This window comes from Pseudomonas sp. EA_65y_Pfl2_P74, from assembly GCF_963970575.1.
GTDB lineage: Bacteria > Pseudomonadota > Gammaproteobacteria > Pseudomonadales > Pseudomonadaceae > Aquipseudomonas > Aquipseudomonas baetica_A.
On the sequence record NZ_CAXAOQ010000006.1, the window covers coordinates 57,672 to 115,342 of the forward strand.

A 57,671-nucleotide genomic window follows, 5' to 3' on the forward strand; every position below is an offset into this window, starting at 1 on the left:
CTTGAGGCGTTTGCCCTCACACAGAGGACAAGGACTGCCGAGCATAAACTGCGAAACACGCTTCTTCATCAGCGCACTTTGCGAGTGGGTAAAGGTGTGCAGAATGTAGCGCCGGGCGCCGGTGAACGTGCCTTGGTAACTCGGCTCTTTCTTGTGCTTGAGGGCGAACCGGGTTTCTTCCGGGGTCAGGCCGGCGTACACCGGAACGGTTGGGGTCTGTTCGGTAAACAGAATCCAGTCGCGCTGCTTTTTCGGCAGTTTGCGCCACGGGATATCGACGTCGATGCCCAGGGTCACGAGGATGTCGCGCAGGTTCTGGCCTTGCCACGCCAAGGGCCAGGAAGCCACCGCGCGCTGGCGAATGGTCAGGCCAGGATCAGGCACCATCAAGGCTTCGGTGACTTCATACACCCGGCCGAGCCCATGACACTCGGGGCACGCGCCCTGTGGCGTATTGGGCGAAAAATCCTCGGCATACAGCATCGCCTGCCCCGGCGGATAACTGCCGGCACGCGAATACAGCATACGGATCAGGCTCGACAACGTGGTGACGCTGCCCACCGATGAACGCGTGCTCGGTGTACCGCGTTGTTGTTGCAGCGCCACGGCAGGTGGCAGGCCTTCGATGGAGTCGACATCCGGCACGCCGACCTGATCGATCAGGCGCCGCGCATACGGCGCCACTGATTCGAAATAACGCCGCTGGGCTTCGGCATACAACGTCGAGAACGCCAGCGATGACTTGCCCGACCCCGATACTCCGGTGAACACCACCAAGGCATCGCGGGGAATGTCGACGTCAACGTTCTTCAGATTGTGTTCACGGGCACCGCGCACCCGAACCATGCCGGTGGTTGCCTTGGAGGTACGCTTGGAAGTCATCTGCCTGCCTTGGTAATGGAATGTTCAAGCTCAGCCACTGAGCACGTCACGAATCATCTGCAACAATGCGTCCGGGCTGTAAGGCTTGCTGAGCAAATGCGTGTCGGGGCTCAATTGGTGATTGCGCGAAATGATGTCGCGGGTATGCCCCGAGGCGAACAACACCGCGACCGGTGGCGTCTGCACCTTGGACCAGGCAAACAGATCGGAGCTTTTGATCAGCCCCGGCATGACCACGTCAGTGAAAATCAAGTCCACGTCGCAGCCTTCGAGCAACATCTGCATCGCCACGTCGCCATTGCCGGCGGTCAGCACGCGATAACCTTCCTCGCGCAGCAACTCGACCGCCGAAGCGCGCACAGCCTCGTTATCCTCGACCACCAGAATCGTCTCGTGACCACCCCTCAGCTGACTTTCGATGTTCGGCGCTTCTTCGCGGATCGGTCGCAGGCTGCGCGCAAAGTACAACTGCACGCATGTCCCCTCACCTGGCGTACTGTCGATCTCGACATGCCCGCCACTCTGTTTGACGAAACCGAAAACCATGCTCAGGCCCAGCCCCGTGCCCTGACCGTCAGCCTTGGTGGTAAAAAACGGCTCGAACACTTGCTCCAGCATCTGTGGCGGGATGCCGGGCCCCATGTCGCTGACCGCGACCCGGACAAAGTCACCGGGGGTGATGCCCTTACCGACACAGAACTCGCCATCGAGAGCAACGTTGGACGCACTGAGCACAATGGTGCCCTCACCCTTCATCGCATCCCGTGCGTTGATGGCCAGATTGAGAATGGCGTTTTCCAATTGATTGCGGTCGACATTGATGTGCCACGGTGCTTGCGGCAGTTGCACATCAATCTGAATGGTTTCGCCCAGCGCCCGCTGGAGTAATTCACCGACACCTTCGAAAATCTGCTGCAGGTTGCACACCGCCGGTGACAACGGCTGACGCCGGGCAAACGCGAGCAATTGCGAAGACAATTTGGCCCCGCGCTCGACCGCCGCCAACGAAGCGCTGACCCGACGCTGCACGTTGGCGTTATTGGGCTCATGGCGAGCCAGCAAATGCAGATTGCCGGCGATCACCTGCAACAGGTTATTGAAGTCGTGAGCGACGCCGCCGGTCAGCCCGCCGATGGATTCCAGTTTCTGTGACTGGCGCAACTGCTCCTCGGCGGCCAGTCGCGCACCGACTTCATCGGCGACACGCTGCTCGAGGTTGCGGGTGAATTTGAGCAGGGATTCCTCGGCAATCTTGCGTTCATGAATATCGATCAACACGCCAGGGAAGCGAAACGGCTCACCCTGCTCGTTGAATTCGCAGGCTCCACTGGCCAGTACCCACATATAACTGCCGTCCGGACGCAAAACCCGGTATTCGGCGTTGTACGGCTCACCGGTCTGCAATACCTGATTGACCCGCTCCTGCACCCAGGCCAGGTCATCAGGGTGAATCCTGGCATTGGTGAGCGCCTGAGGCACATCGGTCAGATCCTGATCCGCCGGGTACGAGAACGTCCGAGCGAAACGCTCATCCGCCGATAACACATCATTGCGCACATCCCAGACAAACGAGCCGAGCAAGGCACCGGCATTGAGCGCCAGACGCACCCGCTCATTATCAGCGCGGTAAGCGTCTTCAGCGGCCTGGCGCAAACGCTCGGAACGCATGAACTCCGTGGTATCAACCACTATCGCCATGACCCCGGACGGCACCCCTTCATCGTTGGCGACAGGGCTGTAATACAAATCCAGGCAGACTTCTTCGGGAATGCCATCACGCAGCAGCACCATGTCCTTATTGCGAAACGACAAGGTGCCACCGGCCAGACAGGTATCGACGACATGGCGGTTGAACTCGGCGACTTCCGGCCAGCCCAGCTCCACCGGTGAGCCCAACAAAAATGGATGGCGGCCACCGGCAAACGTCGAATAGGCGTCGTTGTAGATCATGTAGCCAGCACGGCCCCAGAGCATGACCAACGGCAACGGCGACGCCAGCATCATTTGCACGGTGCTGCACAGGCTGGCGGGCCATGTCTCCAGCGGCCCCAGTTCGGTTTGACGCCAGTCGAACGCGCAAATGCGTCCGGCCATTTCGCCTTTCCAACCTTCACAACCGTGGCTATCGGATAAAAACTGCATCGCCTGACTCGGTGTCCTGTGGTGGTTGCCCGATCAATCACTACGCCCAAACGACGCGGCGTCCTTGTGTTTCGAGCATCGCAGGTCGTATTGGTTTCATAAGAGGTATAGCCGGTTTCATAGCCTGCTCAGGTTCAAACCCCGATCAGATGTTTCAGCGGGTGATAGCCCGTTTTCATCTTGGCGGCAACGTCGAGAATCGCTTTCTCGATACCGTTCAGGTGCACGCACGTCAACTCGATCGCGGCGCTCTGATCGCCGGCCTCGATGTACTCAATCAGGCGCAGGTGTTCGTTGTCGCGGCAGGCTTCGTGGCTGTCGTCGTCCAATGCGGCGATGTACAGGGAGGCACGGGAAATCAGCTTCTGAAACCAGTCGAGCAGTACCGGGTTATTCAGGCTGCGTGCAAGTTTGAGGTGGAACTCACCAAGCAGATGAATCAACCGCTCGTGGTCGCCGGCTTCATGGGCTTGATCTTCCAGCAACAGGTGATCGCGCAGCACCTGCATCGCCGCAGCGTCCTTGCGTCGACACAGCTCGGTGACAATACCAATCTCGATCAGACGGCGGGTTTCGAACAGCGAGCGAATTTCTTCGTTGCTGGGCAACGACACCGATGCCCCTTTGTTGGGTTCGGTGGTCACCAGGCCCTCGGCTTCCAACTGCTTGAGCGCGGCCCGCACTGAGGTGCGGCTGACATTAAATAATTGCGCGAGCGAGGCCTCGCCCAGTTTCATTCCCGGACGCAGTGAGCGCTTGCAGATCGCCTCGTAAACCCCTTGGTAGACGCGGTCGACCGTGGTTTCCAGTTTCTTTTCGGTCACTCCAAAGCTCCTTCATTGCTGGCAACGCTGCCGTGGCGCATGAACCGTGGCGCAGAATATCGCCTTCGGCCCCAAGATGCAGGCTCTTGATGGCAAGTCGTGACCGGGGTGGCTCGAGAAATGTCCGGGCAAAAAAAATCGCAGCCTGCGGCAGTGGCTTGGAAAAGTCATCCCAAGGCGTTGCCGCAAGCTGCGATCTTTTGACGTTCGCGGTTAATCCGTGCCGTATTTCGGCGAGCGTGGTCCGTACAGCAGGCCTGCCGGGTGCCCGGCTGACAACAGACGATTGCTCGCCACACCGGCAATCGGGTAACCAGCATCGGTCGAGCTGTTGATGATCTGCTTCACTGCCGCCGTGATCAGCATGCCGATCAGGCCACCGCCGCCGTTATTGTTGCCCTCTTCGCTCGACGCCCGAGCGGAGCCGGTCCACAGTGTGATGCCGGATTTCAAGTCGACCAGTTTCGCCGTCGCAGTGACTGCGGTTTCGCTGCTGATCACCATGTAACGCGTACCGTACTCGGTCACGGTGATGTACAGCGCCGCATCCGCACCAAAGATTTCCTTGAGCTTGTTGGGCGGTGCCTGATGGATATCGTCTGGCGTGGTCAGGCCGTTCTGACGGAACGTCTCATCAACCAGCGCGATCGGCAGTACGTAGTAACCGGCTTCCGCCAGCGGGAACGTCACTTGCGACAACAGGCTGTACGACGCCTTGACGTCCGGCGAGGTGTTCAGCGGCGGCAGCACCAGAATGCTCTTCGGGCGCGCTTGTTTGTACGCCGAATAATCCACGGTCTTGGGTTTTACACAGCCACCAAGCATGCTCAGCGCCAGCACGCCCACCAGCAGCTTCACCGCACGCGGGATCATTTCGCATCTCCGGTCTTGGCGTTTTTAAGCAGGAAATCCATGTACGTGCCGGACTCTGGGAACAGGGTCTTTTCGGTACGGAACTGCTGCACCATCTGATCGTCTTTGCCCATGCTCAGGTACAGCAGACCGAGGTGCGCGTGGTATCCCGGTGGCACGGCCTTACCCGTGGAACGGATCTTCTGCAAATCGGCTTCCAGTGCTTCTGCCTGGGCTTCTTTCGGTGTTTCGCTCTTGAAGTACTCGTAGACCTGGGGTTCGTAGCCTTCCCACTGGTACAGGGTTTGCGGGCTGCTGCAACCGGCCAGCAGAGCGCTGGCGGCCAGCGTCAGGGCCATCAGCGACCGCGACAAAGTCAAATTCATTGGATGTTGCTCCTTGCAGTGGGCGTCAATCAGTTGCCCGGTTTCCAGGCACCGGCGTTCATGCCATCAACCAGACGATTGATCGCCTCGCGCATGGCCAGATCCAGGACTTTGCCGTTGAGGGTGGAGTCATAAGCAGCGGTGCCGCCGAAACCGATGATTTCGCGGTTGGACAAGGCGTACTCGCCGGCGCCCTGGGTCGAATAGACCACTTCGGAGGTGCTGATGTTGACGATATTGAGGTTGACCTTGGCGTAAGCGATCTGGGTCTTGCCACGACCAAGAATGCCGAACAACTGGTGGTCGCCAATCTCTTTGCGACCGAATTCGGTGACGTCACCGGTGACCACATAATCGGCGCCTTTGAGACGCTGAGCCTGGCCCTTGATCGCGGCTTCCTGCTGGATTTCGCCCATGTTGTCGCGATCGAGCACGGAGAAACGGTTGGTCTGCTGCAAATGCGTGATCAGGATGGTCTTGGCCTGACCGCCGAGACGGTCGACACCGTCGGAGAAGATCCCGCGCATGTAGCTGGAGCGATTATCAAACTTGCCCACCGCCATCGGCACGCGAACGCCAGTCCAGACTTGAGTGGCGCTTTCTACCTTGGCCACCGGCAGCGCGCGGGAGCTTTCGGTGGCGCAACCGGCCAGCGTGCCGGCGATGGTGCCAAGCACGGCGATTGCAACGCCTGAGACCAGCATCCGGGAGATCATTCTCACTGAATATTCCTTCTTGAAAAACGGTATGTCCCGGCACGGTAACGTGATGGGGCGCGGAAAAGGGGCCGCATTATGACAAAGTGCCATCATTGATGACAGATTTTTTTGACGCCAATGGATTGGCCAATCCCCGCATACCAAAACAACTGTGGGAGCGTGCTTGCTCGCGTATATGGAGTACCCGATGAATACTCTCTGGCTGGCAGATTGCTTTCGCGTGCAAGCTCGCTCCCAAAGGGTTTGTGTTGATCAGGGGTTTAGTGGAAGTCGCGGCTCTGCACGCGGATGCCGTTGAGCAACGGGCTCAGGTCGCTCAGGCGGCCGGCGATCAGGTGGCGCACTTCGCCCTCGCGCTCCCAGCGGCCATCAACCTTGAGCAATTGCGAGCCGACCAGTACCTGGCGTTGACGCTCGGCCAGATCGCGCCAAACCACCACGTTGACGTTGCCGAACTCGTCTTCCAGGGTCACAAACGTCACGCCGCTGGCGGTGCCTGGTCGTTGGCGTCCGGTCACCAACCCGGCAACGCTGACCGGGCGCCCGTGTTCGATTTCGAGCAACTCCTGCGAACTGCGGCAACGCCGCGCCTTCAGCTCGCCTCGTAACAACGCCAGCGGATGCGGCCCCAATGTGGTGCCAACGGTCGTGTAATCGGCGTGCAGATCCTCGCCGACGCTGGGTTTGGGCAGCACCACGCCGGGCTCTTCCTGACTCGGTAGCCCGGCGAACAGCCCGAGTTGCTTCTGCACCCCGGCCACTTCCCAGCGCGCCCGATGCCGATGACCGGCCAAGCCGCGCAACGCCCCGGAATCGGCCAGCAAGGCTTGCGCTCGACTGTCGAGCCCGGCCCGTTCCCCCAGATCGGCAACATCGGCGAACGCCCCACGCACTCTTGCGGCTTCGATGCGCCGGGCATCGTCCTCGCGAAACCCCTTGATCATGCGCAGGCCCATGCGAATCGCCGGTTGTGCGCCAGTGATGGGCTCCAGGCTGCAATCCCAGTCACTGGCACGCACATCCACCGCACGGATCTGCAACTGATGCCGACGGGCGTCCTGGAGAATCTGGTCCGGGCTGTAGAAGCCCATCGGCCAACTGTTGATCAGCGCACAAGCGAACGCCGCCGGTTCGTGGCACTTGAGCCAGCAACTGGCATACGTCAACAAGGCGAAACTGGCAGCGTGGGACTCAGGAAAGCCGTAACTGCCGAAACCTTTGATCTGCTCGAAAATCTGCGCGGCGAATTCCGGCGTGTAACCGTTTTTCTTCATGCCGGCGGCGAGTCTTTCCTTGTGTGGCTCCAGCCCACCATGACGCTTCCACGCGGCCATGGAGCGGCGCAACTGATCGGCTTCACCGGGGCTGTAATCGGCGGCGACAATGGCGATCTGCATCACCTGCTCCTGAAACAGCGGTACGCCAAGAGTGCGTTTGAGCACCACTTCCAGTTCCGGCGACGGGTAGGTCTCCTCCTCTTCCTTGTTTCGGCGGCGCAGGTACGGATGCACCATTCCACCCTGGATCGGCCCCGGCCGGACGATAGCCACTTCAATCACCAGATCGTAGAACTTCGCCGGTTTCAGGCGTGGCAGCATCGACATCTGCGCCCGGGACTCGATCTGGAATACGCCGATGGTGTCGGCGCGGCTGATCATGTCGTAGGTGGGTTTGTCCTCGGGCGGAATCGTCGCCAGGCTCAGATCCAGATGGCGATGACGGCGCAGCAAATCGAAACAGCGGCGGATCGCACTGAGCATACCGAGGGCGAGGATATCGACCTTGAGCAGCCCGACCGCGTCGAGATCGTCCTTGTCCCACTGAATGATCGTACGGTCGGCCATCGCCGCGTTCTCCACCGGCACCAGACTGTCCAGGGGCTGTTCGGAAATCACGAAACCGCCGGGGTGCTGCGACAGATGCCGGGGGAAACCGATCAGTTGCCCGGTCAGGCTCAGCACCCGGCGCAACACCGGGCTGTCAGGGTCGAACCCGCCTTCGAGCAAACGCGCCAGCGGCGGCGTTTCATCGCTCCAGTGGCCGCAGCAATCGGCCAGTGCGTTTATCTGATCCGGCGGCAGGCCCAAGGCCTTGGCCACATCGCGCACCGCGCCGGCGGCGTGATAGGTGCTGACCACCGCCGTCAGTGCCGCACGATGTCGGCCGTAGCGGCGGAACACGTATTGCAGGACTTCTTCACGGCGTTCGTGCTCGAAGTCGACGTCGATGTCCGGCGGCTCGTTGCGCTCCCTGGACATGAAGCGTTCGAACAGCAGCGTGGTGCGATCCGGGTCGATTTCCGTAATGCCCAGGGCAAAGCACACCGCCGAATTGGCCGCCGAACCACGGCCCTGACAAAGAATTTTTTGCTCGCGGGCGAAGCGCACCACGTCGTGCACAGTGAGGAAGTAGCTTTCGTAGCCGAGTTCGGCGATCAGTTCCAGCTCATCGTCGATCTGCTTGAGCACTTTGGGCTGTGGCCCTTTCGGCCAGCGCCAGGCGATGCCCTCTTCGGTCAGGTGACGCAACCAGGTACTGGCGCTATACCCCTCAGGCACCAGTTCCTTGGGGTATTGATAACGCAACTGGCCCAGGTCGAAAGTGCAGCGTCGGGCCAGGCTCACCGAGGCCTGCAGCAAGGCCGGCGGGTAGACCTCGCGCAGCACCTCGACGCTGCGCAAATGCCGCTCGCCATTGGGGTGCAGGCGTAAACCGGCCTCAGCCACCGGAACGTGATGACGGATCGCGGTCATGGTGTCCTGCAAGGCGCGCCGGCCACGGGCGTGCATGTGTACATCGCCGCTGGCCACCGGCGTGATTCCCAGCTCAGCGGCCAGACTCGACAACGCCGCCAGCCGCCGCTGATCGTCCTGCCCGCGGTGCAACTGCACCGCCAGCCACAGCCGCTCGCCGAAGGTTTGCTTCAACCAGCGACCCTCTTCCCTGTCATCCACCGAGTCCGGCACCCACAACACCAGCAACCCGGGCAGCGCTTGGCTGAAATCCTCGCGCAGCACCTGGTACTGGCCTTTCTGCGTGCGCCGCCGGGCACGGGTGATCAAACCGCACAACGCCTGATAACCCTCGAGGTTCTCCACCAGCAGGACCAGTTTCGGGCCGTTGTCGATGCGCACTTCACTGCCGATGATCAGCGGCAGTTCAACGGATTTCGCCGCTTGCCAGGCACGCACAATTGCGGCCAGCGTGCATTCGTCGGTGATCGCCAGTGCCTGATAGCCGTGTTGTTTCGCCCGCTGGAACAGTTCCAGCGCACTGGACGCACCACGCTGGAAACTGAAGTTCGACAGGCAGTGCAATTCGGCATAACCATCGCTCATGCAAACCAGCCTTGCAGCCACAACGGCCCACCCTCGCCCACGGTTCGATAAGCCCAGCCTTGCTGACCGGCGCGGTTCTGGATCAGGTAATAGTCGCGGCGCACATCGTCACCGTCCCACCAGCCTGACTCGATACGCTCCGGGCCCATGAGAATCCGCGCCGAACCTTGCGGCACGCTCTGCGGTTCGCCCAGCAACCAGCCCGGACGATAGACACTGGGCAAACCTGCACAGCGTTGTTTGTCGACGCCGTTCTGCCAGGCGCATTCGGGCCGGTGATCGGCCTGAAAGCGCAGCCCTTGCACCGCATCATCGCCCAGTCGTGCGCGCAGACGTTCGCGCAATTGCTCCCAGGGCAAGGTCTGCTGTGGGCGGTCGTCGAACAGTTCCTGACATTGCGGCACAAAACTCGGCAGATCTTCGGCGCGCAAACGAAAACCGCGTACCGGCGCTTCGACCTGCACTTGTTCCAGTCGCCCACGGGCCAGTTCGAAGAGCATCGCCGGATCGCGCTCGGCGCCGAGCAAGCCGACTTTGATCACTGTGTCCGGCAACCCGGCGTGTTCAAGATGCAAATCGAACCGCTGCACGCCGCTGTCGCGTCCACAAAGGAATGCCGACAGGTCAGCGGTCAGACGTCGTAACGGGAACAGCAGCGCCTGATGGGATTGCACGTCGAAATTGAGTTCAATACGTACATCGAAACGGTCCGGTGGCAGGTAGAACGCCAGCGCGAGTGGACGTGCGCCGGACAAGGTGTCGAGGTGCTTGAGCATTTGCGCCTCGAAACGCCGGGCCAGCGCCTGACGCGGCAAGCTTTGCACCTGACTGAGGTTGCGCAGGCCCATACGCGACAACGCCGTGGCTACAGCCGGCTCCAAGCCAACGCGATCGACGGGCAATTGCCCAAGGTGATGCTGCAAGGCTTCGTCGTCCGGTACCACCAGGCCGTCATAAGCATTGGCCAACACCCGCGCCGCCACCGGGTTTGGCGCGGCGACGATACGGTGACGAAAACCCAGATCCGTCAGTTCCTTGCGCAATCGCGCCTCGAACTGCGCCCAGGACCCGAACAGGCCCAGGCTCGACTCGATCTCGAACACCACAGTACGCGGGTAATGCACGCTGACTTGCGCACTGAAACGGTAGGCCCATGCGGCCAGAAACTGCTGCCAGTGCTCGACGTCGGCAACATCATAATCCGCCGTGGCAAAGCCCTTGCTCAAGGCTTGCGCGGCGGTCATTGACTGACCGGGCCGCAGCCCGAGTTGGCGCGCCGCCGGGTTGACCGCTTGCAGCACCCGGCGCTGGGCCGGACCGCTGAGCAGCACCAATGGCTCGTCGGGATCGGGACGCTGACGCAGCACCGCGTCCAACGCCAATTGCGCAAACACAATACACACCCAGCGCATGACGGCCTCAGTGCCCCACGGCAAAAGCAATCGGTGCCGGGCGCGCCAGTCCGCCACGGCACTTGAGGATACGTAATTGCGCGGGTTTGGCGTCGATGGCAATCCGTAAGGCAGCGGGCGAAGGGTTGATCGCTTCGCTCAACGGCCGCCACGCAAATGCCAGGGTCTGGCCCGTTTCCGCCGCCACCTGCAAACGCCGCAACGCGCGGTCATCCGCCTTGTGCGGCCAGCACAGCACCGCACCACAACTGCCTGAACGCAGGCATTGCTCCGCCGCCCACAAGGCATCGCGCTCACTGGCCTGAATGACCGACAACTGGCGAAGATCGACCCCGGCGTTTTCCCACGCCTGGGGGTACGGCACGAAGGGCGGTGCAACCAGCACGATGCGTTCACCTGCCGCCGATAACCGCGCCAATGTCGGCCAGACCAGTTGCAGTTCGCCGACACCGGGGCCGGCCAACAGGATTTCGCTCAACGCGGCTTCCGGCCAGCCACCGCTGGGCAGCGCCGCATCCAGTGCCGCATGCCCGGTGGGTTGCGGACTGGCGGCCGGTGGCGCAGGCCGGCCCTTCCAGACCTGGCCGCCATTGAACAGCGTATCCAGCGCAATGACGGCGCCCATCAGCCTTGCCTCACCAGACCGCAGAACACCCCTTCGATGGCCAGATCCTGATCATCGCCCACGACAATCGGCCGGTACGCCGGGTTGCGCGGCAACAACCGCACCCCATCGCCGACACGTTCGAAGCGTTTGATGGTGACTTCACCGTCGAGGCGCGCCACGACGATCTGGCCATTCAGCGCCTCGGGATGGCGTCGCACGCCGACCAGATCACCGTCGAGAATGCCGTCTTCGATCATTGAGTCGCCCTGCACCCGCAGCATGTAATCCGGTGTGCGAGAGAACAGCGCCGGGTCGAGCATCAAGCGGCTATGAATCTCGGCATCGGCGCCAATCGGCGCACCGGCGGCCACACGACCAAGCACCGGGATATCGAGCCACTCCGGGCGCGCCGGTTGCCCGAGCAAGCGAATGCCCCGGGCCTGATGCGGGTTGACCTCGATAAACCCGGCTTCGGTGAGCGCCAGCACATGCTTGCGCGCCACGCTACGGGAGGCAAAACCAAAAGCCTCGCTGATTTCAGCGAGGCTTGGGGGCTGACCGTGTTCGGCGATGCGTTCGCGGATAAAGGTCAGGATGGCGGTGCGGCGGGGAGTCAGATTGGTCATGGAGTACATTTGTACTCCTGTAGGATTTTCCTGACAAGCACCATCAGTCAGGTGGGTGTCGCGACAGAAAAATGTGAAACATGTGACAGGATGTTTACGATTTTTTTACTAATGTTCTTCTACAGTTACACACGTTACTGCGTGTGTTTTCTATTCATGTAGAGGAAGGTTTGACATGGCTTTGGGCAACGGACTGCGTTCACCGTCCATCACTTCTACGCGACTGGTGTTGCTGTTTCCCTGGCGCTGGTGGCGTTGTACAACCTGGCGACCTGGAAGGCGCTGGGCACACTGATCACCCTGCAAGGCGCGTACAAACTGGCATTTTTCGCCTCTTTCGGGCTGTTTTTATGGTCCGCAATCACCCTGCTGCTGACCCTGGTGTCGTTCCGCTGGACGCTGAAACCGGTGCTGACCGTGGTCGCCCTGCTCTCGGCTTGCGCCGCGTATTTCATGAACGAATACGGGATCACCATCGACACGGTGATGATCCAGAACGTGTTCGAAACCAACCCCGGTGAAGCCACCGCGCTGTTGAGCGGCAAGCTGATGGCCTATGTGCTAGTGCTCGGCGTACTGCCGGCGGCGCTGATCTGGCGTTGGCCGGTGAGCTATCGACCGTTCTTTCGCGGCCTGCTGAACAAGATTCTGGTGATCATCGCCTGCGTGCTGGTGATCGCGGCCTCGGTGGGCACGTTCTATTCGACCTACGCGCCGATCTTTCGCGAAGAAGACAAACTCACCCACTTCATCAACCCGACCAACTACATCTACGCGATCAGCAAATACACCAAGCAACGCCTGGGCATCAAAAAGCACTTCGTGGTGCAGGCTGTCGGCGAAGACGCAGTGATGAGCGCCAAGGCTGCCAGCCGCGAGAAGAAATCGCTGATGGTGTTCGTGGTCGGTGAAACCGCCCGCGCCGATCACTTTTCGTTGAACGGTTATGAGCGTGAGACCAATCCAGAGCTGAGCAAACTGGACATCCTCAACTTCACCCAGGTGCATTCCTGCGGCACGTCGACAGCGGTGTCGGTGCCGTGCATGTTCTCGATGTTCCCCCGCGAGGATTACAGCGACAAGAAAGGCAAAACCTACGAAGGCCTGCTGGACATCCTCCAGCGCGCCGGCGTGCAAGTGCTGTGGCTGGACAACAACAGCGACTGCAAAGGCACCTGCCTGCGCGTACCGCATCGCGATATTTCGAAGAACCAGCCGGGACCGTTCTGTGACGGCAACAACTGCCTCGACGAAGCCTTGCTGGCCGATCTGCAAAGCTACATCGACAGCCTCAAGGGCCACGCGATCATTGTTCTGCATGCCGATGGCAGCCATGGCCCGGAATACTACGAGCGCTATCCGAAGGACATGGAGCGTTTCAAACCAATCTGCCACACCAACCAATTGGGCAGTTGCAGCCGTGATGAGCTGGTGAACGTCTACGACAACACCATCCTCTACACCGACCATTTCCTGGCCAAGGTGATCGAGTTGCTCAAGCGCAATCAGGATGCACTGGATACATCGATGGTTTACGTCTCTGATCACGGGGAATCGTTGGGGGAAAACGGGTTGTATCTGCATGCAGCGCCTTATGCACTGGCACCCGAGGCACAGACCCATGTGCCGATGGTGATGTGGTTTGGCAACAACACCTTGGCCAGCGAAGGCATCGACCGGGGCTGCCTGCAAGGCAAGACCGGCCAGGCGGATCTGAGCCATGACAACCTGTTTCATTCGGTGCTGGGGTTGTTCGGGGTGAAGACCTCGCTGTATCAGCCGGGGCTGGATATTTTCCACGGCTGCCGCCCGTCCATGACCGCCGCACAATAACCCGCCCCCACAACCCCCTTGTGGGAGCGGGCTTGCTCCTACAGGGGATGGTGTGTCGCTTGAGAGGTCATTGACGCTTGAGGATCTGGTCCATGACCCAGTCGGTTTTCAGGGCCTGTTCGGCCATCGCCGGGTGTTGCGAATCACCGCGAATGTGGGCGTTCATGCCCAAGACGTGGTGCCATTGGATGTGTTCGTGATGGGGGATGTCCAGGCTGACGGTTTGATCGGTATGCAATTGAACGGGATGTTCATCAAACACCGAAAAGCTGATTCGCCCCTGGCTGCCGATGATCTCGACCCGATCCTCGCGCCGATCGGCAACAAAGCTCCAGCACCCCATGCCCAACGCTCCGCTGGCGAAGCGCCAACTGGCGCTGACCGCATCTTCCGCCGCGTACAACCCGGCCTGATGCGCGGTGAAACCAGCGACATCAATGATGTCGCCGAGCAAATACTGGAACAGGTCAATGCCATGGCTGGCCAGATCGGCGAAGTAACCGCCACCGGCGACCGCCGGATCCGTACGCCAGTTGTGACGCCCATCCAGGTCTGCGGAGGACGGCGCTTTGGTCAGTGTCCAGCTCAGGTGCCGCACCGCGCCGATACGCCCCTGCTCCAGCCATTGCCGCACTTGCGCAAAGCGCGGCAACGAACGCCGATAGTAGGAAACGAACAGGTGCAACCCGGCGTCGGCAAACGCCTGCTGCATCTCACGGCTTTGCCCGGCATTGAGCGACATGGGTTTTTCCACGCAGCCATGTTTACCGGCGGCAGCGACTTTCAGGCTGTAGGCGTGGTGACTGTCGGGAGGCGTGGCGATGTACACCGCGTCCACCTCGGGATCGTTGATCAGCGCATCGACATCGGTGTAGACCCGTTCGATGCCGTGGCGCGCGGCGTAATCGCTCACCGCCTCAAGACGTCGTCCCATCACCGCCACCAGCGCCGAACCGGGAGCCTTGTAAAAGGCCGGCCCGCTCTTGCGCTCGGCGACGCTGCCACAACCGATCATGCCCCAACGCACCACGTCCATTGTTGCCTCCCTGTGTCTTGACGATCAGCCGATACGCAAGGCACGCAGATCGAGGCGCCCGTCCTTGAGCGGCGGGCACCAGTAGTAGCCGCCGGTGATCGGCCGGCTGATGCGATACAGACCATCGGTGATGCCATCTTCCAGACCGCTCATGCGGCGCAGTTGCGCTTCGAAGGCATCCAGCGAAAAACCGAACGCGAGGAACATCAAACCGGCGCGATGACCCTCGATCCACGGCATCGAGCGACGCACGACAAACGCCTCAGGGGCGAAGCTTTCCTGCGCCGTGCGTTTGACGTGGGCGGAAATGGGTGCGTCGTCGATTTCTTCGTTGTCGCTCAAGCGACGGCCCATGATGTTGTCCTTGTCTTCGGCGGACAATGTGTGAAAACCCTTGAGGTCATGCTGCCACTGCTGGATCGCCGCGAAGCTGCCACCAACCAGACCTTCAGCGCCCTCTGCTAGCAACGCAGCGGCAATAGCCGCTTCATCGTGCGGGTTTTCAGTACCGTCTTCGTAGCCCGTCAGGTCATGACCTTCCTTGTGGCGGAAGGCTTCCTGGGCCTCTACCAGACACAAGGCCGGCGCCAGAGCGGCTTCAAAAGCATTGCAACGATTGAGCAGTTCACCACGGTCGACACCGTGCAGCCAGACCCACAGCGCGTGCTGGGTCGACGGGTTTTCCACGCCGACGCCGGTCATGGCCGGGAAACTGCGCAGGCCGTCGATTTCTACGTTGAGGGCCCTGGTCAGGGATTCACCGAAACCGACCACCACCGACTTGCCATCCACCAGATTCATCAGGTTGTCGATCGCCTGCGGCAGTGCTGCAACCGACTCAAGGGCGAAGAACAGATGACGTGCTTGCGCAGGAACAGGGGTGGCGAGAATGCCCGGTTGGTAGTAACTCATGTGAACTCCTTGGGAAAGTGCGCGGGAGTTTACCCCTGGCCAGAGGATTTGTGTGGGTTCAGATGCCGCAAAACCCTCACCCTAGTCTTGTCTCAGAGACGAAGGGCCGTTCTCAATACGCCACGCACTCGGGCTCATCCCTGTCCAGCGTTTGAACGCCCGGCGAAAGCTGCGCACATCGCTATAACCGGCCTCTTCGGTGATGCGCTCGATAGACATATCCGGATTGGCCAGCAGACTCAGGGTGCGCGCCTGCCGCACTTGCTCCTGTAAAGCTTCAAACGTCAGCGAATGCTCGGTCAAACGCCGGCGCAAGGTGCGGCTGCTCATGTTCAGGTCGCGGGCAATCTTCTCGATATGAGTGCCACAAGCAAGATCCCGAGCTATCGCCCGCTCCACGGCCTGAATCAGATCGAGCTTCTGATGCACCTGCGCGGCTTCAAGCTCCAGCAAGGCCACCGCCTGACGCAACGCCAGCGCATGATGATTGGGCAGCTTGACGTCCAGCCATTGCACATCGATCAGCATACGGTTGTGCAGGCAACCAAAGCGCACGTCCGGCCCAAGCAGGCGGTGGTACTCGCTCAGGTAGCCTGGCGCGGCATGGACAAATTGCACGGCGATCGGCTTGAAATCCGCCCCGGCCAACGCCCGACCGTACACCAGGAGGCTGGCGAAAAACTCCTCGACCGCAAACACCTGCACATCGGCGAACGGCAAGCGACATTCGGCATCGAGATGCACTCGGTCACCCACCACATCGACGCTGGACACCACAATCGCGCCGGAGGTGTGCTGATGGCGAATCCCTACGGAAAACGCATCACGCAAGGTTCTGCACAGCGATAGCACATGTCCGAGCAAACCGAGCGTGCCAAGCACGTTCTGCGCCCCGACCCACAGGCCGAGCCCCTGATTGGGCAGCACTTTGAGCGCACGCTGAATCATTGCCACAGCCTGGCGATAGGAAATCCGTTGCGCCGGATCCTGCAGGTCTTCGAGGGTAAAACCCAGACCACGGCACAGGCTCTCGGGCTCGACGCCGTTGATTTGCGCGACTTCAGCCAGGGTTTGCAGGAGGAACGGCGACACCAGCGCCAGTTCGAAGGTCGGGTCTTGGACTTTTACGTTCATGAGCGGCTGACATTCCGGATTACGCTTGATTGTTATTTTTGTTACCGGTTATGTCGAAGAAAGTTAGCACAGGGTTTATCGACTGTCCGCAGAAGCCCCCCTACGTGTCCGCCAATACCCTGCCCCGTCAGGCTCCAAGCGCTTATTTCTAGAGTGCCGGGCGTCCTGCGTGCCGGCGTTTCGCCCAAACACAATAATAATGAGGACGGATATGTACCCGAACCGCGCGACATCCCCCTTGCGCCTGGCCCTGACATTGCTGGGCTGCACCGCGACCCTGCCGGCGCTCGCCACCGAAGCCGGCGTCGACAACATCGGCCCGGGCACCGATGGCTTCTTCATGCTGCCGCTGGAGGTCGACAGCCTTGCGCAGAACATGGTCGCGTTCAACCTCTACTACAACCATTACAAGTCGACCCGACTCAACATCAGTTCACTGGGCGGCAAAGTGCAGAATGTCGAAATCGAATCCACCGCGGTGATTCCGCGTCTCGATTATTTAAGCCCGGTACGGGTGTTCGGCGGGCGCCTGGCCGGTTACATCGCCCAGCCGTGGTTGAAGCAGGAAGTCTCGGTGTTCGGCTTGAGCGACACCCGTGAAGGCATGGGCGATACCACCATCGCACCGATCATTCTGTGGGACATGGGCAAGCATCTGACCCTCGGCGCCGCCCTGGAAATCACTGTGCCCACCGGTGAATACAGCGTCGACCGGCTGGCCAACACCAGCAACAATTTCTACACCTACAAACCCATGTTCTCCTTCACCTGGCTGCCGACCGACAACACCGAAGTCTCGATGAAGACCAGCTACAGTTTCAACGAGAAGAACAAGGACACCGACTACAAATCCGGGCAGATCTTTCACTTCGATTATTCGGCCAGCTACAAGATTACCGACGACCTGATGCTCGGCATCAACGGCTACTACCTCAAGCAGACCACAGACGACAAACAGTTCGGCCGCACCGTGCAGTTCGCCGGGCAGGATGTGGATGACGGCGTGCGCGGCAAGGTGTTCGCAATCGGGCCGGCACTGCACTTCACCTTTCTCAAGTACGCCAGTGCGGAGATTCGCTGGGCCAAGGAATTTGACGTGGAGAACCGGCCGAAGGGGGAAATGTTGTGGGCGAAGGTGAGTATTCCGTACGCCTTCTGACCCTGCCAGATTGCGCTCAGATGCGAACAGTACTCAGACGGGCGCCCAATAAACAGACTCATCCCGCACCAGACCGTCCGTCTGAAAACCGCTTACCCCTGTCAGATCTGACAGTAGTCAATGAACAATCAATGGGACTAAAAGGGAATCACTCGTTTTTCCCTTTCAGGCGGCGTTGCTCATGACTTCTTTCAGATTATTTCGGCTTCCCCCGCGAAGAGATTTATCCGTCACACCGTTGCAAATCTATCCGGTGTACATCGCTGACATGACTCAGCCAGTTGCGAATGGCGACGGCGGTATCAACCTGGCAACGTTCGAAAATTCCGAGGCCGGCATATTCAGTATTATCGACCCTTACCCCGGGATGGGGGCTGGCGATGAAATCGAGGTTTTCTGGAACGACAACGTCATCTTCGAACTGAAAATAAAGCCCGAAGATGTCGGTAAAAGATTGTTCTTCTTTCTCCCGACCACTGAAATCGCCCCCGGCTACTCCGAGTGTTATTGCCAGGTGACCCGTTCAGGCGAACCGCTGCCGGATAATCCCTCCCCCGTATTGACGCTGTTGGTCAAATTGAATTTGCCCGCCGGCAAGGATGAGGAGCAGCATCTTCCCTGGCACTCACACCTCGACATTGTCGGGTTGCCGCAGGATGTCATCGACAATGGTGTCAGCAAAGAATGGTCGAGCAAGGGCGTGCCCATGACCATCAAGCGCTATCGAGAGATGACGGTGCGCGATGTCATCTGGGTGCGCTGGGGCAGTGTTCCTCTGCCCCCCCACGTAGTAACAGAAGCCGAGGTCGAAGGCACGCAAGAAATTGTCATCACCGCGTCGCCCGGTGACATCCTGACCGCCGGCGATGGCAATTCGTTGCCGATCAGGTACGAAATCCATGATGAGGTCTGGAACTGGTGCGAGAAATGGTCGAAGGAGACTACGGTTCAGGTGGATGCCGGTGCCGCTCGCCTGGATCCGGCCATTTTCGAAGATGCCGATGATCGCGAGCTCCATCTCGACCAACTGGACCATCAGGCGACCAATCTGCTGATCCGCCTCGAAATCAATAAAGAATTCACCACGGGCGACACGATAATAATCAATGTCGCCGGTGTCGGGGGCACCGGAACAGCGCCTCGCACGCTGACCGAAGAAGTCACCGTCGGCAAGCTGCCCTACATTCTCGAGTTCCCGATCCCTTTCGCATTTGTCAGTCTCTTCGCCACCGGGACGCTTGATGGCTCCTATGTACTGCACAAAAAAAGCGATGGCTCGAAGCTCTATTCCAAACGCACCTTCGTCAAAGTGATCGGCAACCCGGCGCTGTTGCCGGCGCCGATCATTGAAGAGGTAATCGGTGCCATTTTGCCCGCCGACAGCAAAACAGCGACCGTCAGACTTGCTTATCCGAGCCTTAAAGTCGGCGACTCGATCAACGTGATCTGGGAAGGCAAGAAACCAGATGGCAGCGCCTATGAGTATGAGGAAGCGTATGACGTCAGCAATAATGATGAGCAGGCAGGCTTTACGTACATCTATGTGATGAACGAGCACATTCTCCCGTTGAACAACGGCAGCCTCAAACTCTATTACCGGGTGTACAACGATGATCCTGCCGACTATGGACTCAGTGAGTCTGACTTTCTGCGGGTCGAGGTGCGCGCAGTTCCCGCCACTCTGCCGGCCCCCGATGTAGAAGAAGCAAAAGATGGCGTGATCGACCCGACGCTGGTTTATACCCAGGCTCATGTGCTGGTCAAACCGGTCAATTGGATGAAGGGCGACACGCTGACGTATCACTGGATCGGACTCTCCGCCTTCAGCTCAACCAAAGGCAGCAGACCCATCACTGAGTTGTCGATCGACAAGAACGCGCGCTTTCGGGTGGATGTCAAATACGTCTCGGCCAATATCGGCTATACGGTCACTGTCCGTTACACCCTGCTGCATGCCGCGACGGGAAAGTACAGCTATTCGGCGCCCTTCGAGGTGATGGTTGGCATCCCCGTGGGGCTTTTGCCTGCGCCTACCGTTTTACAAGCACCCAACGGTTCGCTGAACCCGATGGATGCGCTCAACGGTGTCGATATCGAGTGCAGTTATCTCAGCATGGACGAAGCACTCGACACCCTCGCTCTGAAATGGCGGGGGACGCCCGGGGCCGGCACTTCGGAGGACCTGGAACAACCCGCTGAACCTTCCGGCATCGTCACCTTTCACCTGCCCTCCTCGTTTGTGGGTGCCAACATTCGGCGCTCGGTTGACGTCAACTATGACGTACAGCGCTATGGCTTGTGGACACCCTCCGAAGCGCTGCCGCTGAACATCCTCGACTTCCAGGATCCGGAAAACGATCTGCCCACTCCGCATGTACCTCAGGCAGACAAGGCGGTTCTGGACTTGATGGAGTTTGTCGGCGATGCGAGGGTGCTGGTGAACGTATGGCCATTTATTGCCAAGGGCCAGCGCACGTGGCTCTATGTCGAGGGCGAAACCAGCACCGGCAGCTACCGGATCGATGTACTGAGAGATCATCAAATCAGTGACCAGCAAGTGGCTGGAGGCCTCGACGAACCCTTGCTCAGAAGTGAAATCCTGAAATTGCGGCACAGTTCTCCCGCCGTGGTGAAATGCAAAGTGATTTTCGACAACAGCACGGAAGAGACCGCTGCAATCGAGTTCCCTGCCCTGCCGCTGACTATCCGCACACGTTACGACTACGTGACCCCGGCCATCACCAGAATCCTCAATCCGCAAGGCCAGGAAATTCCCGAAGCCGGGTTGACCTACGACAAGCGCGTGACGATCCATGGCACGGCGACGCGCGGTGAAAAGGTCGAGATCAGGGTCAATGGTGTTCCCAAAGGCACACCGCAAGCCACGGATCTGTGGGAGTGGGAATCTCCTGCAGACGGCCTCGTCGAAGGCCTGCAAACCATTACCGTGAAAGCCTTGTACGACGCCGATGTACCGGACGGCAATCCACGCACATTTACCATCGGCATTGCCACCAAACCCAGTATCACGGCAGTCAATGACTCCAAAGGATCGGTCGCGCACAACGGCATAACTTACGACAGAGAAATCACCGTTGCCGTAATGGCAGATCCCGACCAGCGTGTGCAGCTTTATGACGAAAACGCTCCCATCGGCGACCCTGTCACTCTGGATGGTGAGGGCAACGGCTCGACAAAACTATCGACGCTGGCCCTGAAATCCTACGCCATCAAGGTACGAGCCCTTTATGGTGAACAACTGGAATCCCCCGCCCACAACTTTACGGTCACCCCCCACAAGGCCGTGACGCTGACATCGGTAAGGCACTCGGGAGGCGAGTTGAGTAACGGGGGACCTACTGTCGATACGTCGGTTGTTTTGACGGGCGGGGTCACGCCTTTGTATCAAGTGCAGATTTATGATTTGGGTGCAGCCACACATATCATCGTGTCCGCCGATGCCAAAGGAATCTGGACGACCCCCTTTGCAATCGCCCTTGGTGAACATTCGGTGTACGCCAAAGCATTGAGTACCGAGCAGATCTCCACAACGCGAACATTTCGCAGAATCCATCCAATGAGCTTCAACGAAAATCCGGTCACATTGGGTGGCAAGACCTATATTTGTGCGGGCTACCCTAACCTGTTCCCCACTCCGAATTCAGGTAACTCGATATTGCGATCAGCCACCGGGGGAACAGGAACCATCACTTACAGCACCAGCAACTCAGCGGTGGCAGCAGTTGATTCCAGAGGTTTTGTCACCGCCAGGGGGAGAGGCACAGCGACTATCACGGCCAGAGACACTGCCCAGCAATCCAAAAGCTTTACCGTAACAGTGACGAACGTCATTCTCTGTTTTGGCGGTGGGAATGGTGGCTGGAACATGGCCAACAGGAACGTCGCCGCAGTTGGGGCACGTATTCCCAGCATGGGGGAATTGAACGAAATACACGCCGCGTATGGCGCATCATGGCCCATGGGAAATCACCATTATTGGTCTACCGATAGGGGCAGCGATTGGTGGCCATTCAAAAGTAGAAGAACCAAGTATCTGGTTTGGGGCGGCTATGGCGACGCGAAAGAATTCGGGCATGCCTCGAATATTGTCGGGATTCGCTGACTCGCGGAGTGAAATACGCTATTAAAATCGCGATTGCCCTGCTTGATGTCAAACCGTGAAATCCGTTCTCTACGTCAGAGAATGGATTTCCGGTCACGAACTGAAAAGCAACGATACCGTTCGTCTGAATTCAACGTACACCTGTCAGATCTGACAGGTGCGCACTCCCCGGTTTTATCCCCTAATCACTCCATCGCCCCACCTTCGGCAGGAGTGCCCCGCGATGCTCGTCCAACCGCGCAAACCAATCTCCGTCCTGGCCTTGCTCGATCCGGAAATCCCCGGCGGCCGGATGCTGGATGACGGCTCCAGGGGCATCAACCTCGCCGCCGCACGACTCAACTACCCCGACAAGGGGTTGAAAGTCCAGATTCCCGCCTGGAACGACATGAGCAAGAGCGATAACTGCAAGGTGTACCTGGGCACCACCATGGTCGCGCAAAAGACCATCACCGAAGACATCGAGGTGGACAAGCACGTCACTCTGTTCATCGAGCCGCCGCGCTTGCCCAGCGGCGACTGGGAGCTGTCTTACCAGATCACGCGTTTCGGGCAGAGGCCCGAGCCAGGACCGATGATCAAGCTCTTCGTCAAACTCGAACTGCCCGGTGGCCAGGATATTAATCCCGACTATGGCCACTCCGAACTGACCATGGCCTTCGATCCGCCGGATGTGGTGCGCGACGGTGTCGACAAGGCCACCGCCGAGGCAGGCGTGCTGATCTACGCAAAACCCAAGCCCGGCGATGGCTGGCTCTACCTGAACTGCGCCGTCGGTGACGTGCTCATCCTGGCCTGGGCCGGGAAAACCGTGGAGTCCGAGCCCGTCACCCAGGAACAAATCGACGATCCGGAGGGTAATCCCATCGTGGTGCTGGCCGACCAGGCCACCATCCTCTCAGCCGGAGACTCCGACGGCGTGTCGGTCAGCTACAAGATCCGCGACCGCGTGTACAACGAGTCCGAAGACTGGTGCGAGGCCGTGCGTATTGTCGTCGACACCCAGGGCTTGCGCCTGGGTGCGCCCATCCTCAAACACGCCGACGGTCTCATCGTCGATCTGGAGGTGCTGGGGGACGAACCGCCGCTGGTGGAAGTCTGGGCGGAGGACGTGAACATCTTCAAAAAGTACGACGAGATCTACCTCAGCGTCTTCGGTACCGACGACGAAGGTAAAGAGATCAGCGAAGTGGTGATCCAGCGTATTGAAAGCACGCCGCCAGTGCGGGTCTCGATCGCGCACAAGAACAGCACCCTGCGTACCTTGGCCAAACGCACGGTGGTGTACTCCTATCATGTACGCCGCGGCGGCACCGTGGTCGACAATTCCATATCCAAGTCCCGCGCCTACAGCGTTATCGGTGAACCGACACGCCTGGCCGCGCCCATCGCAATCGACCAGATCAGTGGCGCGCTCGACCCCGACGCGCCCGAATACCGCATCTGCATTCCCCCCGATCCACTGATCACCCCGGAGAACGCGATCGAACTGAAATGGTTCGGCACCCGGCCCGACCTGACCACCTACGACCCGGACCTGGACTGGTATTCCCCCAGCGAAGACGAGGCCAATGCCCCCGAAGGGTTCATCGTCACCGTCGCCGGCGAACACGGCAAAACCATCGAGGGCGGCACGCTGCGTCTGTCGTACTGCCTGCTGAGCGATGAAGACGGCACCATCACCCGTCGCGCGTCCCTGCACGCCTCGCTGTTGAACATTGGCGAAGCGCAACGCGAACTGGTGAAACCCATCGTGCAGGGGGAAAAGGATGGCGTGCTGGACCCCAAAGACCTGCCCGGTGGTGTCAGCAAAATCACCGCGCCACGGCCGGTGGCTGTTCCGAGCGAGGCCAACGATATCGTGAAGTATTTCTGGATCGTTGAAGGCAATGAGCCTGTTACCGACTTTAAAAAACTCAATGCACTGTCCAAGGACAGGGACGTGGCTTTCCCGCTGAACGCGGCGTTTGTGGCCCAGCACATCGAACCTAATCGCGGGAAAAAAGTGCAGGTGCACTACGAAATCTTCCGGGCGGCGAGCAACACGACCAGTTATTCGAATGTGCTGGAGTTTGTCATCGGCGAGCCGGTGGAATTAATACCGCCGACGCTCGACTCCGTGATGGGCTCGCCCAGTGGGCGCGAGATTCCGCAGAATGGTTTTACGGTAGAAACCGCCGTCACGCTGTCCGGAGCCGCTGCCAAAGGCCAGGAAGTCGAGATATTCGATGGTGCCACCGCCAAAGGCCGAGCGACCGCTACCAATGGCGTGTGGACGTTCCCGGTGTCAGACCTGACGGTCGCCGCGCACAGCTTCAAGGCCAAGGCCTTGTATGGCACAGGTGCCGAGTCGGCGGCCAGAACCCTGACCGTGACCGCAGCCACCGCGCCTACGCTGACCTCAGTCAAGGGCTCGCCGAGCGGCAATGAAATTCCGCAGAACGAAACCACGGTAGAAACCGCCGTCACGCTGTCCGGTGCCGCCGCCAAAGGCCAGGAAGTCGAGATATTCGATGGTGCCACCGCCAAAGGCCGAGCGACCGCTACCAATGGCGTGTGGACGTTGCCGGTGTCAGACCTGACGTTCGCCGCGCACAGCTTCAAGGCCAAGGCCTTGTATGGCACAGGTGCCGAGTCGGCGGTCAGGACCATAACCGTGGCCGCAGCCACCGCGCCTACGCTAACCAATGTGCTGGATGACAAAGGCGTTGAGGTGCTGGAAGCCGGCTTCACCGTCAGCACGACCCTTACCCTCAAAGGGGCGGCGAATAAGGGGCTGCAGGTAGAGATTTTTGATGGCAGCGGTGCAAGTGCGGTGCCCAAGGGCAAGGTGACTGCCGATAAAGAGACCGGTCTCTGGAGTCTTACGATTACCGTGCCTTTTGGGGCGCGGCGGTTGTATGCCAAGTCGCTGTATCACAGCACTCCGGTGTATTCCAATGTGCGATTGCTGACGGTGACAGAGCCACTTTCAGTCGAAACGACGCCGATGGTGCTGGATGGCGTAATGGTGAGAAGTGGCTATTGCCCGAACTTCAACGGTGTCGATGCCATTGACAACACAATGGTTCGCACTCCCACTGGCGGCCTCCCGTCCTATACCTATCGTTCCTCGAACAGCGCAATCGCGGCGGTTGCCAGTAGCGGCAAAGTCACGGGAATGGGCAACGGAACTACAACCATCGTTATCACTGATCAACGTGGTGCGAAGGTCAGCTACTCAGTCAGAGTTGCCAATATCTACGATTTGTGGGTGCATGGAAACGGAGACTGGACTTACCCGAGATACCAGCAATCGCAGGCGCAAAGAGGACATATCAATTTGACACCGCAAATCCGCGCGGTCATGGAGCGCTGCTTCTTCCAGCCTTGGTTCAATTGGACTGCAAGCCCGCCGTATCCTCACCTGGCCAATGCGTGGACCGGCACCGCCAGCGGAGACTCGGCCGAGGTTTACAACGTAGATACCCGCAGTTTCGGATGGCTGGTGCAATCAGCCAACCCCCATCACGGGTTGAGTTTTTTATTGCTTAATGTGGGTGTACTCGGAGCGACGAGTAGCAATGAGGAGCCGGTAGAGGCCAGAGAAGCGTCTGTGCCGCCGTTGAACAACAATGATTAATTGAGACCTGCTGCGGTAAAGCAATGCCTACAGTCGTAGTCCTTAAAGCCGCGCGCCTATTAAAAAGTCGCGCGGCTTTTGGTTTTAAACTCGTCTCGGAGATCTTGTTGAAGAGCGTGTAACGCTACGTCCGCAAAGCCACGCACCCTTGCGCCTTTGCCTACAGCCAAGCCAGAATCCGCCGGCTTGCGCGCCTTGGGTGCGGGTTCTATTGTGGGTCGGTCAATGACGAATCAGCGACTGCTGCCCTGGACGTACGCTGTCCGCTGTACAGAATGGAATAAGGCATGCAAAAAAAGGGCGACCCACCGGCCGCCCAAACGTACTGCACGAGAGTCTTTTACAACGTCAGTTGCCCACGTTCCTCCTCGGTCAACTGCTGCTTCGCCTGTTCATCCAGCGCCCCGGCACCCAACACCTGCACCGGGCTGTTCGGGTTGTAACCCGGCGCCGATGCGCGGCTCGCGCCATCGCGAGAAGGCGCGAGCTGTTCGTTGCCGAAGCTCAGCACCTGCACGGTGAACACCGAGGCCTGGTTCTGCCGCGACGCTGCCTGCTGCTGACGGGCGACGTCTTCTGCCGCTTGCGTGGCAGATGATGCGGCGGAGCTGGCCGAAGTGATCGCCCCGGTATTCACCGCCGATACCACCGGCACCCCCGTCGCCTTGCCCTGAACCGAAATGTTGGCGGCGTTGACCACCGTCAGCGCAGCGATGTTGACGTTGCCCGACACCCGAATCCCCGCCTCGCCCGCATCGATGGTGCCCAGCGGCGCGATCAGGTCGATATCGCCCGGCACCACTTCGGCAATCGGGTTGAGCGTGGCGATACCGGCGCCGGTACTCGGTACCGATGGCGACAGGCTCACGTTGCCCCAGGTGTCGTAAATGCGTTTTGGCGGCGTGTAGACCACGGTGGTTTTCGAACCACGACCGGCGTTGATGTCGCCCTCGGCCGACCAGCCGAGGATCGACCCGCCGAACGTGGTCATGATCCGGCTCTGGCCGAGCAAAATGCTGCCCTGCGAGTACAGCTGAATATTGCCCGAACCCTGAGTGATGATCCCCGCCGTCGATGGCGGCACCGCGCCTTCGATGCCGAACACCTGACCACCGCCCGGGGTGAGCATCTGAATGTCGCCGCCGAACAGGGTCTTGACCCCTGCTCCGCCATACATCGTGATGTCGCCGTCGTAACGGATCGGATTGCCGGCCACGTCGGTAGTCGGGAACAGCGCCGCGATGGCGTTGCGACCGCGCAAATAACTGCCCTGACGCGGGCCGTCGACATCGTTGTACTCCAGGCCGCCGGCACGCAGTTCGGCGAAGTACACCTGCCGCGCGAAAATCGCCTGCTGGGCACTTGGCAGCGCGGCGTAGAACGCTTGCGCCTGTTCGGCGTTGCCACTGAAGCCGTAGCCGAGGGTCAGCCAGCTCTGCAGTTCGTCAAGGTAGGTCTTGACCACTTTGCCCGGTTGCCCGGTAAGGGACCTTTCCGGATTGGCGAGATTCTGCCGGCTCAGATAGCGCGCGATGAACTGCGCATAATCCGGGCCTTGCGCCCCCGCGCCGGCCTGCAGCACCACACTGGCACCCGCACGATTATCCCCCGCCACCAACGACCCGAGGCTGGTGATGCTGGCACGGTTTTCCATGAGAATGTTGCGTCCGGCGTTGATATCCAGAACACCCGGCCCGGCGATATCGAAACTGCTATAGAGGATGTCGCGACCTGCCGAAACCCGTGAAACGTCTCGCGGATTATTGTGGATGAACAGGTTGCCAGCGGAGGTGATGAGCTCTCGCCCGACACCCATTTCATCCGACTGGACTTGAGTGGGCTGGCCCAGATTGGTCCCGGACGCCACGATGTCGCGACCGGCAATCATCCACACCGGCCCCGCCGCCTCATACCAAGTACGTTTGGACGTAGTGAAATTCAGAGTTTCGCCGTTGCGTACGCCCACCAGATCGCCAGTTAATGCATAGAAGCGTGCGGGCCCCTGCACTCCGCTGAGACCCGAATACGTGTTGGGGCCAAATGCGAACAACGGATAACGCAAGTTGCCGTCCGATGCGACGCCGTCACTGCTGTAATTGGTGGCGACGGGGCTGACTTGCGCGTTGTTGTCAAAGCGGTTGAACGCCGGATTGAACGGCGTGGCAATGGACGCTGGACTCGCTCCGGACTGATTGATCGCATAGCCGCCGGCGTAGATGGAATCGCCCGCCAGCATTTCCAGCTGGCCAGCTGTCGACGGCGCCAAGAGCAATGAGTAGGCGGACAGCGGGAAATCGTTCCTTTTTACCGATGCTGAAGGCCCGGCATAAATCGATCCCTGACCCGCCACTGCGCGCAAAATCGACGGATAGACGAATCGACCGTCTGTAGGCGATGTGTTTCGCCCCAGCGGTAAACTGAAGTTGTTGAACTCATTAAACTCTGCCATTTGGGTAGAAGGCGTAAGGTTTCCCCCGGCCGAAAACAAGTCGATGGCGGTGTGCTCGGTCCACAATGAAAACCCACTGAGGATCCCGCCTCTCTGGATGTCACCATTGGCGTCGAAGACCGGGGTAGCGTTCTGCAGGCTGACGCGTCCCGGGTCGCTTGCTCCGCCCAGCACCAGATCGCCACGGGTGCTGAGGCTCATCCCCGAGTCACCGGGGATCAATACCAGACCACCAGAGGCTGTGCTTGTAGTTGATGTAAACGGGTCAAGCGCGCGGGTTTCCCTGATGTCATGCGAACGTGACGCGGCGCCGTACTGCAGATCGATACCGCCCAAGGCGCCGCCAGTCAATTGCACCGCGCCGCGCAGGTTGACCAACGCACCTTGCAGGTCGTGAAACGGCCGCGCCCCGCCGGTATCGCCAGCCCGGGCCTGCAGTGACGGGTTGAGCTGGCCGCCAATGCGGATATCCATGTCACCGCCACCCGTCATTTGCACGCGGCCATCGCTGCCGACCCTGCCGGTGCTGCCGACTGCAACGTTGAGCCCCTGGCTGCGCAGGTAACTCGTCGCGTCTCCCAGCGGCTTCAACATGCCCGCATCGGCCCCGGCGCGCAGACTGATGTTGCCGCCACCCAACGTACCAAAGCCGGTGAAACCCACCAGGTACGGCTCGGTACTCATATTGCTGTCGGGTATCGGTTGAGTGATGTAGCTGCCGAAATTGATCCACCAGGCCGTTGGAACATCGGCATTCCCCGTGCCTTGACGCCACAGCCAGTTGCCAACGGCAACACTGGCTATCTGCTCACGAGTACCGCCCGACTTCTGCTCTTTACGCCCCACCGAATCGCCGGAGATCGAGCCACCGGCATTGATGCTGAGGTTACCGCCCAGTTGCGGATACCAGGCCTGATAGAGGCTGTCAGTGCCGCCGTTGACCCATTTTTCGTAATCGGCTCCCGTGCTGCCTAAAACCGAGTTTGTATCGGACAGGTGCCCGCGCATCTGGTTGTAGAGCGGGTCGACATTGGCCGACTGCGTCCCTGCGGTGTACACGCCGAAAGGCGAATCCATACTCAGATTGCCGGCCGCCATCAAGTCGAGATCGCCCGTGCCGGTTCGCAGCACGCTGAACATCTGGGTGTGCACCTTGGCGGATTTTTGCGGGTTGTTTTCCAGACACAGGTCCGGCTGCAGTTCGCAGAGGATCAGATAATCATCAGGAACCGGCTCGTAATCAGCGCCCATGCCGCTACCCGGCGCCCAGACCCAACGCGCCATCGGCGCACAATCGCTTGGGCCGATTTCACAAAGAATCAGATACTCGTCGGGGATGGGTTCGTAGGGCGGGAAGCCATACTGATTGTCTACGGCCCAGACCAGTTTCGCTACGCCCTGCGTAATCGTCGCACCATAGTGAGTGTCCGCCAGCCGCAGATGACCTCCGCTGGTCAACGGCTGGACCGTGCGATTATCCGCCGCGTCAAGATCAGCGCCGGCCACCACACGCATCGACCACGAGGCAGTGCCTGCAGGCAGCATGCTCGCCACCGCCCAGTTCTTGCCCTGCTGGGTGCCGTTGAACGACCGCAATTCGATAATCGTTGTCCCATCAGCCAACTTCACGTCCGTCATGGACGGGATGAGTGACCCGCGCAGCAATGCCAGTGAACCGCTCAATTTCACCCCGGAAACGGTTCCCACATCCACATCGTATACGGCCGGCAGCGGCACGCCTTTTGGCCAGGTCATAGCTTGCAGCGACGTGGCGTCGTTCAGGCGAATCCCCGCCCCCAGGCGCGTTGACGCCGGCAACGTCACACTCTCGGAGAGCAAGGTGCCGGCGGCAAACAACAGATTGCCATTGCCGTCATGAATCGCCGCCGCCAGCACGGTGCCAGCGCCAAAGGTATAGGCCTGGGCCAATACCGCTTGAGTCGGCAGCAAGGTGCCGCTGGCCAATACCGCGCCTTGAATCATCACGTCGTAATTAAGCACGGCCCCCACCGGAAACTGCGTGCCTTCGGCCAGTGAAACGCCAGTGCCCGGCACGATAAGATCGCCACCGAACGGCTGCACACCGGTGATCAGCTTCCAACCGGCGTCATCCTGGGTTTGCGGTGGCGGCGCAAAGCCGTCGTTGATGCTGCCGTAAATATCGAGGTTGCCGCCGGCGCGGATGACCAGACTGCCGGCCTCACCCGAGCCGTAAACCGACGGGTCCAGTCGCGTATGCGGATTGAGGCTCGCGTAGCGATAGCCAGACAAGTCCAGATCACCCTCCACCACCAGGTCGCCGTCGGCAGTCTTGCTGGCAATCTCTACGCCCGGGCGCAGATGGAACGCATCGGCATAGGTGGCGTTGTTCAGCCCGGCGAGTTTGCGTTGCAACAGATCATTGTTGCCCAGAGCGGCGTTGATGAAGTTGTTGCTGTCACCGTGAATGCGATCGAGCATGGCCTGATCGATCACTTGATACGGGCGGCCAGTGACGGCCTGATCGGTGCCATCGCGAGCATCGGTGTAGCGACGCACGCCATTGAGACCGATGGAACGTGCGCCCTGAATGGTCAACGCACCACTGGCATCAATGGCGATGTCATTGCTGCCCAGCCGCGGCGCGTTCAGCTCCAGCGTGCCACGCAGCATTCCATCGTTTTGCCCCGCGAGAATGCCTGGTACCGCATCAGTGCCGTGACGCAGATCGATCCGCGCACCAGAAGCCAGGGTGAGCAGACCATCACCGGAATTGAGCTCGACCGTCGCCCGGTTCGGCGCATCGATGATCTTGCCGTAGCTGTCGACCCGCAGCACACGACCATGGGCATCGAGCACGCTGTTGCCGGTCAGGGTCAGAGCGTTTTTCGCCGACAGACGAATACTGCCGACACGCTCGCCGCTGGCGTCGATCAGACCGGCCACCGTCAGACTGCCATTGTCCACCGAGACATTGACCTCGCCAGCCTTGAGGCCGTCGCCGATGAGCAGGTTGCCTTGCTTGAGCTGCAAGCTGCGGCTGCCGAAGACCTGCCCGGCATTCAAACGCTGGTTGAGCGCGGCGAACTGTTCAGTGGCATCCCCCCCCAGACGCTGCGCGCGAATGTCAACGCCGCCGGCCTTGTACGGCACCAACGTGCCCCCGGCGTCGTAGTAACCGCTGCTGCCACCAAGGATCTCGCCTTGCAGATCGACCATACCGGCCGCCTCGGCCAACGCGACGACGCTGAGATTACCGGCCTGATTGTTCTTCGCCGACAGATCGATTCGCGAGCCCGCCGCCTGACGAATATTGCCGTTGGCGCTGTACAGCGATATGTCACCGCCCCAGCTGTACTTGCTGACATCGTTGAACGGCAAGGTACGCCCGGTCAGATCCAGCACGGCGGCGTTGCCAAGGCTTAAATCATCTTCGGACTTCACGGTCAGTTTGCCGCTGGCCAAGGCGATACGGCTATCGAGAACGATGTTGCGAGCCTCAAGGTTGAGTTCCGCACCCAAGGCATCCGCCCCCCCATAAGCCCCGCCACTGCTGAGCGTCAGGCTGTTGCCGGCCTTGAGCAAACTGACCGATGCTGCTTCACCGGTGAGCAGCGGCGTGCGCAGGTTCAGATTGCCGCCGCTGTAGCTGTAGCCCTTGACCGGGTCGTAAGCGCCCTGCTCCTGATACACCGCCAGACTGCCCTTGTGGTTGGCGGTGATGCGTTCGCTGGCCGTCAGGTTGACGTTGGCAAAACCCAGCGCCAGACGATTGTTCTGATCCAGGCCGCTGGGCTGTGGCATCGGGCCGTAACCCAGTTCGATGCGTTGCGCCTGGATATCCAGCGTGCCGCTGCCCGTGCCGGCGCCGCCAGTGATGACGCTGCCGGGTGTTTGGGTGGCGCCGTTCCAGACCAGGTTGGCGGTGCGGATGGTCGCCACATCATTGGCATCGCCCAGACCGTAGATCGCCGGAGTGATGAGCACCAGGTTCTGCAGTTTGCTTTGGCCGGTCTGCGGATCAAGCGTATCGAGGCTTACACTGCCGTAGAAATTGAAAGCATCGCGGGTAGTCAGGCTCAAGGTTTCCAGTGCCGGAGCGCCAAATTGGGTATCGCCGCGCAACAGTCGATCAAGCACATTCTGGTTGAGGGTCAAACCTGCCGGTACGCGATTGCCTGCCGCCGCCAGCGCCTCGGCACTGCCGGCATTCACCGAACCGACCGACAACGCCAGATGACGCGTGCCGAAGCGCACGGCTTCACCGAGCTCAAACTGGTTATCCGTGGCAGCGGTGATGCTGCCGTTCGAATAAAGCAGCGCCGGATTACTGCATGAATCAGCCGCACAGGTGCCAATTCGGATACTGCCGGCACCACTCAGATTTGAGCCCGCTTGTGGCGCCAACACGTGGGTCCAGCCGTTCGACACGAGCAACAGGCTTGATGCCCCCGGCTGATATATGAAGCCCGCCGTTGAATCGTAAGGTACGTTGCCGCGACCGAGCGTGTTGATCCCGGCACCCGCCTCGACCGTAATACCGCCAGTGGTCAAGGTGGTGCGCAGCAAGACTTCCGGCGCAGAAAGGACGGCCCCCTCACGCAACACGATATTGGCGGTGGTGCCGAGGAAGCTGATGATATTGCCTGACGTGTTGTACACAACGTCCGGCATTGCACCGAGGGTCAAACGCCCGGCGTTGAGGTTATTCAGCGTGTCGGCATACAACGACACACCAGCGACGTGCGCGGTCGGCGCCTGCCCGGTTCCGAGGATTTCCAGGTCACTGCCGGCATAACCACCGCGCACCACCGCCGTCCCGGTCAACCCACCCTCGGCGGGGTTGAACAGCGCGCGCCCGTTGAACTGCAAAGCAATGTCTTGCTGACCACCGGTACTCAAACGCAGATCCAGGGTCTTGCCGTCCATAGGCGCCAATGCACGGGGCAGCCCGCGCCTGGCGGCATCATTGCGGATGAATGGGGTAAGCCCGGTTTCGTTGTACTGCGAGTAACGGCGCAGCACGTCCGCCGACGTCAGGATGACCTGACTGGCCAGGCTGTCGCGCAGGCCGGTATTGGCAATCGACATCTGCCCGCTGCTGGTCCACGAACCATTGCGCAGTTGCAGCGCCGCCGTCGTCGCAGTCGGTGTTGCCTGACCGTTGACTTCGACCCGGAACGCCCCTGGCAACAAGGCAAAGGTGGATGGCAACAGCGTGTAAGTTCCCGCCGCCAACCCCGGGACACCGGCGCCAATGGTGATTTGCTGGCCCACGCGCGGATCGACCGCGCCCGCTTCCGCCAGCACTGGCGCATAGCGGCTCTGATTGCCCGGAACGATGGCATAGACCGGGTTGCTCGTCAGCCCCGGCAAGCTGAAAGTGCCGTCGGTGGCATTGCGCACCAGCGGATTGAAACGCGCATCGGTAGAACCGCCGCGCCCGGAGATGAAACCAGCGCCGCGAAGATCGCCACCACCGGACAGATCAATCAGGGCACCGCTCTGCACATCAACGTATTGCCCACCGATTGCCACACCGTTTTTTTCGCCAGTGATGCCGTTCAACACCACGGATTTGCCGTTGTAGAGATAATCGATGCCGTCGGTAGTGCCGCCGTAGGGCATGACCAGACCGGCACCGCTCACCGACGTTGTACTGCCAGAAAGCAGGCGTACCTCGTGGCTGGTAGTCAGCAAATCGTCGCCCAGGACAATCTTGCCCAACGGTGCCCGCACAACACCGCCCTGCTCGATGTACGCAGCGGAAAAGCTCAGATTGCCGAAAACCGAGTACGGCACCTCAGCGGGCGCCGCGCCGTGGCCGCTGATGCGCAGGGTGTGGTCGGATTCCGCAACGGCGCCCTGATAACCGACCCGCACTTCAGCCTGGACGCCAGTGCCCGGATAGATCTGCGCAGCACCAAGATTCAAGTCACCCGGCGTCCACAGCCGGGTTTTCTCGGCACCATCGTTTGGCGCGAGGAAACGCAGGTCGCCACGGCTGTCAAGTGACACCACACCGAACGCCCGGCGGCTGTACTCAACAGCCGGGGCATTGAGTTGCAGAATCGAACCCTGCGTGCCGACGGAAAGGCCATTACCCACGTCCAGCAAGTCTGCCGACGCATTGAATGTCGCGTCCGACAGTTGAGCCGTCGGGTTATTGGTCAACCGCGGCCGGATCCTGTTAACGCCCGCGAAGTAGCTGCCCACACCGGACAAACGCAAGTACGGAGCGCTCAAGTCGACACGTGTCGTTTCCCTGGACGTTTCGGCCAGCGACAACGCTGCGGCGTACAGATTGAGGCTCTGGTTCATGTGCAGATTGACGTCGCCGTCAAACGACAGCAGGCCGTTGCTCAACAGCCCCAGGTTATCGAAACCGCCCGCTATCAAGCCGTCGGCACTCAGACGAGCCTGGCCATAGCGCAAGCCTTCGGCGCCCTGGCCCGGTCGCAGATTGACGGCCAGCGATTCCTCACCTGCGCCTTGGCCGATGATGATCTCCCTCGGCGCCCGCACCGCATTGCTTGCCGAGTCAGCGTAAAGCGGCGTCTCAAGGGCGATGTCCAGACGACCGCCGGCAGCGCCGACACCGCCCGCCGCCGCACGCAAGTGACCATCAATGAACAGGCCGTTGTAGGAACCCAGGCTGATGCGACCGCCATCTGTCGCAACGCGGGTTGGCCCCTGACCGGCGACATCCAGAATCGCCTCGGTGCCAGAGGCATCAAGCCGCGCGCCCGGACGCACAATCACGTAGGCGTCGGCAGCCGTGGCAGTCGCGCGTTTCGAATCGATTTCACCGCCGATGATGATGCTGCCACCCTTGCCGACCTGCCCGTAGGTTCGACCCAAGGCATCGAGCGCGGTGTTGGCGCGTCCAGCGACATCCAGCACCGCCTGCTCGCCGATCCAGATAGAACGGTTATGCGCAGTCGGATCGGCCAATTGAATCGACGTATCCGGTTTGATCGAGCCGAACTGTTGCTGGCGGATATCAACCGTGCCGCCCCAGGCATTGAGCTCACCTTCAACCGTGATCTGCCCGGCACCGCGCAGCTTGATGCTCTGCCCCGGATCGACGCTGACGCGCGAACCACGGCCAAGCGTCAACGCACTGTTGGCCGCGTCGATCAGACCGACCAGACTGGCCCCGCCCTGCAATGTCAGGCTGGCTCCGGCACGTTGGGTCAGCACTCCCTTGATCGGGTTTTCCTGGAAGAGCATTGGCGTCCACAGTTCCAGTGCCGATTGCGGATCAACACCGCTGACCTGATCCGGCGCGGCTTCGGCAAAGCGGTACACCGGCATGCTCACGTCAATCGCCGTGTCTTCGGCAACGTCGAGCCCGCTCAGACCGATCAGGTTGTAAGCGCTGAAGCCCTTGTTGAACAGGTCGGCGGACAACTGCAGGGTGTTGTCGGCCAGCACCTTGTCAGCCTGCCCGATGAGTAGCTTGTTAGCCTGCACGGTCAGGGTGCCGCCGCCCGTCACACCGTAGCCACGCACTTCGCCAGCAAGGTTCAAATGCGATTGGCCCGGTGCGCTAATGGCGCTGGATTCCAGCGTCAAATCACCGCCCTTGCCGCCCCGGGTCTTGCCGTTGGCGAGCAGCGCGCCGCCAGAAGACACATCGAGCAGACTGCCGGCGTCGATATCGATATCGCCACTGCTGCGAATCGACACCAGCCCCCCGTTGAGATACGCCAGGCTCGCGCCATCATCCGGATTGGTGCGCAGGTTGCTCCACACACCGCGAGTATCCAGTCGCACGCCTTCGGCAACCACTACCTGTGCCGCGTTGCCGGGTTTCGCCGTGAGTTGCGTGTCGGTGGTTGTCGAGCCGTTGAACTGATTGAGCACGTTACCCAGCCGCACACTGCCACCGCGAGCCGTCAGGTCGGCGCCCATTTGCACATCCGGGGCATACAGGGTGATGTCGCCACCGGCATCGACCGCGAGCGCGCCATCCACGGCGACTTGATCCTTGGCCGAAACCTTGAGCGCGCCGAGGCGAAAACCATTGAGTTGACCGTTATCCAGAAACAGCTTGCCCTTGCGCGAATCGGATACCGCGCCGGCCAGATCCAGATCACTGCCGGCCACCGGACGCTCGCCGCCAATCTGCACCTGATCCAGCAACGGATTGAGCGTGTAGAGCAATCCACTCGCCGCCGCCACATACGCCGGGTCATAACTGCCGACAATCAATTGCGCACGACGTGCCAGCGCCGTCTGGCTTTGTTCGTAGCCATCAAGCAACGGTTTCGGCGCCTGATTCTGCCGCTCGCCCTGATACACCTGGCCAATCATCTGCCCCTCGAGCACGGCGTTGGCGGTGGCGATCACCAGTTGCCCGGCATCACGCCCCACGGTGTACCCCGACTCGAAACGTGCGCGCGGCGCAATCAGCGGATTGTAGAAGTAGCTCGTCTGGCCCCAGCGCTCGCTGTTGTCTTCATAACCTTTGTACAGCCCGGTATAGAGCAGATCCCCCGGAGCACGGGAAACTTCATACAAGCGCCCATCCGCGCCACGCAACCAGCTCTGGCGGATCTGCCCGCTCTGCACATCCAGGGTGCCGCCGGACAGGTTGATCAGCGAGCCCTTTTCAGTGACCACATCGTTGCCGGCAAAACTCACCGTGCCGCCCTGCGCCATCCACTCGCCAACGCGGTGGCCCTGAGTGCCTAAGTAGCCGCCGACTTCAAGCAAACCGCCCGCCGTGTACCAACGATCCGTGGCATAGCCGTTGGTGCCGGCCGGCACGTAGACCAGCTCGCGCACATCGACCCAGATGTCATTGCTGTTGAGCGCACCTTTCTCACGGTTGACCGAGGCATCGCGCTGCTCGTTGCCCTGCACATTGATCTTGATGTTGTTGTTTTCCATCGCCACTTTGACGCCAAGAGCACCGGACACATCGATCATCGCGCCGTCACGCACCAGACTGCGGCGCTGGGCATTGACCGCAACCTGACCACCAGTGGCCAGGGTGATCGAGCCGTTCTGGAACTCGACGCTGGCGCCACTCTGGATTTCGATGCGCGACTGATCGCCACGAATCCGGTTGTTGGCGCTGACGGCGGTCAGGGCCGCGTCACGCTGACTGTCGAGGGCCGTGAGTTCACTGCTGTCGAGCATGATCGCCGTGGCACTGCCCTGCCCCAGCGTGACGCTACCGCCGGTGTCGGTGATCGGGTTCGTCAGGTGAATCGTGCCGCGTGTCGCCACTGAAGTGCTGGCGAGCAACACGCCGTTCTGCACCACTTCATGACCGGTCAGGGTGATGTCGCCGGTGGCGGATTGAATCAACCCATTGTTAGTGACTTTGCCCGCCACAGCCCCGGCCTTGAAGCCCGGAATGACTTCGTTACCGAAGGTGGTGGACAGCGCATTGCCTTCGGTGCCCGAACCTTTACGGATGTAGAAACGGTCACCGGCCGCTAATACCGTCTGGCCCTTGATGGTGCTAATGCTGCCGTCGTTCTGCACTTCGTTGCCGAGCAGTAACGCGTACCCCCCGGCATCGGTGGAGGCCACAGGTTTATGCGTCGCGATGGAGGCGCCGCGCTCCACCAGCACCTTGCCGGCGGCATCAGTGAAGGTCGGCGCTGTGCCGGTGCTGTCGAAGTACAGGCCACGATCACGGAACTGGATATCGGTGATATTCGCTGCCGCCGCCACCAGGTTGCGCACGTTGACCTGGCTGCTGCCACTGAAGACGATGCCGTTGCGGTTGATCAGCATCACCGTGCCGTCACCCTTGATCTGACCCTGGATCTGGCTGGCGCGTGCGTTAGGATCATTGACGCGGTTGAGCACTGCCCAGTTCGCTTGTTGGGCGAACTCGACCGAGGTGTTACGACCGACGTTGAAAGTTTCCCAGTTGAGAATCGCCTTGTCGGCGGTCTGCTCGATCTTCACCGTGGTCTTGCCGTCGGCCAGGGTCTGTTGCGGCCCCTTGGCGTTCTGCCAACCTTGCGCAAGGCTGTTATCGACCTTCAAACCGCCCTCGCCCAGACCGTCCGGGACAAACTGCACCGAACCCAGCGCCGTTGCGCGCCCGGCCGCCTGCGCCGCTTGCTGTGCTGCAATCGCGGCAACGGTGTTGTTCAAGGTCTGGATCGACCGCTGCAACTGCTGATTGGCCCTCTGTTGCTGAGCCAATGGCGGCGTCATCCCCGGCAAACCACCGACGCTCGGCCGCGCTGCCGCGGCTTGCTGCGCGGCGCCCTTGGCAGCGAACCAGCTCGAACTGAAGGCCGTCTGCGCGTGCGCGCTGCCCGCCACCAGACACAACGCCACCGCTTGCGCCAACGGCTTGAGCAGCCACAGCGCCGGGTCCACGGCATCACGCTTGAAGGACGGAACGTTGGTACGACGACGGGATGGGCGAGCGAGCATCACTACGAGATCCTTTTTGATTGCCACACTTGGGTTGCCACGCAAGGCCGCAGGCGTGCAAAAACCTGCTGTTACGACATAGGCCGTTGGCGAGAGTCACGACCGAACGGATGTCACACAAACTTCATGTTCGGGGTGTATTCGAGCAAAAAAATGGCGGCAACCCGAAGGTTGCCGCCATTTCGATTACGCCAGCTTGAGCTTACAAAGGACGACCGATAGCGTTGCAGACGCTGGCGTTGTTGATGTCCAGGTTGTAGCCCGACGTGTTGGTGATGAAGTTGGCGGTTACAGCGGTTTTCCAGGCGTTAGGCACAGCGACGAATTTGTGAGCCTGAGTCGCGGTGTTGTTACCCGGGTTGCTGTAGTGAGTGGTCAGGAAGGCTTTGACGTCAGCGGCCACCGCTGCATCCTTGTAGCACTGGCCGAAGATGAAGTTGGTGTAGGCAGCCAGTTTGTAACCCACGGCAGGGTTAGGTACCACGGGCGACCAGTTGGCTGGGTTGGCAGCCTGAGTAGCGGTAGACGGAGCAGCAACAGCGGCCAGTGCCAGGTTGACGTTAGCCGAAGTCGGCTGAACACCGTTCACACGAGCAACGACCGCGTTGCTGGTCGCATCAACGCCGTCCGGGCCGACATAACCGATGGAACCGTCAACCGCGTTCACGGCAGTGGCGACTTCAGAAGTGCTGGCGACGCCGACCCAGTTCGAAGGCAGGGTCGAACCGGCTGGCAGACGAGCGTTGGTGAAGGTGGTGCTGGTGGTGAACTGAGCCGGGCAGACCGAAGTCAGGTGGCGGGTCAGGATTTCCGAAGTGCCGCTGGAGACGTTGCGATAAACAATGCGGATCTTGGTGGAGTCGGAAGTACCCAGCAGCGCGCCCCAAGTGGTTTTTGCGCCAGAGAAAGCATCGCACAGCTGAGCACTGGTCAGGTTCAGAGCAGTCTGGCCGGCTTTTTTGTACGGAATGACAACCGAAGTGGCAACCGATGGCAGTTGGATCAGCGGGCCGTACGACGCACCGAAGTTGGTGTTGTAGGTGTTGATTTCCGAAGCGCTGAGAATCGAGTCGCTACCGGCGAAGTGCACAGTGCCGGTGGTGCCGAAACCGGCTGGGTTGTTGGTCAGGAAAGCCGTCTTGCCACCGCCGCTACCGATGGCGGCGTAACTGAAGTTGGCTGGCAGGATGCTGTCGGCAGAACCTTTGTACAGAGCGGCTGGCAGAGTTGCGCCACCACCGGTAACGGCCATGGCTTGAGCGGAGGCCAGAGCGGCGACGGTCAGGGAAGCGGCGATCAGAGTGCGCTTGAACATGAAGAATCTCCTTTTCAACTAGGGTGTGAACACAGGTTTTCAGGGGGCTGCATGACACTTGAAAGACTCACCTGGCCCTCGCAGGCGTTGGCCCGGGTTAAGTCGCACTGAGAAATTCGCAGGTTCCGGTGACAGATAAAGGAAAAAACCTCGGGAGGTGCGCGGTGATTTTTGCGCGATTTTCTCGGGTGTTTGCAGTGGCTGGCGGGGTGTCTGGATCAGGGTTTTGGCTGAATCGGGCTGGAGCCGTTGACGGGTCGTTGCAGATGACAGAAAGGAGAACCCGAGGATGGTTGAGTCAACGGTCGGGTGATGCTGAAGTCCTGGGAAAAAATCTGGATTATTTATTGCCCTGACTGGCCTCTTCGCGAGCAAGCCCGCTCCCACAGTTGAAATGCGTTCCTCCTGTGGGAGCGGGCTTGCTCGCGAAGAGGCCCGATCAGACACCATCAAAACCCGCTACTGCACCAACTGATTGATCTCAATGATCGGCAACAACACTGCCATCACAATCACCAGCACCACCGCGCCCATCACCACAATCATCAAGGGCTCAAGCAGCGCGGTCATGCCCATCGCCCGCCGCTCGATATCCCGGGACAGGGTCAGCGCCGCCCGTTCGAGCATCGGTGGCAGCGAACCGGTTTTCTCGCCGCTGGCGATCAGGTGAATCAGCACTGGCGGAAACACGTTCTCCACCCGCAACGCCGCCGCGAGGTTCACGCCCTCGCGCACCTTGGCCGTGGCGTCGCTGACACTCAGGCTCAAGCGGTCGTTGGACAAGGTCTGCCGCGCCGCTTCCAGTGCGCGCAGCAGCGGTACCCCGGCGCCGCCGAGAATCGCCAGGGTCGAGGCGAATCGGGCGGTGTTCAGGCCGAGGATGAAGCGCCCGATCAGCGGCAGTTTCAGCACCCGATGATGCCAACTCAAACGCGCCGCCGGGTTGCGCAGATACAGGCGCCAGCTCCAGAAGCTTGCGGCCATGATCCCCGCGCACAGCCAGCCCCAACTGCGGATGAAATCACTCGCGTTAAGCATCGCCAGGGTTAAACCCGGCAGATCCTGTCGCGCCTGAGAAAACGCACTGACCACCTGCGGCACCACATAACTGAGCAGGAAAATCACAATGCCGATCGACACCAGCCCGACCACGCCCGGATAGATAAACGCGGTGAGAATCTTGCCCCGCAAATTGTTGCGCTCCTCGATGTAATCCGCGAGCCGCTCCATGACCTGCGCCAGATCACCGGACTCCTCCCCCGCCGCGATCAGCGCCCGGTAGATCTCGGGAAAATCCCGTGGTCGCGACGCCAGCGATTCGGCCAGACGCATGCCACTGCGCACGTCGGCGCGCACCGCGCTGAGGGTGTGGGCGATGTGCTTTTTCTCGGCCTGCTCGACCGTGGCACTCAACGCCGCTTCCAGCGGCAAACTGGCGCAGAGAAGGCTCGCCAGTTGCCGGGTGGCCCAGGCCAGGTCGTTGTCCGAGAGCTTGGCACTGAACAATCCACCACCGCCCTGATGGGCGACGTTGCTTTCCTTTTGCACCGACAACGCGGTCAAGCCGCGCCCACGCAAGGCACTGAACGCGGCGGTTTGACTGTCCGCTTCCAGGTGCCCGGATTCGATTTTGCCGCTGGCGTCGGCGGCTTCAAAACGATAGCGATTCATCAGGCGTCCCGTGTCACACGCAGGATTTCTTCGGGAGCGGTGGCTCCGCTGCGAATCCAGCGCTCACCGTCCTCGCGCAAGCTGAACATGCCGGCCTTGGCTGCCGAAGCGCGCAAGGCTTGCTCCCCTGCCCCTTGGTGAATCAAGGTGCGAATGTCGTCGTCGATGCAGAACAATTCGTGAATGCCGGTGCGGCCGCTGTAGCCGGTTTGATTACACGCCGGGCAACCGATGGGGCGCCAGGTGCCGGGGGCTGCCGGGTCTTCCTGTTTGCACTGATTGCACAGGCGCCGCACCAAGCGCTGCGCCAGCACGCCGAGCATCGACGAGGCCAGCAGAAACGGCTCGACGCCCATGTCGATCAAGCGGTTGACCGCCGACACCGCGTCGTTGGTGTGCAATGTCGCCAACACCAGGTGACCGGTCAGCGAAGCCTGTACAGCGATTTGCGCGGTTTCCAGATCGCGGATCTCGCCGATCATGATGATGTCCGGGTCCTGGCGCAGAATTGCCCGCAGCGCGAGGGCGAAGGTCATGTCGATCTTGGCGTTGACCTGGATCTGGCTGATCCCCGGCAGGTCGTATTCCACCGGGTCTTCGACGGTGAGGATGTTGCTGGTGCTGGCATCGAGTCGCGCCAGTGCGGCGTAGAGGCTGGTGGTCTTGCCACTGCCGGTGGGGCCGGTAACCAGGACGATGCCGTGGGGCTGGCGGATCAGGTGGTCGAGTTTGCCCAGCACCTGCGCGTCCATGCCGAGGGTTTCCAGATGCAGACGCCCGGCCTGTTTGTCGAGCAAACGCATCACCACGCGTTCGCCATGGCCGGTGGGCACCGTTGAAACGCGAATATCAATCGGCCGCCCGGCCACGCGCAGCGCGATACGACCGTCCTGCGGCAGGCGTTTTTCGGCGATATCGAGCTGGGCCATGATCTTGATCCGCGACACCAATGCACCGTGCAACGCCTTGCGCGGCGAGACCACGTCACGCAGGGTGCCGTCGACCCGATAGCGCACCACTGAATGGGTTTCGAACGGTTCGATGTGAATATCGCTGGCCTCATCGCGAGCGGCCTGGGTGAGCAGCGCGTTGATCATGCGGATCACCGGCGCGCCGTCCTGGGTGTCCAGCAGGTCGGTGATTTCCGGCATGTCCTGCATCAGACGATCAAGGTCGACTTCGTTTTCAGCAGCGCCGACCACCGCCGCGGCGCTGCCCGTGTCGGCGTAGGCGGCGGCGAGCAAACCGTCGAGTTCGTCATCGCGCACCCGCGCAACTTTTGCCGCGCCGAACTGGCGTCGCACCTCGCTGATCGACCAGCCGGGCGTTGACGGGCACACCGTCAGCACGCCGTCACACAACAGAATGCGTTGAGCCTTGGCCCAGGCGTAAGGCAAGACGCTCATTGCAAAGGCACTGCTTTAATCGTGGCGCGCGGCCCCGACGTCGGCCTGCTCACCGGAACGCCTTGCGCCGCCGTGGGTAATTGCGGCGCCTGCATGTCCGGCATCGCCCAACTGCGCTCCGGTTGCAAACCGCCCTGTGCGCGGCGCATGAAGTCATAACGGTTCAGTGTGATGCTGCGTCCCGCTTCGCTGTCGCGAATGATGTACGGGCGCAGGAACACCATCAGGTTGGTCTTGCTGATCGCCCGGCGCTCGTTGCGAAACAGCGCGCCAATTCCGGGGATGGTCGACAGCCACGGCACCGCGTCATTGCTCTGGCTGTAGCCATCCTGCAGCAAGCCGCCGAGCACCATGATCTGTCCGTCATCGAGCAGGATGCTGGTGTCGATCGCACGTTTGTTGGTGACAATGCCCGCCGCTCTCGCGCTGTTGGACGCGCGCTCGTCAATGCTGCTGACTTCCTGATAGATGTCGAGTTTGACCGTACCGCCCTCGGAAATCTGCGGGCGCACGTTGAGTTTCAACCCCACTTCTTCACGCGTCACGGTCTGGAACGGGTTGTTGCTGGTGCCCCCGCCGCCGGTGACGTAGCTGCCGCTGACAAACGGGATGGTCTGGCCGACGAAAATGCTCGCCGCTTCGTTGTCCAGCGTCAGCAGGTTCGGTGTCGACAGCACGTTGGTACCGCCCTTGCTCTTCAGCGCTCGCGCCAACACCTTCAGATCAAGAATCTTGCCGATGCCGGGGATGTCGACGGTGCCGTTGACGTAACCGAGGTTCAAGCCTTGCGGCAACACGTCTAGGCTGGTCTTGCCGCTAAGGTTGATCCCGGAACCACCGAGATTCGCCCCGCCGATCACGCCATTGCCGCCCAGGTTGCCAGTCTGCCACTGCACGCCGAACTCACTGGCATCATCCTCGCCGACTTCAACGATCAGGCTTTCGATCACCACTTGCGCGCGGCGCTGGTCGAGCAGATCAATGACTTCGCGCAGGTTGCGGTAGAGCGGCTCCGGCGCGGAAATCAGCAAGGTGTTAGTGGTCGCGTCCGCCTGAATCGTCACGCCACCCGCGCTGAACGCAACGTTCTGTTCGGTGCTTTGGGCGCTGCCGCTGGTGGCGCTGCTGCCCTGGGCATAACTGCCGCCAGTGCTACCGTTGCTGGAAGTGGTCGAAGTAGTGCCGCTGGTTTGCGTACCACTCTGAGCGCTCGAGCCACCATTACTGCCGCTGCTGCCCATGGCACTGAGCACCGAACGCGCGCTGTCACTGGTGCCGCTGTCGCTTTCGCCAGTGAGCAAACCACGTAACGCCTGTGCCAGTTTCGCCGCCTGCGCATTGCGCAGATACACCACATGCAGATTGCTCGGATTGCTCTGCGCGTTATCCAGTTTGTAGATCAGATTACGCGCCAGTTCCGTGCGCTCCGGACTGCCGGCGCGAATGATGATGGTGTTCGAACGCGGATCGCCAATCACCGCGATTTTCTGCGTCGGATCATTGCCCGGCGTGTCGAGTAAATCAGCGACCATCGGCGCGATGTCAGCAGCGATGCCGTTCTGGATCTGTACCACGTCGGTGTCGATGGCGCTTGGCGTGTCGATACTGGCGATCAACTGCGCGACGCGGGTCAGGTTGTCGGCGTAATCGGTGATGACCACGGTGTTGTTGCCGGGATAGGCGTTGATCGGATTATTCGGCGAGACAATCGGCCGCAACACCGGAATCAGGTTCACCGCGTTCTCGTATTGCAGTCGAAACGTGCGGGTGAGCATGCCGTTGCCGGCAGGCTTGTCGGCGCTGTAGATCGGCCCGCCGAGCAGTTTGGCATCGGCCTCAGGCACGACGTGGGCGACCCCGCCGACATCGACCACGGCAAAGCCTTGCATGCGCAGAGCCGACAGCAGCATGTCGTAGGCCTGGTGCGCCGGCACCTGCCCTTGCGAAACCAGCGTCAGAGTGCCCTTGACCCGCGGATCGACCAGAAACTGCTGACCGGTCGAACGTGACAAGGCGCGCACCACCGCCTGAATATCGGCCTCGACAAAATTCAGCGTCACCGGTTGATCACCCAGCGGATTGCTCGGCACGGCGCTGCCCCGTGAGGCGGCGCTACCACGAGCGCGCTGGGTGATGTTGTGCAATTGCTTGGGCGCGGGCCTGACTTGCGCCTGAGCCCGCTCGCGATCAAGCACCGCATCACCGCTGCGCTGAGTGTTGGCCAACGGCCGGCCGAGTTCGCTGTCGACCAGCAACGGCGGCGGATTTGGCGGTGTAGAGGTGTTGCTGCACGCGCTCAATGCCATCAGCAGCATCGGCAATGCCATGCGTGCCGGTTTGGATCCTGACCCCTTCATGAAGCTTCCTTAGCGCCCAGCGCCTGATCCATGCGAACGGTGCCTGACAGAGTGCCGGCAGTAACCTCGGTCGAGGTGTTGTCGGTGCGTTGCAAACGGGCCTCGACCACTTGCAGAGAACGTTGCGACGGCTGGCTCAGCAGCCAGTCGAGCACCGCGTCGGCCGGTGCGGCGTCGAAGGTCAGTTGCCATGAACCGGCGCCTGCGGCGTGTAATTGGTAGTGTCCGGCCAGACCACTGGCCTGCAGGGTTTGCTCCAGTGACTGGCCGACGCTTTGCCCGTCCGGGCGCACGTTGACCTCGCGCAGCAGCACTTGCAGCGCCTCGGTCTGGGCGCGCAGTTTTGGCGTTTCGGCTTGCCAATAGGCGATTTTCTTCAGCGGTGGCTGGATCAGCGCCACCCAGACCAGCAACCCGAACAGCGCGATGGCCATCCCCGCGACCATACGTTTCTCGCGCAACGCCAACGGCTGCCAACGCGCCTGCAACTGACGATTGAAGCCCTGCCAGCGGGCGCGGTACACCACAAACGCAGCCTTATTCATCGTCTGCCTCGCTGCTGTTGTCTTCGGTTTCATGGGTGCTGGCTTCAGCGGCCGGGCGCAACGTCCAGCCCTCGTCGTCGGCTGTCACGCTGGTCCCGGCCTGGGCCAGGGCGCTTTGCCAATCCTTGTCATTGCCGCTGCGGCGAGCGTCGGTCGGCAGAGTCAATTGCAACATCCCGTCGACATAGGCCAGACGCTCGACGCTGCCGGCCATGAACGGCATGCCAGTGCCGGCCTGCAGCACCAGGCGATTGAAGGTTTGCGCCGGATCATCCGCCGCGCCTTTGCGCCGCGCCGCCAATTGCTGACGAGCCTGTTGCAGCGGATTGAGGATCACCGGTAACTGCGGGAAAGCCTGTTTTACCCGCTGACTCATTTGTGCCTTGAGTTGCTGGCCCTGGCTCGCTTCGCGGGCGGCATAGAGGTTCAATCCGATTACCCACACCGCCACGGCCAACGCGCAAAAACCAATCGCCCGCCCCCAGCCGCGATGTTCATGGCTTTGTTGTTGCACCGCGCCGTGCAAGCCCCACCCCGGTACCGGCCCGGTCCAGCGCTGGGCTTCGCTCATGGGCAGTTCGGCACCGGGTGGCGGCGCAGCGCCGATCCAGTGCAGCGTAACGCCCGGCTCCCACAGCGAGTTGTCGACGCCTTCATCAAACAACGGTTGCACCCGTGCCGATTGCAGACTTTCGCGCAGCAACAGATGGCCGTCCTGCACGTACGCGACAAGGCCCGGCAGCACCGGCAAGCTGTAGACCGCCGGGTACAGACCGCGCAGGTTCAGGCCGGAATGCTTGAGGAGATGCGCAAGGTGCAGCAGGCGTTGACGCGACGCCCACGCGATTTGCACCCGCCCCGCCTCGTCACGCGGACTGTGGGCGATGTGCATTTCGCTGCTGTCGCCGAGCATCAGCGCCTGCGCCGCGCACTGCACCGCCGCTGCGGTCTTGTTTGCGGGCAGCGGCGGCAGATCGATACTCGCCAACAGACTGTCCCCCGGGTGCAGAAAACACAGCAGTGGCGGCAGTTTCGGCAGCTGAATCAACTGCGCCAACGTCAGCCAGTCTTCACGGCTGACCTGGCCCTGACGATCCAGCCATGCGCAATTCAGCGTGCTGTCCAAGTCCAGTTCCGCCAATGGCGGCAGCGCAACCCTTAACTGAGTCATACGCCCACCCGCGACCAGATCACCTGCGGCAAACGGTCCTGGCTACGATGCAACAACGCATCAAGGCTGACCCGGCGCCGCTCGCGTCGCGCTTCACCGCGCAGGCGAAACCAGTCGCTGGTGATGCCGACCTTGACGCTGCTGACTTCCAGATTCGGCATGCGCAAGCGGTTGACGAAGTCGCCCCGGTTGATGAACCAGCGTCCGGCGTCCCGCTCATTGATCAACGCCTGCGCGCGCGCCAGCGACAGCCCCGGCACATACGCCGCCAGCACCGGCGCAGTGGCGGTGTTGCCGTTAATCCAGGTGGTCGCGGGAATCACCGTGAGGTACGGCGCCAGTTTGCCAATCACCGCGTCATTCACACCGTCAACACTGCGCAAATCATCGATGCTGCGCAGCATCGGCAGCGTCGGATTTTGTGGTTTGCGCGAGGCGTTAGGCGATGTGGCGCGACCGCTGTCGAAGCCGTTGTTGTTCTCGGCAATCTGCACATTCAACAGGCGCGGGTACGACTCGATCACCCGCTGACGGATACGCTGATTCAAAGCGGCACTGACCCCGATCAACTCGCACAAACGCTCAAACGCCTGCACCTGCGCCTCATCGACACGTTCGTTGGCCACCAGATTGCGCAGGTTGAACTTGCCTTGTTCGTCTTCCAGTCGCCCCTCAAAACCCTGCGCCACCAAGCGCTGTGCCCACGACTGATCGAGCCGGGTCAACGGATCGCGCTGGCGGGCATCCCAAAGAATTTGGCGGCTGATCTCCACGCCGCCCTGCACCATCCAACGCCCCTGCACCCGCTGCTGATCGGCCTCCAGCGCACGGGTGGCAACACTCTGGCGCGTCAACATGCCCGCCGCAATCACCGCCACCACGGCGGCAATCAGCAACGCGCTGATGATCGCCATGCCCTGTTGCTTCGCCCCATTAGGCGAACGTCTGTTCATGGCCGGCCTTAAAGCTGCCAGGAACCGATATCGGCATTGACGCCGTCGCCGTCCGGCTGACCGTCGGCACCGAGCGAGAAAATGTCGATCTCGCCGTTGGCACCCGGATTGAGGTACTGATAAGGACGGCCCCACGGATCATTCGGCAAACGCTCCAGGTACGAACGCCAGTTGCTGTTCTTCGCATCCGCCGGGCGCTCTACCAGCACTTTCAAGCCCTGATTCATGCTCGGGTAAGTGCCGTGATCGAGACGATACAGCTTCAACGCCTGCATCAACCCGCCAATGTCCTGCTTCGCCGCCGTCGCCCGCGCCTGATCCGGCCGGTCGAGCACCTTGGGCACCACCATCGCCGCCAGAATCCCCAAAATCACCACCACCACCATGATCTCGATCAGGGTAAAACCCTGCTGCCCACGGGGCTTGCGCGGCGACTGTTCAGGCGGTGTGCACGGTGCGATATCCATCTCGACATTCCTTTGGCTTGATTCGATTCGACGCGCAGTGTTGCAAGAAGATATGTCAGGGATGTTGAAAAACCTCGGGAGTTTTCGTCGTCAAGCCGTCAAGGACGGGGGTTAGCGTCGAGGGCTGTGCTTTGGTTTTGGGCCATTTATGCGTGCGCGTTCCCGAGAAGCGGGTTTCACATTGATTGAGGTGCTGGTGGCGCTGGCGATTATTGCCGTGGCGATGTCGGCGGCTGTGCGCGTGGCGGGGTTGATGACGCAGAGTAGCGGGGTTTTAAGGGATCGGTCGGTGGCGATGATTGCGGCGCAGAGTCGGATGGCTGAGCTGCAATTGGAAGGTCAATTACCGATAGGACTAAAGGCGCAGGACTGTGACCAAGGAAGTCTGCTACTCCGCTGCGAACAAGCCATAGCAACAGCCGAAAACGGCCGATTGCTCAAAGTCGGCATCCAGGTCTTCGACCGCAACCAGGACGCCCCCCCGTTGGCCCGACTAGAAACCCTACTAAGCCGCCCCCTGTAGGAGCTGCCGAAAGCTGCGATCTTTTGACTTTGACTTTGACTTTTAAACGTTGGCGTTTATCGCGCCCACAAAGGTGTCCCCTCTGTCCTGCAGCATTTAATCGCGGGGGGCTGGGCGATTATTTAGAAAGTGGAGTTATGCCGTCAGCGCGGCGGCGAAGGTATTGGGAGGGAATTTGTTCAAAGCGGAGTGATGCAAATAACCAGGCAGGCATGGCATCATAAGGCCATCATTCAAACGCTGAGACTGAAGATGGAACTGATAAGTCAAGAAAAGATAATGCAGGTACTTGATTGGGCCTACGAAAGATCTGTGAATGGGTTCTCCGGTCTTGATTCCGCCGAGGAGCTCGCAGCCAGCTACGCCAAGGAAGAAAGCCCTGCTTACGATCAAGCTAACTCCCTGATTCGCTGGCAGAACACCAAATCGGCCACCTCAGGCTTCATTACCGGCCTGGGTGGATTAATTACACTGCCCGTAGCGTTGCCCGCCAACATCACAAGTGTGCTTTTCGTACAAATTCGCATGATCGCTGCCATCGCCCACCTAGGTGGTTACGATGTGAAGGATGACAAGGTAAAGACCCTCGTTTTCGCCTGTCTCACAGCCAACTCCGCCAAAGAAGTGCTGAAAGACATCGGTATTGCCGTGGGCAACAAACTCGCGATGAACGCCGTGAAGTCGATTTCCGGTAAGACTTTGATAGAGATAAACAAAAAGGTCGGCTTCAAGCTGTTCACCAAGTTTGGTGAAAAAGGCGTGATCAATCTTGGCAAAGCCGTGCCGCTGCTGGGAGGTCTGATTGGCGGAAGTTTCGATGCCTACACGACCAACACCATCGGTAATGTAGCGCGCGATACATTTACACCAAAAGACGTGGCGACTGCATAACGGGCCACCTTAGCGGTAGCTGCATTTCCCCGTGTTCAAGGAAATGCAGAGCCAAAAACAGCAAACGCGACAGAGGGGACGGATTTATTTTTCGAACATGAATCCGTCCCCTCTGTCCTTGGCTCCCACCGGTTTCAGCGTCTTACACAAAATCTGCAATCAGCATAAAACCCAGCGAGCTTGCTCGCGAAGGCGCCAGAATGAACACCCGATCAATCACCAGGTGATCCCGGCACCCGCATCACCCCGGCACTTGCAAATTATCCAACGCCCGATTCACCGCCAACTCCCCGAGCATGATCAACTGCGCAATCCCCAACAACGCCCGACGCTGCGATGCCGGCAACAGACTGGCGACGTTCTGCGCGATGGTTTGCGCCGAAGCGAGTGTTTCACTGGCATCGATCAGCAGTTCTTCGTTTTTGTTGTCCGCCGTCACGGCGTACATCCCGCGGGTTTTGCGTGGCGGCGGCGTGGAACCGGGCGGACAGAGGTAATGGTCGAGCGCGCGGTCGGCGGCTTCGTGGAGTTTTTTTGAGTCGAGGGATTCGTAGGGGGAAACCGAGTCGGTTTCGGGCGGGTTGGGTGTGGGTTTGATCACGGTGAAGCTCCATTTTTATACCTGGTGGAACCACCGACACCTGTCGCTAAACAAGTAAGGGTGGCAGCTGTACGCGGGTTAGCGAACCGAGAGGTATAAGACCCGGCAGACCCGAAGGTCTCCCACGCACAGCCACCATATCGTCGTCGCAAACGTCTGCGACAAACTGGAGCGTCGTTGCACTTATACCTGGTCGGGTCGCTAAACCCGGTCGCTGGGTTGCCAGCGACACGTAGACGATAAAGACCAGGTACAAAGCGCACAAGCCGGCGGATTCTGGCGTAGCTGTAGGCAAAGGCGCAAGGGTGTATAGCCTGAGAGAGTGTCTGGAAATTTCTTTTTAAACGCTGGTGTTTATCGAGCTCTCTTCCCGTCATGCATCCCGAAATAGATCCGTCCCGTTATCCCGACTCTTCCCGGCCTATAAATTTCAGATCTAACGCAAACACGCTCACTTCAGTTTTGGCGACGCGTTTTCACACACATTGGGCCAGAAGCAGCCGCGCGCGCTAGCTTTGTGCCGATAGCGAACCCGCTCACCGACATCCAAATCTAGTGGTTCGGAATTTTGTCTCGAGGGAAGAATCGGCGTTCTTGGCACTGCCGAAGGCGTAGGACGGTGCGTTTCGGGGGATGCGCTTTGCTTAAGTCCTGAGGCTTGCGGGCTGAGCATTTGGGCTGCCACAGCCAAGCTGGTTGAGCTTGCGCGCAACGCGCCATGCCTGGCGCAGGCACAAAAAAGCCGATCCATGGTATCCGTTTAAGCATCTGATTTTACTCAGGAATTATGGTCGGGACGGAGTGATTCGAACACTCAACCCCTAGCACCTCATCTCCTTTTGCATACTTCTTGAAAGACTCTGAAATTTCACCCTGGATTCTTCGAATCTAATATTTACTTGAGCTCCAGTGCGCTGCGAGGCTTCGTTCACTATTTGGATTAGCTGCGAAAGGGAGCGTTCGGCCGGCGATGCTTCAACGAGTTGATTAAACAGGTCGATTGGCCCAAGCCTTCCGGAATCTGTGGATTCAGTTCGCAGTATCGGTTGAAGATCTGCCAGGCCTGAACAGTTTCATATCATTAGCCGTTAAAAAAACTAAACCAACTCACCCGCCAACCGTTCCACAAACGGCTCAAATTCCGAAAGCGTGACCATCAGTTCCTGATACTGGGTCAGACCCATTCGCTGACGGCTCGATTCACGCAAGTTCACATCCGAAGGGTCAGTAAACAAGACTCTCTTCGAAGTGTCGGCCGCCAGGATGCCAGCAATCAGCATCGATTCGCAGTCCGCACGCTCCGATATCTGCGCGACAAAATCACGGTGATCGACGACGCTGACCGACATGCCTAAGCGATTGGCACAATGGGCCACCAATGCCTCGAACGTTACAAACTCAATGGCAGTGACATCCACTTGTTGTGCCAGCAAATCGAAGGCTTCGGGCGCCGCGACAAAATGACAGATCCAGTTGGCCAAACGGTCTGCCGGCAGTAAACCAATGTACCCGTAACCCGCGGGCACCTGCCCGAGTCGTAGGCATAATTTCAGCAACAGGTGCACCAGGGATTTTTTATGGCTGTAGCCCATGCTCACCGACGGCAAGACATCGTCGATCCGATAGATCTTCGCTCGCATCCCTTGCGCTTGGGCGTCCAGAATCAATCGGTCCGCCAGGTATTTCGTATAGCCGTAGCCATTGATGGCGTTCGACCGGGCATGCTCATCCAGCTCGGCTCCCGTCACCCCGACCTGACCATCGAGCGAGCATCTGGCCGCCAACGAGGAAACATGGTGCAGGCGCTTGAAGGTCGACTCGTTGCAAAACCGGATCAACTCGGCAGTCCCCTGCACGTTAGCGGCATACAGATGGGAAGGCTCGGACAAGAAATTCACTTCAGCGGCGCTATGGATGACCTCGTCCACGCTCTCGGTCAGTTGTATCCACTCCTGCGGATCGAGGCCAATGCAGGGTGACCTCAGATCCCCGAGGACAGCCTTGAGTCTGGTGGTATCCAATACTCTTCCGGTGAAGGCATTTGCGTAGATGGACATCAACCGCGCCTGCGCTGACTCAATGGTGTCACCGCGCAAAAGTACCGTCACCCTCAACGCGGTAGAGGTCAGCAAACGCTCCAGAATATGGATACCGACAAAACCGGTCGCTCCAGTAAGCAGAATTTCCTGAATGCGCCTCTGCGACTGCCCCCAAGGTCGCAAGGTGTGGCTGTACAAAGGCGCCATTTCAACGGCTTTGGTGCCGGCGTTGCCATCGAACAATGCCGCGCCAAGGCTCAGCGGTGTCGGGTGGCGGTAGAGGGTCTGTAAAGCCAAAGTCCGGTTGAAGCGCGCGCCTATCAAAACCTTGAGTGAAACAGCAGCCAATGAATCCCCACCCCACTCAAAAAAATTCGAATCCTGACAAAAACCATCGCTCAACAGCACCTGACGAAAGCACTCAAGCAACTGATCCTGCGTCGAGACGGCCGGGGTGGGCGCCTGGAAAAACTGCCAGCTCCCGATGAATGCGGCTGCAATGGCGGTGTAATCCAGTTTGCCATTCGGACTGACCGGCAACGTTTGCAGGTGCAGAAAGTATTGTGGGATGTGCGTCAGGGGCATAAGCCGACCGAGTTCTTTTCGCAGTTCACAGACATCGATCGCACGCTCTGCGGTGTAGGCCAATGCCAGCGTGGCGTCGCCCTGTGCAGCGTTGACGACGACTGCCGCGGCATCGCGCACTTGGACAAAAGCTTCGCGAAAACGCGCGTTCACCTCATCGAGTTCGATTCTGACACCCCGCACTTTCACTTGATGATCGTGGCGTCCATGAAACTCCAGCAACCCGTCTTCACGCACCCGCGCCCGGTCGCCTGTTCGATAAACGAAAGCCCCCGGCACATCGGGAAACAGGTTTGGCACAAAGGATTTTTCCGTCAGCTCGGGCTCGTTAAGATAACCGTTGCCCACACAGATTCCCCCCACCACCACCTCGCCGACGATGCCGTCTGGCAGCACCTCCAGTTGCGGCCCGACGATTCGCACGTAGGTATTGTCGATTGGGCGTCCAAGGGGAATAGCTCCGGCATCAGTGTCACGCACCTGGTGAAACACCATGCCGATAGAGGCTTCCGTATGCCCATAGGTGTTGATGATGTGCACACCGGGCAGGATCCGGCGAAAGGAATGGACGGACACCGGGTCAATGGCCTCACCGCCGATCAGCACATACTGCAGACTCTGCAAGTGAGATGGGCAGATTGCCCCTTGCTCCAACGCCCGCACAAGAACCTTGAAAAGCGATGGTACAAAATCCGTCATCGTGACCTGGTGACGACGAATATGCTCGACAACGCAGTCCAGATCCCACAACTCACGCCGGTACGGAATAATCGTTGTGCCGCCACTGGTCAGAGGCCATAGCAGTTGCCAGATCGAGGAATCGAATAGCGGCGCACTATTCTGGTAAACCACATGCCCATCGCCAAAGTAGCGACTCATGTAGCGGAATCGATTGGCCACCCCCGCGTGATGATTCAAGGCACATTTGGGCGTCCCGGTCGTGCCTGATGTAAAGAAACCATAGAGGTTTGTGTTGGCACTGCTGCGCGATGTCCGTGGTGGCAGTGTCGCATCGTCACAGTCAGTGCTGACCTCCAGACAAGTGAGGCCGCAAAGCTCGGGTCTGGGCGCTTCACCTCTGGGCACATAAACAAACCGGGCACGGGTACTGGCCAATACGGCGGCCATGCGATTGGCTGGCCAGGACAAGTCGATCGGTATGAGCACGGCACCGACCATCATCGCGCTTAACCAGACCACCGATAACTCGACACCAGCATCGACTCCGCACAACAGGCACTCCCCCGCCTTCAATCCAGCCTCCTCCAGAGACGCTGCGTTATGGCTGGCCATAAGCATCAGGTGACGGTAGCTGACACGCTCGGTGCCGCTCACAACGGCAATGTGATCCGGCGTTGTCGAGTGACTCTGCAAAACCATTTCCAGGACGTCGCAAGACAACTCGACATCAAAACCAAAGGCAGTACTCAGGGGAGCGCCAAACATAAATAAATCCCTTTATTTGCAAACTATCCCAAGCTTGCTGATACGCGGATCACAAGCTGACGGTGGTGGCCAAACGTATGCTCAGTCCAATCAAAACTGCGCCCATGACTCGATCCAGCCACAGTCCTGCATTGGGGTGGGTGCGAAGCCTTTCTGTGGCTTTGGCTGCCATCAGGACGAACGAAACTTCAACGACGATGGCAACCAGGATTACCAGGCTGCCTAATAAAAAGATCTGTAGCGCGGGAGCCCCCATGGACGGCTGAACGAACTGAGGCAGGAACGCCAGAAAGAACAAAGCGACTTTCGGGTTAAACACGTCGATAAGAATGCCCTGCTTGTAGGCTTGCCATACACCGTATTGCTTGACTTGCGCGTTGTCCTGATCATGAACGGCCCCCGTGGAGGGCATGACACTTTTCACGCCCAAGTAGAGCAAATAAGCTGCACCGGCATACTTGAGTGCATCGAAGGCATTTTCCGAAGCGGCAATCAGAGCGCTGACACCGCAGGCCGCCAGAACCACATGGACAAAGGCACCGCTACAGACCCCCAGCGCCGAGGCGATACCGACTTTTTTTCCTGAGGATATCGTCCTCGACAAGATGTAAAGCAGGTCGGGCCCTGGAGAAATATTCAACAAGAGTGCCGAAAATAAAAAAACAAGCCAAAACGTTTCATTGTCCACAGTCACTTCCAGCCGCCTTAATCAAACAACAGAGGATTACTTAACCAGCTTCAAACTTTTAGCATCAGACTTGACTGTTTCAATGCCGTCCATTTCCCTGGCAACGAGATCCTCGTAGCGCTCTCTCTGGCGCACGACTTGATAGTGCTCGCCCATGACCACCACTTCAGCCGGACGAACTTTCGAGTTGTACTGGCTGGCCATGCTCATCGCGTAGGCACCCGCCGAAAAAATGGCCAGGGTGTCATGTTCCGAAAGCGTCGGCAGCGGACGCGACAACGCGAGAAAATCCCCTGTTTCACAAATCGGCCCAACCACATCCACCGGCGACAATGCCCCGTCTGGCCGGGGTTGCGAAGGATTGGTCGCGTGCGTCCAGTGGCCGTTGAAGTCGCCATATCGGATCGGCCACATGGCATGGTGGGCACCGTAAAGCGTGGGTCTGAGCAAGATGTTCATGCCGGCATCGACAATGACGATCTGACGGTCCCAGCCATCCTTGATGTATTCGACGCCGGTCAACAGCACGCCGGCATTGGCGCTGATAGAGCGACCGGGTTCAATCACGAACCGCAGGCCGCGCGCCTTGAGTCTCTTAAGCCGGTGAGAAATGACGCTGCCCATTTCCTGCAACGAAATGCTATTGGAATGGGAGGCTTCGTATATGGCTGGAAAACCACCACCGATATTGATCGTATCGACGGTGCCGCCCGCCTGTTCCACCTCATCCAACAGCGTCTCGATGACGTCAATGCAAGCCAGATAGGAAGCACTGTCATGGATAGGCGAGCCAATGTGCGCATGGATTCCGAAAACGTCGACGTTGCCGTACAAACCCTCTGCGTAAAGCCGCGCCGAACGCGTCACCGGAATGCCGAATTTGGTCTGACGTCCTCCCGTAGATGTCTTTTGCGGGGTATCACGGTCAGCAACGTCGGGATTGATCCGAATAGAAACCCTGGCCCTGCAGCCGCACTGACCCGCAATAGCATCAATCCTAGCCAGTTCCCCCTCAGACTCAACATTGAACTGATAGACGCCTGCCTCCAGTGCATATTTGATCTCCTCCGCAGACTTGCCCACCCCGGCAAATACAATGGTTTCGGGACGAGCACCGGCCAGCAGGGCACGATAGATTTCGCCACCACTGACGACGTCCAGACCTGCGCCGTGCTCCACCAGAAACTTCAGGATGTTCAAATTGCTGCAGCTTTTGACTGAGAAACAAATCAGCGGGTCAATCAGTAGAAAAGCATCGCGCATGTTTTGCAAGTGCGACGCCAAGGTACTCAATGAATAAACAAACAAGGGTGTGCCCAACTTTTCAGCCAGGCTGTCCAGGTTCACCCCTTCGGCATGCAGAACACCTTGTTTGTAACTGAAACCGTCCATTCGAACCTCTCTGAAAAACCCGGCAGTAAAATAGTCATTGCATGTTTTTTAATGTCAGTCGTACGGCGACGCGTCGACAAATCAATTCAACCTGCCGCTCTCGCGCAAATAAGCAATAACGCTGTCGGCACTGCTCTCAGGGCTCTGCGGTGTCCCTCCGATCAGGATATCGGGGGCCACGGGGCGTTCGTATGGCGAGTCTATGCCGGTGAAATTCGTGATTTCACCCTTCCTGGCCTTGCTATACAGCCCTTTGGGATCACGTCGTTCACACACTGCCAACGGGGTGTCGACGAAGACTTCGATGAAGTCCTCTCCCAGCAACGTCCGAACCGTACTGCGGTCCTGTTCGAAGGGAGATATCAGCGCCGCTAGGACAATGATTCCACTGTCCAGAAACAGCTTGGTGACTTCCCCCACGCGCCGGATATTTTCAATACGGTCGTCGGCGCTGAACCCCAGGTCACGGCACAAGCCATGGCGAATGTTGTCGCCATCGAGCACCACCGTGACGTACCCCAACTCGAACAACTTCGCCTCCACCAGCCTCGCCACTGTGCTCTTGCCGGCCCCACTGAGGCCCGTGAACCACAAGGCACAAGGCTGCTGACGTAATTGCCGCGAACGCATGTGCGGCAGGATCGCTCCAGCGTGCCAGCCAAGATTTTTCGACATACAGCGCCTCACTCAAAACGAAACAGCGTCTCGACTCAGTTTGAACATCACAGGTAAGACAGGAACTTCTTGTAGACAACCAGGTTGTCGTCATAGAAGGACTTCAAGCGCGGGTCGTTATCGACACGTACCGCATAGTGCTTGCTGACCGGTCTTATGGAGGTGCTCTGGGCCGCATCTTCATGCCAGTGCCGAGTGCGCTCCCACACTCGGCGATGACCGGGTTCCCACTGCAAGGATTCGGGTTTTTGTTCAATGCCTACTTTGCGGCAAAAGTCCGCGATAACGCTTTGCGGAGCCAGCACCAACTGGTTGGCATCGACAATGACCGGATCATGTACGCCTCTCGCTCTGGCGGCGCAGTACAACGCATCAAGGTGCTGGTAGCCGACTTGTTGTGAGGTCAACTGCGGGTTCATTGCATAATGCGAGTTGATGACTTGCTCGGGGTTTCTGATCATGAACACATGGTGCGCGTCGTCCGGATAAGCACCTTCA

At 59.9% G+C, this 57,671-nt stretch carries 33 protein-coding genes and 1 pseudogene (2 of these 34 cut by a window edge); 6 read left to right on the forward strand and 28 right to left on the reverse strand.

Annotation, left to right across the window (positions count from 1 at the left end; all coding sequences use genetic code 11):
- The 10 genes from AACY18_RS06070 to lexA form a co-directional block, all read right to left on the reverse strand.
- A protein-coding gene (locus tag AACY18_RS06070; RefSeq protein WP_339464523.1) for an excinuclease ABC subunit UvrA crosses the window boundary here: on the reverse strand, positions 1–882 show its start. 1,752 nt of this gene lie to the left of the window's left edge; 882 of the gene's 2,634 nt are visible here — the first part of the coding sequence; its start codon is at positions 880–882; the stop codon falls past the left edge of the window.
- Between the two features lie 30 nt (positions 883–912).
- Positions 913–3,024: a hybrid sensor histidine kinase/response regulator gene (locus tag AACY18_RS06075; RefSeq protein WP_339464524.1), complete on the reverse strand. Its 2,112-nt coding sequence runs from the start codon at positions 3,022–3,024 to the stop codon at positions 913–915.
- A gap of 134 nt (positions 3,025–3,158) precedes the next feature.
- The gene (locus AACY18_RS06080; RefSeq protein WP_221732756.1) at positions 3,159–3,848 is read right to left on the reverse strand and encodes a GntR family transcriptional regulator; all 690 of its coding nucleotides are present in this window, start codon (positions 3,846–3,848) and stop codon (positions 3,159–3,161) included.
- Positions 3,849–4,061: 213 nt separating this feature from the next.
- Positions 4,062–4,721: a DUF799 domain-containing protein gene (locus AACY18_RS06085; RefSeq protein ID WP_339432908.1), complete on the reverse strand. Its 660-nt coding sequence runs from the start codon at positions 4,719–4,721 to the stop codon at positions 4,062–4,064.
- Positions 4,718–5,086: a DUF4810 domain-containing protein gene (locus tag AACY18_RS06090; RefSeq protein ID WP_339432907.1), complete on the reverse strand. Its 369-nt coding sequence runs from the start codon at positions 5,084–5,086 to the stop codon at positions 4,718–4,720. Before AACY18_RS06090 ends, AACY18_RS06085 begins: the two co-directional genes overlap by 4 nt.
- Before the next feature lie 29 nt (positions 5,087–5,115).
- On the reverse strand, positions 5,116–5,802 hold the full coding sequence (locus tag AACY18_RS06095; protein WP_221732772.1) for a CsgG/HfaB family protein: 687 nt from the start codon (positions 5,800–5,802) through the stop codon (positions 5,116–5,118).
- Between the two features lie 263 nt (positions 5,803–6,065).
- Positions 6,066–9,164 carry an error-prone DNA polymerase gene (locus AACY18_RS06100; RefSeq protein ID WP_339432906.1) on the reverse strand — a complete coding sequence of 1,033 codons (3,099 nt, stop codon included), beginning with the start codon at positions 9,162–9,164 and terminating at the stop codon, positions 6,066–6,068.
- The gene (locus tag AACY18_RS06105; protein ID WP_339464525.1) at positions 9,140–10,555 is read right to left on the reverse strand and encodes a Y-family DNA polymerase; all 1,416 of its coding nucleotides are present in this window, start codon (positions 10,553–10,555) and stop codon (positions 9,140–9,142) included. Before AACY18_RS06105 ends, AACY18_RS06100 begins: the two co-directional genes overlap by 25 nt.
- 7 nt (positions 10,556–10,562) lie before the next feature.
- A complete protein-coding gene (gene imuA / locus AACY18_RS06110; RefSeq protein ID WP_221732761.1) occupies positions 10,563–11,180 on the reverse strand; it encodes a translesion DNA synthesis-associated protein ImuA in 618 nt (205 codons plus the stop codon).
- The gene (gene lexA / locus AACY18_RS06115) at positions 11,180–11,797 is read right to left on the reverse strand and encodes a transcriptional repressor LexA (RefSeq protein WP_339432904.1); all 618 of its coding nucleotides are present in this window, start codon (positions 11,795–11,797) and stop codon (positions 11,180–11,182) included. The genes imuA and lexA overlap by 1 nt, the downstream gene beginning before the upstream one ends.
- Before the next feature lie 166 nt (positions 11,798–11,963).
- On the opposite strand from lexA, the pseudogene AACY18_RS06120 reads away from it, so the two are divergent.
- Positions 11,964–13,621: pseudogene (locus AACY18_RS06120) on the forward strand (phosphoethanolamine transferase).
- 67 nt (positions 13,622–13,688) lie between these two features.
- Here the strand turns inward: AACY18_RS06120 and AACY18_RS06125 are convergent.
- From AACY18_RS06125 to AACY18_RS06135, 3 genes are all read right to left on the reverse strand, one after another.
- Positions 13,689–14,657 carry a Gfo/Idh/MocA family protein gene (locus AACY18_RS06125; RefSeq protein ID WP_339432903.1) on the reverse strand — a complete coding sequence of 323 codons (969 nt, stop codon included), beginning with the start codon at positions 14,655–14,657 and terminating at the stop codon, positions 13,689–13,691.
- Positions 14,658–14,681: 24 nt separating this feature from the next.
- Complete coding sequence (locus AACY18_RS06130; protein WP_339432902.1) at positions 14,682–15,569, reverse strand: Dyp-type peroxidase; 888 nt, start codon at positions 15,567–15,569, stop codon at positions 14,682–14,684.
- A gap of 81 nt (positions 15,570–15,650) precedes the next feature.
- Positions 15,651–16,703, reverse strand: a complete 1,053-nt coding sequence (locus AACY18_RS06135) for an AraC family transcriptional regulator (RefSeq protein WP_339464527.1) — start codon at positions 16,701–16,703, stop codon at positions 15,651–15,653.
- 211 nt (positions 16,704–16,914) lie between these two features.
- Between AACY18_RS06135 and AACY18_RS06140 the strand changes: the two genes are divergently transcribed.
- The 3 genes from AACY18_RS06140 (at position 16,915) to AACY18_RS06150 (ending at position 25,607) form a co-directional block, all read left to right on the forward strand.
- A complete protein-coding gene (locus tag AACY18_RS06140; protein ID WP_339464528.1) occupies positions 16,915–17,862 on the forward strand; it encodes a SphA family protein in 948 nt (315 codons plus the stop codon).
- A gap of 268 nt (positions 17,863–18,130) precedes the next feature.
- Positions 18,131–21,985, forward strand: coding sequence for an Ig-like domain repeat protein (locus AACY18_RS06145; protein ID WP_339464529.1), 3,855 nt, complete (start codon positions 18,131–18,133; stop codon positions 21,983–21,985).
- Positions 21,986–22,208: 223 nt separating this feature from the next.
- Positions 22,209–25,607 carry a hypothetical protein gene (locus tag AACY18_RS06150; protein ID WP_339464530.1) on the forward strand — a complete coding sequence of 1,133 codons (3,399 nt, stop codon included), beginning with the start codon at positions 22,209–22,211 and terminating at the stop codon, positions 25,605–25,607.
- Positions 25,608–25,947: 340 nt separating this feature from the next.
- Here AACY18_RS06150 and AACY18_RS06155 read toward each other — a convergent pair whose 3' ends face one another.
- The 9 genes from AACY18_RS06155 to gspG form a co-directional block, all read right to left on the reverse strand.
- Positions 25,948–38,448 carry a filamentous haemagglutinin family protein gene (locus AACY18_RS06155; RefSeq protein WP_339464532.1) on the reverse strand — a complete coding sequence of 4,167 codons (12,501 nt, stop codon included), beginning with the start codon at positions 38,446–38,448 and terminating at the stop codon, positions 25,948–25,950.
- 202 nt (positions 38,449–38,650) lie between these two features.
- Positions 38,651–39,763, reverse strand: coding sequence for a substrate-binding domain-containing protein (locus tag AACY18_RS06160; protein WP_339432896.1), 1,113 nt, complete (start codon positions 39,761–39,763; stop codon positions 38,651–38,653).
- A gap of 459 nt (positions 39,764–40,222) precedes the next feature.
- The gene (gspF, locus tag AACY18_RS06165) at positions 40,223–41,434 is read right to left on the reverse strand and encodes a type II secretion system inner membrane protein GspF (protein WP_339464533.1); all 1,212 of its coding nucleotides are present in this window, start codon (positions 41,432–41,434) and stop codon (positions 40,223–40,225) included.
- Positions 41,434–42,840, reverse strand: a complete 1,407-nt coding sequence (gspE, locus tag AACY18_RS06170; protein ID WP_339464534.1) for a type II secretion system ATPase GspE — start codon at positions 42,838–42,840, stop codon at positions 41,434–41,436. Before gspE ends, gspF begins: the two co-directional genes overlap by 1 nt.
- Positions 42,837–45,197: a type II secretion system secretin GspD gene (gene gspD, locus AACY18_RS06175; protein WP_339464535.1), complete on the reverse strand. Its 2,361-nt coding sequence runs from the start codon at positions 45,195–45,197 to the stop codon at positions 42,837–42,839. Before gspD ends, gspE begins: the two co-directional genes overlap by 4 nt.
- The gene (gene gspM / locus AACY18_RS06180) at positions 45,194–45,742 is read right to left on the reverse strand and encodes a type II secretion system protein GspM (protein WP_339432892.1); all 549 of its coding nucleotides are present in this window, start codon (positions 45,740–45,742) and stop codon (positions 45,194–45,196) included. Before gspM ends, gspD begins: the two co-directional genes overlap by 4 nt.
- Positions 45,735–46,913, reverse strand: coding sequence for a type II secretion system protein GspL (gene gspL, locus AACY18_RS06185; RefSeq protein WP_339464537.1), 1,179 nt, complete (start codon positions 46,911–46,913; stop codon positions 45,735–45,737). Before gspL ends, gspM begins: the two co-directional genes overlap by 8 nt.
- Entirely contained in the window at positions 46,910–47,866 is a 957-nt protein-coding gene (gspK, locus tag AACY18_RS06190; RefSeq protein WP_339464539.1) for a type II secretion system minor pseudopilin GspK, read from the reverse strand. The genes gspL and gspK overlap by 4 nt, the downstream gene beginning before the upstream one ends.
- Before the next feature lie 8 nt (positions 47,867–47,874).
- A complete protein-coding gene (gene gspG / locus AACY18_RS06195) occupies positions 47,875–48,333 on the reverse strand; it encodes a type II secretion system major pseudopilin GspG (protein WP_123533611.1) in 459 nt (152 codons plus the stop codon).
- Positions 48,334–48,481: 148 nt separating this feature from the next.
- On the opposite strand from gspG, the gene gspI reads away from it, so the two are divergent.
- Together gspI and AACY18_RS06205 are read left to right on the forward strand one after the other, a co-directional pair.
- Positions 48,482–48,856: a type II secretion system minor pseudopilin GspI gene (gspI, locus tag AACY18_RS06200; RefSeq protein WP_339432889.1), complete on the forward strand. Its 375-nt coding sequence runs from the start codon at positions 48,482–48,484 to the stop codon at positions 48,854–48,856.
- Positions 48,857–49,108: 252 nt separating this feature from the next.
- On the forward strand, positions 49,109–49,747 hold the full coding sequence (locus AACY18_RS06205) for an EcsC family protein (RefSeq protein ID WP_305438237.1): 639 nt from the start codon (positions 49,109–49,111) through the stop codon (positions 49,745–49,747).
- 241 nt (positions 49,748–49,988) lie between these two features.
- On the opposite strand, the gene AACY18_RS06210 is transcribed toward AACY18_RS06205, so the two are convergent.
- From AACY18_RS06210 to AACY18_RS06235, 6 genes are all read right to left on the reverse strand, one after another.
- The gene (locus AACY18_RS06210; RefSeq protein ID WP_339432888.1) at positions 49,989–50,348 is read right to left on the reverse strand and encodes a DUF6124 family protein; all 360 of its coding nucleotides are present in this window, start codon (positions 50,346–50,348) and stop codon (positions 49,989–49,991) included.
- A gap of 1,097 nt (positions 50,349–51,445) precedes the next feature.
- Positions 51,446–54,418, reverse strand: a complete 2,973-nt coding sequence (locus AACY18_RS06215) for a non-ribosomal peptide synthetase (protein ID WP_339464540.1) — start codon at positions 54,416–54,418, stop codon at positions 51,446–51,448.
- A gap of 49 nt (positions 54,419–54,467) precedes the next feature.
- Positions 54,468–55,112 carry a LysE family translocator gene (locus AACY18_RS06220; protein WP_445261951.1) on the reverse strand — a complete coding sequence of 215 codons (645 nt, stop codon included), beginning with the start codon at positions 55,110–55,112 and terminating at the stop codon, positions 54,468–54,470.
- Positions 55,113–55,142: 30 nt separating this feature from the next.
- Positions 55,143–56,498, reverse strand: coding sequence for a diaminopimelate decarboxylase (gene lysA, locus AACY18_RS06225; RefSeq protein ID WP_339433805.1), 1,356 nt, complete (start codon positions 56,496–56,498; stop codon positions 55,143–55,145).
- A gap of 81 nt (positions 56,499–56,579) precedes the next feature.
- Positions 56,580–57,173, reverse strand: a complete 594-nt coding sequence (gene cysC, locus AACY18_RS06230; RefSeq protein ID WP_339433806.1) for an adenylyl-sulfate kinase — start codon at positions 57,171–57,173, stop codon at positions 56,580–56,582.
- A 47-nt stretch (positions 57,174–57,220) separates the two neighbouring features.
- Positions 57,221–57,671, reverse strand: the 3' portion of a protein-coding gene (locus AACY18_RS06235) for a sulfotransferase-like domain-containing protein (RefSeq protein ID WP_339433807.1). 269 nt of this gene lie beyond the right edge of the window; 451 of the gene's 720 nt are visible here — the last part of the coding sequence; the start codon falls outside the window, past its right edge; the stop codon is at positions 57,221–57,223.

Coding starts and splice junctions, on each gene's coding strand:
- AACY18_RS06075 (WP_339464524.1), bottom strand. CDS start 3,024: ATGCAGTTTTTATCCGATAGCCACGGTTGTGAAGGTTGGAAAGGCGAA.
- AACY18_RS06085 (WP_339432908.1), bottom strand. CDS start 4,721: ATGATCCCGCGTGCGGTGAAGCTGCTGGTGGGCGTGCTGGCGCTGAGC.
- AACY18_RS06090 (WP_339432907.1), bottom strand. CDS start 5,086: ATGAATTTGACTTTGTCGCGGTCGCTGATGGCCCTGACGCTGGCCGCC.
- AACY18_RS06095 (WP_221732772.1), bottom strand. CDS start 5,802: ATGATCTCCCGGATGCTGGTCTCAGGCGTTGCAATCGCCGTGCTTGGC.
- AACY18_RS06105 (WP_339464525.1), bottom strand. CDS start 10,555: ATGCGCTGGGTGTGTATTGTGTTTGCGCAATTGGCGTTGGACGCGGTG.
- imuA (WP_221732761.1), bottom strand. CDS start 11,180: ATGGGCGCCGTCATTGCGCTGGATACGCTGTTCAATGGCGGCCAGGTC.
- lexA (WP_339432904.1), bottom strand. CDS start 11,797: ATGTACTCCATGACCAATCTGACTCCCCGCCGCACCGCCATCCTGACC.
- AACY18_RS06125 (WP_339432903.1), bottom strand. CDS start 14,657: ATGGACGTGGTGCGTTGGGGCATGATCGGTTGTGGCAGCGTCGCCGAG.
- AACY18_RS06130 (WP_339432902.1), bottom strand. CDS start 15,569: ATGAGTTACTACCAACCGGGCATTCTCGCCACCCCTGTTCCTGCGCAA.
- AACY18_RS06135 (WP_339464527.1), bottom strand. CDS start 16,703: ATGAACGTAAAAGTCCAAGACCCGACCTTCGAACTGGCGCTGGTGTCG.
- AACY18_RS06140 (WP_339464528.1), top strand. CDS start 16,915: ATGTACCCGAACCGCGCGACATCCCCCTTGCGCCTGGCCCTGACATTG.
- AACY18_RS06145 (WP_339464529.1), top strand. CDS start 18,131: ATGACTCAGCCAGTTGCGAATGGCGACGGCGGTATCAACCTGGCAACG.
- AACY18_RS06150 (WP_339464530.1), top strand. CDS start 22,209: ATGCTCGTCCAACCGCGCAAACCAATCTCCGTCCTGGCCTTGCTCGAT.
- AACY18_RS06155 (WP_339464532.1), bottom strand. CDS start 38,448: ATGCTCGCTCGCCCATCCCGTCGTCGTACCAACGTTCCGTCCTTCAAG.
- AACY18_RS06160 (WP_339432896.1), bottom strand. CDS start 39,763: ATGTTCAAGCGCACTCTGATCGCCGCTTCCCTGACCGTCGCCGCTCTG.
- gspF (WP_339464533.1), bottom strand. CDS start 41,434: ATGAATCGCTATCGTTTTGAAGCCGCCGACGCCAGCGGCAAAATCGAA.
- gspE (WP_339464534.1), bottom strand. CDS start 42,840: ATGAGCGTCTTGCCTTACGCCTGGGCCAAGGCTCAACGCATTCTGTTG.
- gspD (WP_339464535.1), bottom strand. CDS start 45,197: ATGAAGGGGTCAGGATCCAAACCGGCACGCATGGCATTGCCGATGCTG.
- gspM (WP_339432892.1), bottom strand. CDS start 45,742: ATGAATAAGGCTGCGTTTGTGGTGTACCGCGCCCGCTGGCAGGGCTTC.
- gspL (WP_339464537.1), bottom strand. CDS start 46,913: ATGACTCAGTTAAGGGTTGCGCTGCCGCCATTGGCGGAACTGGACTTG.
- gspK (WP_339464539.1), bottom strand. CDS start 47,866: ATGAACAGACGTTCGCCTAATGGGGCGAAGCAACAGGGCATGGCGATC.
- gspG (WP_123533611.1), bottom strand. CDS start 48,333: ATGGATATCGCACCGTGCACACCGCCTGAACAGTCGCCGCGCAAGCCC.
- gspI (WP_339432889.1), top strand. CDS start 48,482: ATGCGTGCGCGTTCCCGAGAAGCGGGTTTCACATTGATTGAGGTGCTG.
- AACY18_RS06205 (WP_305438237.1), top strand. CDS start 49,109: ATGGAACTGATAAGTCAAGAAAAGATAATGCAGGTACTTGATTGGGCC.
- AACY18_RS06215 (WP_339464540.1), bottom strand. CDS start 54,418: ATGTTTGGCGCTCCCCTGAGTACTGCCTTTGGTTTTGATGTCGAGTTG.
- lysA (WP_339433805.1), bottom strand. CDS start 56,498: ATGGACGGTTTCAGTTACAAACAAGGTGTTCTGCATGCCGAAGGGGTG.
- cysC (WP_339433806.1), bottom strand. CDS start 57,173: ATGTCGAAAAATCTTGGCTGGCACGCTGGAGCGATCCTGCCGCACATG.